Raw genomic sequence first — 57,671 nt, 5'->3', positions numbered from 1 at the left:
TCAATGTCTGATATGGACTCAAATTGATCACTTTTCCCAAGTTCTCGCCAGTGAGAATCATTGTTATACACACCGAGCATTTTTTGACAATCATCAATTACCGATTCAGCAATTACTTTGACAGCTTGCGTTTTTCGGTGGAGTTTATAAATGATGACTCTATCTGTTTTTAGAATATGACTAACTTCAGAAATTGCTGTTTGATAAATAACTTCAGACTGAAGATTTAGCCGAATTTTTCTAGTCACCTCTAGCAGTAACTTGAGCCATTCAATTTCTCTTTCTTGATCTTCTTGTTTGTTGACTACACTTAGATTTATCTGCTCTTGAATTTCCTGAGCTTCTGCTATGGATGTATTCGCAATCTTAGCATTAATCCGCTGACTTAACCAAGCTACAAGCAACGTCATTAATAATGCGATTAATGGTGTTTTACTAGCAGTTAATGTCAAAAATTCTCTTTGTTGCTTAAAGGCGATCGCTGTATCTTTTTCTATAATTAATTGCCACTTGATCTCTGGTAAACCTGATATTTTGGAAAATGGTATATAACTAATAAGTTGCTGCTTTTGATTATTTTTGGCAATGGCTGTAAATGTATCAATATTTTTTGCATTCAAAACATTAGTTAAACTCGGATATATATTGATAAATTTTTCACCAAATAAATCTGGGTAAGAACTAATTAAAATTTTTCCCGTTGCATCTAAAAAATAATATTGATTAGTCTCATCTATATAACCTTGTATTACTTTTTCTAAGGCTTTTATAGGCATACGAGTTCTGACTATACCGATAGTATTACCCTCAATTGCATCCTTAATTGGTGCAGCTATATAAATCACTGCGCCTATATTTTTAACTATTTCTGGTTGACTAATAATAGGAGTATTTTGTTTAACTACATCTTGAAAATAGATCAGTTGTTTTTCTGGACTTAAAGATTCTCCTGATGACTGAACGATCACTTGTCCATTAATATCAAATATGGCTACATTATCATAAACATTACTAGTTTTTATCAAGCGATCTAAGGACGATTTTGTTTCTATATTAATTGTGCTGTTATCAACTTTGGATATTTGCCTAGATTTTTCTGCTATTGCTTTTTCTGTATCTTGCATCGGACTTGAAAAAGATATATTAGATAGTATCTGAATATCTCCATAGCGTTGTCCAATAAAGTTATTAACTTTATCGCTTAAGTTAATTGCTGTATTTTCTTGGGATGTAATAATTTGTTTTGTAATTAACTTACTACCGAAAATATAAGCGATCACGCCAATTCCCAAAACGGGTAAAGTACCAATAGCTATAGACAAAATTATAGATTTGGCACTCAAATTAAATTTTCGCAAATATGCTAACCCCTGATACCAAGACCTCTGATAAATGGGACTTTTTCCTCTACTATCAACAACTTTAGCTGGAGAAATTAAAGATGCTTGATTTTGAGAATTGCTACTTTGTTTGATATCAGTTTTATTCAACATATATTCCTCACACCACATCTATAAAATAAAAAATTACCACTTTCTTTGAGTATTAATTCTTAGTTAATACAAAAAACATCTGAACTTAAAATATGTACTGCATTTAATACCAATAAAATTTCTTCTTGTTGCACCACACAACCACATAAATACGGTACTAAACTAGATGCTACTTGTCCCACAGGAGAACGGATATCATCAGCAATAAACTTGGTTGTACCTTTAATTTCTTGAACGACTAAACCTAAAATCATTGATTCTATTTGAATAACAATAATATTATACTGATGCAACCGATGATCAAGACATTCTAGATTAAACATCTTCGGTAAATCAACTACCCAAATTATATGACTGCGCCAATTCATCAATCCTAATATACAAGCAGGCATATTTGGAATAGCTGTAACCGATGTCACTGGTACAATAATTGCTTCCTGCGTATGAGCAATGGATAAAACAGCACCTGTTTGTTGATTAAGTTGAAATTTAAGATAGCCATCTTCTCGAGTGTTATGTATGGCTTGATGGTTAAAGTCAATTTGCAACTTTTTCATAAGTAAGTATAATTAAAATCAATAAGTTTCCATAACTTTCTCCCATACTACCTTACTTATCATTCATATCATTCCAGTCCAGTAATTTCTCCATCTCTTCATCTGTGCCAAGTATACGGTAGGTGCTAATTTAGTGGCAGAGTTTAAACGCTCTAACAGCCTTGTAATTATTGTCACTACAGATTTACACATCCCTGGTTTCAAGACATTTCACTAATAGCCTTTTCTACAGCTTCTTCCACCGCGACAACACCAATTGCCCTTAGTTGTCTACTTGATGGTAAGCAACTAAGGGTTTAGTTACTTTACCTATTCTCGATTTTCTCTATCTCATATTTTGCTTTTTCTCGGCTTTAGGATCACGATTGGCTACAGCGGCTAATTCGGCATCCATTAAGGTTTTGCCGGTGGCTGCTAGGTAAACATCATCTAAACTAGGACGAGATTGAGCGATGCCAAAAATTGGTAAGTTGGCATTATTTAATACTTGTTGAATCGTGATCAAAACGTCATTTTGCGGAGTAACTACTAAATTTAGAGAGTTACCTTGGGCGCTGTTGATGATGATTTCTTGGACAAAAGGTAAGGCTGATAACAGGTTTTTGGCAGTTTCGGCTTCTTCTGAGGGTGAAAATTCACGGATTCTTAAAGTGATCCGATCACCCCCCACCTGGTCTTTTAACTGAGAAGGTGTACCATTAGCAATAACCAAACCTCTATCAATAATTGCTACTCTGTCAGCTAAAGCATCAACTTCTTCTAAATAATGGCTGGTAATTACCACAGTAGTTCCCCCAGCCCGCAATTGTCGCAAAAACTCCCAGACTACAACCCGACTTTCAATATCCAATCCTACCGTTGGTTCATCTAATACCAACACATCAGGCGCATGAAGTAACCCAGCCGCTAAATCTAGCCGTTTGCGTAAACCACCGGAATAAGTTCCAGTTTTTTTATCTGCATATTCTTGTAACCCCAGCAAATCCAAAATAGTATTAATGCGCTGTTTAATCACCGCACCAGGAAGGTGATACAATGCCGCTTGTAATTGTAGTAACTCCCGTCCAGTTAGTACCTTATCCAAAGCTACTTCTTGAGCTACATAACCCAGTTTTTGTCTAGCCAATTTGGGGTGATTTAAGACAGAAATGCCAGAAACTTCAATTTTCCCAGTATCGGGCGTTGTTAGCGTACATAAAGCCCGGAGAGTGGTCGTTTTCCCTGCCCCGTTAGGTCCAAGTAACCCAAAAATTTCTCCAGTTTGGACTTGAAAGGAAACATCCTGGACTGCGACTACATTACCGTAGCTTTTTTTAAGATTTTCGATCAAAACAGCGGCAGTCATGACAGCTATAATCCTTAACTATACAATTCGCAACAATCTATCTTTTATTGTACAAGTTAGGCGATCGCCATGATGAGTTGAATATTTCATTTTCAGATAATTTTCAGTACAGATTTAGCCAAATGATCAACGATAGGGACAAGCACATCTCTATCGTTATTTTTGATACTCTAGCTATACAGTACGGCTATCAACTTGACTTATTTGATTTATTTTTGAAACTATATAGTCAAAGAAATAGGTATAAATTTAGTACAATTTTGAGATACACCCAAGACTTGAGGAGTAAGTGGTGGAAAGTGCTGTAAGTTTATTAAGTTATAATCAAGAGATGGACTGGGAATGTCAATAATATATTTTGAACTTCTCATTCGCAAGCGGACTGTTTCATTACAAGGAAAATCAAAAGGACGTAATGAATGGAAAACTTTTCTTCGTTCTGAAGCTCAAAAGGTTTGGACAGGTGGCAGTCCAATTAAAAATGTCAATTTACAGTTAACGCTAATTTATCTTTGTGATGATAGGCCACCTGACACCGATAACATTATTAAACCCATTCAGGATGCACTCAATGAGTTAGTTTATGAAAATGATGGACTAATATCAGATGTAGAGAGTCATCGTCGGTTTTTATCTGAGCCAATTGATATAACAAATTTACCTTTATTATTACAGGAAGGTGTCATCATTGGCGAAGAGTGTGTTTATGTCAAAGTAAGTGAATCTCAAACATTGGAAAAATACTTATGATAGACAATACTAAAAGTTTACATGATGAAAAATTTGAATCTTTGATCAAGCAGTATCGTGATCAAGGATTTACTGTTATACAAAACCCGAAAGCAGATCAATTACCGTTTGATTTGGATAATTATCAACCCGATATTCTTGCTACTAAGAATGAAAATGAATCTGGTTTAATAGGTTTAATAATTGAAATAAAAACCAGCATTAGTCCAGTTTCAGTTGAGCAGTTACAATCTGTAGCAGAAGAAGTAAGTAGACATCCAGGCTGGCGTTTTTTATTGGTAACACTTGAAGATATACAAGCAGAATCATTACCAGGAACATCGGAAGAACTACCTTCCTGGGAAGAAATAGTTGACCATTTTAGTCAAGTTAGCAAGCTTATTGAAAATAATAATATTGAACCTGCTTTTCTTTTTCTCTGGAGTATTTTTGAAGGAGCATTAAGAAAAAGATCATTGGATGTATCAATTCCTATTGAACGTTTACCATTCATAAAATTGCTAAGATCAATGTACTCTTTGGGAGAGTTATCAATTTCTGAATTTGATAGTATTCAAGCTTACTTAGAAAAGCGTAATCGTCTGGCTCACGGTTATATTCAGAAGCTAGATTCGGAGGTTTTACATACCTTTATAATGTTGATTGTTAAGTTATTGGGAGAATGGATTTCTAATATATCTGAGAACCAAAAAATAGCAGTTCTACAGGTTTTCAGGCAAATTATGGTTAGTATGACAAAAAATAATCAGGAAACTACAGCACAAAGGAATCAGAAATTTCAAGAAATATTAGTTTCTGTGTTACACAATGAACCAACAGAAAAAAAAGATGAAATATTTGCAAAGATTAAGCACGCAGTAGAAAAAGAAGAAGGAGGAACTAATTTTTTCAATGAAGTTCAACACTTATCTGATGAGTATTGCGATCTTTCTACTGACTCTAAAAATCAACAGCCAAACAAAAATGAAATAGTTCTAGATGATAACGCACAAATAGCACTTGATGCTTTACCAACTCAAGAAAAAGAAAAGATTAGTCATGCTATTAGTTATCTAGAAAACTTTCCTGATTGTTCAGAAATTGAATTTTCTAATCTGAATTCAAGCCCAGATAATGATTTTATTGCGAAGGTAGGCATATATCGAATCATTTTTGAAGTTCAATCTAAAAAAGTGACTATTACTGATATAGTTAATTATAAACGGATTGAAATGTTATATGGATTATTAGAAAAGGCTAAAGTATGAAAAATCTAGATTCTTTTCATATAGATATTAATTAGTCAAATCATTGATTGGTTTTGGAAAATTGATGATGTTAAGAATACTTCTCAATTTCGTTCTATTTTTGGAAGTGAGAATATAGAATATCAAGGTATTCTTGTTATAGGTAGAGATGAATTCCTTAGTGAGCTTGAAAAAGCTAGATTGAAATGGTATTTAAATAGAGTTGTAGTAGACTCACGCAAAGTAATTTGTAAAACATTTGATCAATTAGCTAGAGATATAAGACATAGACTTTCACAGTATCCAAAGATTTTATGAAATTACTAATTTTACCCTCTTCTTTGCGCCTTTGCTTCTTTGCGTCTTTGCGCGAAACAAAAATAATATAAAAACACCCAACTAAAAACATGGAACTATACTTAATTCGTCATGGTATCGCCGAAGAACATCAACCGCAACTAAAAGACGAAGAACGACAACTCACCCCAGAAGGAAGACAAAAAACCGAGAAAGTCGCTCAAAGATTAGCACAGCTAGAATTACACTTTGATCTCATTCTCTCCAGTCCCCTAATTCGCGCTTATCAAACAGCAGAAATACTCATTGCGGCTGGATTGAGTTCCCAGTTAGAAACATCAGATCATCTGAGCTTTGATGGTAATATTCAAAATTGGTGGCAAGAATGGCTTCAACCCAGGAATTATCCCCAGAAAACCAAACTAGCATTAGTCGGTCATGAGCCTAGTTTAAGCCATTGGGCAGAAATTCTCCTGTGGGGAGCAGCAAAAGAGAGCCTCATCCTCAAAAAAGCAGGTATGATGGGAATAAAACTACCAGATGATGGTTCAGCTTGGGGTCGTAGTCAAATGTTTTGGTTGACATCACCCAAGTACCTGCTGTAATAGTTGTTGCATCTGCAACTATTGTGGTGAAAATAGTCTCTGGTAAGTTAGTGTGAGCAGATATTTTACAAAGTAAATGGTGTTGCCATGACGGTATGCGAATACAAGCCTGGTTTAGAAGGCATTCCCGCAGCCCAGTCGAGTATTAGTTATGTAGACGGGCAGAAAGGAATTCTAGAATATCGTGGTATCAGGATTGAGGAATTAGCCGAAAAAAGTACATTCCTAGAAACTGCATATCTGTTAATTTGGGGTGAATTACCAAACGAGGAAGAACTAAAAGCATTTGAGCATGAAGTTCTCTTCCACAGACGCATCAAATACCGCATTCGAGACATGATGAAATGTTTCCCTGAAAGTGGTCATCCGATGGATGCGCTTCAAGCCTCGGCGGCTGCTTTAGGTTTATTCTATTCTCGTCGGGATTTACATAATCCGGTCTATATTCGTACTGCCGCCGTACGTTTAATAGCGACTATTCCCACAATGGTAGCAGCATTTCAGTTAATGCGGGAAGGTAATGATCCAGTTAAGCCTAGAGATGATTTAGGCTATGCGGCTAACTTCCTGTATATGCTCAACGAGAAAGAACCTGATCCTTTAGCTGCCAAAATATTTGACATCTGCTTAATTCTTCATGTTGAGCATACAATGAATGCTTCTACATTTAGTGCTAGAGTTACAGCTTCTACATTGACTGATCCCTATGCGGTAGTTGCTAGTGCTGTGGGTACTTTAGGCGGTCCATTGCATGGTGGAGCGAATGAAGAAGTAATTCAGATGTTGGAAGAAATTGGTTCTGTAGAGAATGTTGTTCCTTATGTGAATGATCTTCTCAAACGCAAAGCTAAAATTATGGGCTTTGGGCATCGTGTCTACAAAGTCAAAGATCCCAGAGCTACAATCTTACAAGGCTTGGCAGAGCAGTTGTTTGATAAATTTGGCTATGACGAATACTATGAAATTGCCGTAGAAATGGAACGGGTAGTTTCCGAAAAACTGGGTGGTAAAGGGATTTATCCTAATGTTGACTTTTACTCCGGTTTAGTGTACAGGAAGATGGGGATTCCTACCGACTTGTTTACACCAGTATTTGCGATCGCTCGTGTAGCTGGTTGGTTAGCACACTGGAAAGAACAACTGGTAGAAAACCGGATTTTCCGTCCTACCCAAATTTACAACGGTCGTCATGAAGTCACTTACACTCCCATTGACCAGCGTTAACTAACAAACAACTCAACTCTAGATTTTGGATGTTCAATTCAAGTCCTCCGATGGACAGATTGATAAATGTCATATCTGCCATCGAGGCTTGTAGTCCAAAATCACAACTCCCTCCGATTGACAAATTTACAACAGCAACCAAGGGCAGAAAATTAGACAATTTGGATACAGCAGATAACCGTTGCCAGTCTGGAAGCGGCTAGTACCGCAAGGCGTTCGTCAAAAGTCAAAAGTCAAAAATAATATGGCGTCAGCTTTTTAGTGATGAAGAATGGTTGTTTTATTTACGCCGTGCTGTACTAGTTTGTCTTGTTTGATGACTTAATGGCGAAACTTTTGCCCATTTTCCCCACTTACCAATCATCAATTCCCAATCCCAACCATAAGTAGAAGTTGTCTTGTGGAGTCTCATGGAGAAAACCATCCAAGGATATACTAAACTCATGACTTGGCAAAGGTATGGAACTGCAATCGAGCATCATCTCAGCAGAGATTATTACTAAAGCTGAAGGACAAAAGATTGAAGATGGAAGTAATTTCATCCTTCATAGTTCATCAGAACGTTGACTTAAAGAGCAGCAAACATGAATCCAGGAATTGACCTTCAAGGAACTTTTATTCAATCTGTCAAGGACTTAGGCGTACCTCCAGGCGCAGCCAAAGCCCTATGGATGCCATTACCAATGGTACTGATGCTCATTGGGGCTACAGTAGGCGTTCTAGTTGCCACATGGCTAGAACGGAAAATTTCGGCGGCGGCACAGCAACGGATTGGTCCTGAATACCAAGGACCCTTCGGATTATTAGTGCCTGTGGCAGATGGTCTGAAACTGGTATTCAAGGAAGACATCATCCCCGTCAAAGCAGATCCTTGGCTATTTACCATCGGTCCAATTATTGTCGTTTTGCCAGTATTTCTGTCCTATTTAATTGTGCCATTTGGACAGAATATCATTATTGCTAACGTGGGCATGGGTGTGTTTTTATGGATTGCATTATCCAGTATTCAGCCCATTGGGTTATTAATGGCAGGTTATGCCTCTAATAATAAATACGCTTTGTTGGGAGGGTTGCGGGCAGCGGCGCAGTCCATCAGTTATGAAATCCCCTTGGCACTGAGTGTACTAGCGATCGCCATGATGTCTAATAGTCTTAGCACCGTTGACATCGTGAATCAGCAATCTAACTTTGGCATTCTCGGCTGGAACATTTGGCGACAACCATTAGGTTTCGTGATCTTTTGGATAGCCGCCCTAGCAGAATGCGAGCGCCTACCCTTTGACTTACCAGAAGCCGAAGAAGAACTAGTAGCAGGGTATCAGACCGAATATTCAGGCATGAAATTCGCCCTCTTTTACCTCAGTTCCTACATCAACCTTGTACTTTCTGCCCTATTAGTAGCAATTTTATACCTTGGTGGTTGGCATTGTCCTATCCCCCTTGACATGATCACTGGTTGGTTAGGAGTCAGTGAAAGTGACCCAGCCATTCAGGTAGTCACAGCGGTGATAGGCATTACCATGACCGTGATTAAAGCCTACTTACTAGTATTTCTTGCCATCCTCATTCGTTGGACAGTACCACGAGTCCGGATTGACCAATTGCTAGACTTAGGATGGAAATTTCTCTTACCAATAGGCTTGGTAAATCTCCTATTAACCGCAGCCTTCAAACTAGCCTTTCCCGTCGCCTTCGGTGGGTAAGGCAATTTTAGATTTTAGATTTTGGATTGAATCTGAAATCTAAAATCCAAAATCCAAAATCCAAAATTGTAAAGAGAGAGACACACAATGCTAAAATTCCTCAAACAAGTTGGTGATTACGCCAAAGAAGCAGTCCAAGCAGGTCGTTATATTGGTCAAGGATTATCTGTAACTTTTGACCACATGAGACGGCGACCTGTTACCGTCCAATATCCCTACGAAAAATTGATACCCGGCGAAAGATTTCGCGGTCGCATTCACTATGAATTTGACAAGTGTATTGCTTGTGAAGTCTGTGTACGTGTCTGTCCCATTAATCTCCCTGTCGTTGACTGGGAAATGGACAAAGGCACTAAAAAGAAAAAGCTCAAACATTACAGTATTGATTTTGGTGTTTGTATCTTCTGCGGTAACTGTGTGGAATACTGTCCCACCAACTGTTTATCCATGACAGAAGAATACGAACTAGCCACTTACGATCGCCATGAACTTAATTACGATAGCGTAGCCCTGGGACGTTTACCCTATAAAGTTACAAATGATCCAATGGTGACACCACTCCGCGAACTTGTTTATCTACCTAAAGGCGTAATGGACCCTCACGGAGTCCCCGCCGATGCCCCTCGTGCAGGTTCTCGTCCAGAAGACCTAGTAGAAACAGAAAAATAATTAATTATTAGTCATTAGTCATTAGGAAAGATACAGGACTTACGCAACTGGCACATTGGTAAGGTGCGTCAGATATCAAAAATCTGTTTCAGATTTTTAGTGTGACACTTGTGTAAGTCCTAAGATAATTTACAACTGACAACTGACAACTGACAACTGACAACTGACAACTGACAACTGACAACTAACAACTGACTAAGGACAGAAAACAGTGAATCTAGCAGAAGGAGTACAGTCTGTATCACTTGGCATTCTTGGTGTAATGATGATTGGGACAGCACTCGGTGTAGTGCTATTCTCTAACATTGTTTATTCCGCCTTTTTGCTGGGAGGTGTATTCATTAGCATGGCGGGAATGTACCTATTGCTAAATGGTGATTTTGTCGCATCAGCACAAATACTAATTTATGTTGGTGCAATTAACGTTTTAATTCTGTTCGCCATCATGTTGGTAAACAAAAGACAGGATTTTTCACCATTGCCTAGTGCGGGATTACGAAAAGTATTTACAGCTTTAGTCAGTTTTGGACTATTTGCGCTGTTAAGTACAATGGTATTAGCAACACCTTGGGCTTATACAACCAATCCTGTAGTTAATCAAAATTCCATAGTTGTCATTGGTGAACATTTCTTCAGCGACTTTTTGCTACCCTTTGAATTAGCTTCCGTCCTCTTACTAATAGCGATGGTAGGCGCAATTATTTTGGCGCGTCGGGAATATCTCCCTGACCAAGTACCAACCACTGAACTACAACAAACAATTTTAACCCTACCAGAACGTCCTAAAGAACTCATCTCCACTGGTAGCAGCACTGACAACTAACAACTGACAACTGGCAACTGACAACCGACAATCATGCAACTCCAATACTTTTTATTACTAGCCGCAGCCTTGTTTTGCATTGGTATTTATGGCTTAATTACCAGTCGGAACGCAGTGCGGGTACTCATGTCAATTGAGTTATTGCTAAATGCCGTTAATCTAAATTTAATGGCATTTTCCAACTTCCTTGATTCAACCTTAATTAAGGGTCAGGTTTTTACCGTTTTCGTGATTACCGTAGCAGCAGCAGAAGCAGCAGTAGGTTTAGCGATCGTTCTGACTATTTATCGCAACCGCGATACCGTTGATATGGAGCAGTTTAATCTTCTGAAGTGGTAATAGTTAGTGCAACTCAAGCAGGTAATCATTGCTTATAAAGCGCGAGATACCCAGAGTAAACGCTGGGCTGAACTCTGTGCTAAACAACTAGAAAATCGTCAGTGCCAAGTATTGATGGGACCTAGTGGGCCAAAAGATAACCCCTATCCGGTTTTTTTGGCCTCTGCTAACCAACCAATTGATTTAGCTTTGGTACTCGGTGGCGATGGTACTGTTTTAACCGGCGCTAGGCATTTAGCTCCAGCCGGCATTCCTATTCTCGGAGTCAATGTAGGCGGACATTTGGGGTTTTTAACGGAGTCAGTAGATGAGTTTCAAGATCCAGAAATAGTTTGGGACAGGCTGTTAGAAGATCGTTATGCTATCCAACGGCGGATGATGTTACAAGCAGCGGTATATGAAGGAACTGGCTCAAATTTAGAACCAGTGACAGAAAGTTACTTGGCTTTAAATGAGTTTTGTGTCAAACCCGCTTCTGCTGACAGAATGATCACCTCAATTCTAGAAATGGAAATTGATGGTGAAATAGTAGATCAATATGTGGGAGATGGGTTAATTATCTCTACTCCCACAGGTTCTACTGGTTATACTGTTTCTGCCAGTGGACCAATTATTCATGATGGGATGGAAGCAATTACCATCACTCCCATTTGTCCCATGAGTCTTTCTAGTCGTCCTCTGGTTTTACCCCCCGGTTCGGTGGTTAGTATTTGGCCTTTGGGCGATTATGATTTAAGCACTAAACTCTGGATGGATGGTGTTTTATCTACTTCCATTTGGCCAGGACATCGTGTTGATGTGCGAATGGCTGATTGTCGCGCTAAGTTTATTGTCTTACGGGCAAATAATTCATATTATCAAACATTGCGGGAGAAGTTACTTTGGGCTGGAACAAGAGTTCGCTACAACAATAATCACCGCAATTGATGTTTATGTTTATTTTCTAAACGTTCACCCCGGTCTGTCCGTAATTTTCAATCAATTTTCGCCCCCAATTGCAATTTATTTGGGGTTTTTTTTATGTCTACTCTTACTGACAATTGGAAGTATGAGTTGGGTAACCCACATTCCGCACTTCATTTTGTAATATACCAAGATTACCATTATAGGGCTAATAATAGTCAGATAGCGATTCCTACGGAGCGCTTCGCTATCCCATTACCACCAGGAAAAATCAGGATTAATACTTAATAAAACTATCCTAATTTGGTAACATTTTTTGAAGTATAAATATGTGACATTTTGAAGTGCGGAATGTGGGTTATATGTACACAAAAAATGCAAAAAATCGTCTAATTAGATACAATTTATGAACATTAGGAGAAGTTTTGGAGAATAACATGATCTTATTAAAAGGCTTTGAGATTGAGATGTACACTGGCACGCATCAAGGTGACATTGTGGGACTATCGGACAAAATTGTTACAGACTTAGATGGATTCATGCGTGAACCGGATAGCCGGAATGTGGAGTACATAACTCAACCATCTATTAATTATGACATTTTGCTCTGTGCTTTATTGCGCCCTAGAAAGACGTTGCGGAATTATCTCCAAGGTTTAGATAATTATACTTTGATACCGGGTAGCACATTATCCTTGCAAGGAAGCCAACACTTTTTGCGTTCTGATCCCACGAATCCCTATCATGATTACATTGAACAAACCTATGGCACGAAGGTAGTTACAGCCAGCGTCCATATCAATGTTGGTATCAGTGACCCAGAGGTATTAATGCGTGCCTGTCGGGTCATCAGAATGGAAGCACCTCTATTTTTAGCGATGAGTGCCTCTTCTCCTTTCCTGGATAGTAAAACCACTGGTTATCATTCCACTCGCTGGGGACTATTTCCCCAAACTCCTGATTATGTTCCCTTATTTGCTAGTCATGCTGATCATATTCAATGGGTAAATGAACAGTTGGCGGCTGGAACAATGCAAAATGTCAGGCATTTGTGGACATCAGTGCGTCCAAATGGCGATCGCCGACCTTATGATCTAAATCGGTTAGAATTGCGAATTTGTGACCTAGTCACAGATCCTATTGCCTTGTTGGCGATGACGGCAATGCTGGAAGCCCGGTTAATCCAAATTATTGACAACCACAATATTGATCCTTTAACTCAAAGCCCGTTCTCTCCCGAAGAACTCATTACCTTAACCAGAAGCAACGAAATGGCTGCCGCCACTGACAGTTTGGATGCAAAATTACAGCGATGGCAAGATGGTAGTAGTATCCTGGCTAGAGATTGGATAGCACAAATCTATCAAGAAGTTTGGAGTATCGCCAAACAACAGGGCTTTAGTTGTTTCTTATCCCCTTTACAAAAAATCTTGCGAGAAGGCAATGAAGCTCAACAATGGTTACAACTGCATAAAATAGGCGTTGATACTCAGCGTGTAATTGCTCAAGCTATCATTGCTACCCAAGAACGGGAAACCGAACTAGAAAGCAAACTATGTTCATCTGTGAGGCAATAGGCAATAGGGGAGAGGCAAGAGGCAAGAGGCAAGAGGCAATTTTTTAAAGTCGAGAAAATTCTTTCTTTCTTTCTTCTTCCCTCCTGACTCCTGACTCCCGACTCCTCCTGAACGATTAAAAAAAATAATCACAGGGAAATACTTCGTACATATTAAAAAAAACTATATATCGCCTCTACATTTTGGTAGATTTTTAGACAGCAAGAAATTTCCTAATATACAATTTAGAGTTGAGAAAGATGCCCCAGATAGTTTTAGTCAACCCACAAATTCCTCCTAATACTGGCAATATTGCCCGGACTTGTGCCGCTACAGGTACGGAATTACATTTGGTCGGTCCATTAGGATTTGAAATTAGCGATCGCTATCTCAAACGAGCCGGGTTAGATTATTGGCCTTACGTTAAATTCCATTATCATAATTCCATAGAAACATTTCAAAACGTACATAAACAACGTGGAGGTAGATGCTTAGGTTTTAGCGTTCGTGGTGATTTTAACTACATTAATTTTGAATTTCAACCGGATGACTGGCTACTCTTTGGTAGTGAAACAGCAGGATTACCAGAGCCTATTCTCTCCACTTGTGATTCCACCTTATATATTCCCATGTATGAACCTGGTGTAAGGAGCTTGAACCTATCAGTCAGCGTCGCCATAGGTTTATTTGAATGTCGTCGTCAGTTAGGCTATTTACAATAATTCATATTCACCAACAGAAATTTAGGATTAACTGTGATAGAAACATATTTATCAGAATCAATCATGCAAGAACCCTTGAGAATAATGTTGCATAAAATACATAGCCAAAATGTTAATCATGGTAAATACTGATAAAGCCTCCTAACATGACATAAGAAATTTGTATAGATATTTTCAGGGTGATCTAACCACCAAGGATAGATTTTAGTTAATTCTCAGCTTATGACTCAAAAAAGCAAAAAATCCCAAACACCTTGACTCTCAATGGATCGAATAACATTGTATCTAGAAATACAACAAAATAATGCAAAAATTGCGGATGTTGTATACGGTTGTTTTTTAGGGAAGAATAAAAGTAAAGTCTCGTATTGATAAAACGGATTTAGTCAAAAAATCTTGAAAACGTCTACAGCGGGATTATTGCTATTGTAGAAATCGTCCCAGATAATGAGCTAATAGAGACAATAGACCTAGCCAAGTTATGATATTTGTTTAGTTCTGTCTTTTTGCAGCAGAATGAGTGAGGATGACTCTCAACAGTGAAAATTTTTAGGTTGTGAGGAGTGACTTAGACAAGACAGCACCAAAAACTTTAGGGTTTACAAAGGTGTAGAAGTTGTTTAAATCAGAGAAGCACGTTAATCTTGCGTAAGTGTCTCTGGTGAATGTGATCTTGATATGTGGTTTGATGTGATATCAATCATGAATTAATATCCAACTTAAAAATCAAGATCAGTTAAACGCTAGTGATCATTAGGAGGTCGTCTTTGAAACGAGCATTGAAAAAAAGAGATAAGGCTGTGTTGAACAATACCCCCAGCAGCGATGATGCCCCGGTAGAGCAAACAAATTATGAGATCAATCCCAAAATGACCCGCCGGGCGCGGACTCATCGGGCAGCCATGATTGGCTTGGCGATATCCATGGGAGCAACCAGCCTTTTGGTGACTCGACAAAGCGATCAAGCCCAAGCAGCGGCTCCTGTTGGCAGTCAAAAAGCAGCTTCAACAAATCCATCTGTTGCTGAGACTGAGATGAAATTTGCCGCCACCAAACTGGAAGCCCCAACCGTCTCACACGCAGGCGCGTTAGCCAATCCAGCGATATTGGAACCAACAGTAGTCTCACAAGTACCTGGGCTTGAAGCTAAGTGGCAAATTGCAACCAACAGCACAGCCGTCGAAGGCACCGCATCCAACGTAATTTCCCCAGCCAAATCAGTTGACAGAAATTCTGTTCACTCACAATTAGCTCCGGGAGTCAGCTATAGCCCAATTCAGGCGACATTACCAACAAATAACCAACAGCCTGAGACAGAATCACAGTTGTCTAAAGTGGAAGAGGTTACTGGCAGTACCCAAAATTTGTCAGCAGGCGAGTTAGCAGGCGGTAATATTGATGCCCAATTAAAAGCACAGCAGGAATTTGCCCTGAATCGCTTACAGGAAAAGTCAACCCGCTTAAGAAATAGTTTGGCAGATTTACGATCTGAACAAACTCAAGATTTATTAAAAACTGGTATTAAAGAAGCACAGCCAACCACTGTAGCTAATAGATCCGTACCAGAACAATCGGAGAACTTGAATGATTTCAACCAATCCGAGCTGATTTCTCGGTTGAAACAGAACAAAGAAACAAGTCCGACGATACAGCAAATACCTCTGCCTGCATCAGCCTCAACAAAAGTTGTCGCACAATTATCTCCCTCAACATATCAAGTCAAGCCCGGAGACACCTTAGCAGAAATTGCTACCAATTACGGCACTTCGGTTTCTGATCTGGTTAAAGCTAACAACCTGAGTGATCCTAATCAACTGCAAATTAATCAAAGGTTAATTATTCCTGCGGACAAGATATTAGAAACCTCTAGGCAGGTAGATAATTCTTCTTTAAATAACCCTAGTTTTAACCCCAGATCATTTGTTGCCAATAATACCAGTGTAACAATTCCTGCCCCAACAATAAATGAGCAGGTAGAAGGGATTGAAACTCCGGCTACCAATAGCGTGGCTATCCCAGTACCAGTAGTGACACAAGAGCAAGAACGGACTAATTATCCTAGTATCGCTAACCGAATTAATGTTCCTGCACCAATAGTCCCAGATAGCCAAGGGCAGCCTACTATTCCTATTGTTATTCCCAAAGCCTTACCTACTCCCAGTAACTCTTACGGCTTAGGCGGTGATGTTCCATTACCAAGAACTTTTTCCCAACAAAAGCAGGGTTCACAAAAACCCGTGCAAAAGGTATCTAAAGCCAAAGGTAATGAACGTATCCGCAGCTTGCAAGCAGAAATTGAGAGATTGCGTTATAAATACCGCGCTCAACAAGCTGGTGTAGCTGTTACAGCCCCTGAAAACAATACTCAGTCTGTACCTATTGCTATTGAATCATCCAATAACTCCACAGTCTCTCAAGCGAATGCCATCCAGATTGCCGTACCTCAAGCAATATTGCCCACCTACAGCAATCAACCGCTTAAGACTCTAGTGACAGCATCCGCTCCTTCCAACGAGCCAATTAACCCAGAATTTCTGCCCAGCAAAACAGGCGCTAGATGGAATTCTCCCCGCAAATCATCTGGAATTAAATTAACAGTGCCTCCTGCTCGTACCAGTGCCTCTGACTCTTTAGGAAAATTGCGAGGAACTTCAGTTTCTCCCGCTTTACCACCTATAGCAGCAGTGGATATCCACTTGCCTCAGACCACTGAAGATAATCCCAGTTTCCCAGCTAATTCTTCCACCACAAGCTACATTTGGCCTGCTAAGGGAGTTCTAACCTCTGGTTATGGCTGGCGGTGGGGAAGAATGCACAGAGGGATTGATATTGCTAACTCAACCGGCACACCTATTTATGCTTCATCTGCTGGTGTCGTTGAGAAAGCAGGCTGGAACAGCGGTGGTTACGGTAACCTTGTGGATATCCGTCATGATGATGGTAGCTTAACTCGCTATGCACATAACAGCCGGATTTTGGTGCAACCTGGTCAAAGAGTGCAACAAGGTCAGACAATCGCGGCTATGGGTAGCACTGGTTTAAGCACTGGACCTCATACTCACTTTGAAGTTCATCCATCTGGCAAAAGCGCTGTTAACCCAATCGCTTTCTTACCCAATCGCATTTAATTTCCGCCTCTTGGAAATTTAGCTTAAACAGTAGAAGCCTCTCACCTACCCGATAGGGAGGTGATGAGATAAATACGCGTAAGTGACGAATTGCCCAACGAGCAAAATTAAGCGCAGCTTAATCAGTGCTGTTGGGCGATGAGGAATGAACACTTTCTTGATTTTTTTCAAATATTTGATATAGTTTTCAACAGTAGGTGTAACTCAATTAAATGCACCAAAAGCAGCCTATCAAAAAAGTTAAAAATTATCTCAAAAAGTCCCTAGGGCATAGGGCTTTAAAGCTCGGTTAATGTCTTCATAGAGGAGTCGCCGAGAAGCCCACACTCACCTGTTCGCGCGAGCGTGCCGCAAGGCATAAGGGAGTGTGTGGAGTATGTCACTGATTCTTTGGTTAATTGAGGGACGTGAACTCCCTCTTTTTATTTTGAAAGTAAAAATTTGGAAATTGATAGTTGTCAAATGCAAATTGGTATGCTATCTTAGTATGAGTTGATAAAACAACGTGGCTCAGTAGCTCAGTTGGTTAGAGTACGGGACTCATAAGCCTGGGGTCGTCAGTTCAAATCTGACCTGAGCCATTTTCCAAACTATAACATTTCATCCAATAACCTTTTGTTGTTGATATAATTGCTTAAACAAAGCTTGCTGTTGTTTATGATCAACGATTGGCTGCTGGTAATTTGTGCCATAGTAATCTAACAGGGGAATTTTCCCAGTTACCAAGTATTCTGGAGATACATAACGCAATTCAGGTATCCACTGACGAATATATTCCGCTTCGGCATCAAATTTTTGGGTTTGACTGGCAGGGTTAAAAATCCGTAATGGTTGAGGGTCCATACCACTAGAAGCACTCCATTGCCAGCCTCCATTATTAGCAGATAAATCACCATCAATGAGTTTCTGCATAAAATATTTTTCTCCCCATTGGGGATTAATAATTAGATCTTTAGTCAAAAAACTGGCAACAATCATTCTACATCTGTTGTGCATCCAGCCGGTTTCATTTAATTGACGCATGGCGGCATCTACTATAGGATAACCTGTTTTCCCTTCACACCAAGCCTGAAAATACTTTTCATTATTTTGCCAAGGGAATGTTTTAAAAGTGTCTCTATATGCACCCTTAGCTAATTCTGGAAAATGGTACATAGCATGTTGATAAAATTCCCGCCATGCTAATTCCTTTTGCCATGTTTGGATACTGGCATTTACTTCTTCACTGTTACCATTTGCCAGTGCTTCTATAGTAGTTTGCCAAATAGTTCTCATCCCAATAACACCAAACTTTAAAGCGGCACTTAATTGAGATGTACCATCAATTGCGGGAAAATTCCGCTGTTCTTGATATTCATTAATAGCAGATTTGGCAAAATTATCTAACTTTTCTTGTGCTACTAATTCTCCGGGAGAAATTATCAATTCTGCATCCCAAATAAAACCTAAATCTGCGGCAGAAGGTAAATTAATAGTTCCTGTGAGTTGAGAAATCTCTTGTTCTTCTGCTGTTAAATTTTCTAGATTTGCTAAAGTTTCAACTGGTTTAGCTTTAGATTTAGTAATCCAATTTTTCCAAAAAGGGGTATAAACAGTATAGGGAGTTTTCGCACCACTAAAAATTTCTGTTGGTGAATGTAATAACTGATCCCAATTGTCGTTAAGAAATTCAATTCCTTGAGTTTTCAAAGCTTCAATTACAGCTAAATCTCGTGTTTGGGAATAGGGTTCAACATCCCAATTCCAAAATACAGCTTTTGCTTTTAATGCTGTTGCTAATTTGGGAATTGCAATCACGGGATCATTTTGTAAAATTAATAATTGACTACCTGCTTGCTGATATCTTTCTTGGAGAGATTGCAAACAGCCAATCATATATTTTACCCTAACGGGGGCAATATCATCACTTGCGAGAATTTGAGGATCTAGACAAAATACACCTACAATCTTCGCACTTTTTTCTCTAGCCGCAGCTAGTCCTGTATGATCAGAAATGCGTAAATCTCGACGATGCCAAAACAGAATTAAATCAGACATTGAGTATTAATATAGTTCTCATGTACTAAAATAGATTATACCAATTTTATGTGAAACTGCTCAGAATAATTATCATCCGTATTTATCTGCGTTTATCTGCGTTTAATTATTCTTAGAATTTTACTTTAAGCAGCTTCATTTTAAATTAGTATGACACCAAACTTGCACAACCCGACCTGTAACTTCTTGACCAAACCAAGGAGTATTATAAGCAAGTGTCTGGAGATTTGCTTTGTTGATGTTCCAAGTTTGCAGCGGATTGAATAAAGTCAATTCGGCTGTTTCTCCAGCTTGAATGGCTTTAACTTCTTGTTGCAAACAAGCTGCTGGTTGATGACTCAAAACGCGCCATAATTCTAAAGCTGTAAATTCTCCAGTCGCTACGAGATTTTGCCAAAGTAGGGGTAATGCTAATTCTAAACCAATTGCCCCCGGTGGTGATTCACCAAAAGCTTGGACTTTTTCTTCATAAGTATAAGGTGCGTGATCAATAGCGATCGCATCTATGATCCCAGTTCGCACAGCATCCCGCAAGCATAGCATATCTTGGTGATTTCCCAAGGGCGAATCTAAATGCAAGGATGTGTGATAATTTCTGATAGCTGTTGTATCTAGTAAAACGTGCATCCAGGTGGTACTAGCAGTAACGGCAAGACCTTGAGCTTTAGCTTTAGCAATTAATTCTACACCACGAGCAGTGGAAACACGCATAATATGAACTGGTGTACCAATATCCGCGACTAATTCTAATAAAGCGGCAATTGCTGTTGTTTCCGCACTAACTGGAATGGGAGATAAGCCTATTCGCAAGGCTTCTGCACCGTCTCTGATTCTACCATTAGCTGCCAAATGGCGATCGCATGGCCAAAAAGCCACAGGTTTACCAAAGGGTTGAAGATACTCCAAAACCCGTCTGACTATCCCCAAATTGTCCCAAGGTTTAGCATCAGTAAAACCCACAACCCCGGCAGCGGCTAAATCTGCTACCTCTGTTAATTGTTTACCTGCTATATCTAAGGTAATTGCCCCCCAGATGTGCAAATGGGGAGAAGCTTTTCCTCTATCTCGCTGTTGCTGTAACTGTGCTACTAAAGCAGGTTTATCAATCGGTGGTGATGTATCCGGTAATACACCCACTCTAGTAAAACCACCAGCCTTGGCAGCTTGTAAGAAAGAACTTAAAGTTTCTCGTTCTTCAAATCCAGGTTCACCTGAATGACTATATAAATCAACTAATCCCGCCCCAAGAATTAAGCCTTGACAATCACGAATAGAAGTATCAACACTAAAATATGGAATTTGCGGGGCAACAGTTTGGATATAACCATCAATAATTAATACATCTGCTACGGTATCAGTTTTCTGGACAGGATCAATTACTCTTACTTGTTTTAATAGTTCTTTAGTCATTAGTCATTGGTCATTAGTCACTGGTCATTAGTCATTAGAAATAATTTTCCCCCTGTAACCTGTCACCTTTCCCCTGGTTAGTAAACCAGGAGTTTAAACGAGGTAAATACAGATTTACAACCTATGCATCAAATTCAATCCGTGCGAATCAGTACCACAGGTGCTAAACAAATTAAATTTTTCCGCTAATTGTTGAACCTCCTCAGTTTCCACCACACTAGGTTTCCAAGGTTTGGGGTTATTGTAAGCGTAGAAAGTTTCAACACCATCAATACCATCACCCGCAGCCGCAGGAATGAGGTCAAAATGCGATCGCCTATACCGGGCTGGGTGAGCAAGTACCGCTACTCCTCCCGCTTCATGAACAGCTTTAATAACGTTAACTGCTTGATAAGCCTTCCCTGTACTCGGAATTTTTTGTAAATATGGCTGCATACTGGGATGTTCTGACTCAAAAGCATAAGCCAGAATGTGAACTTCATTATCCAGCAGATTGGCATTAATTTCTACACCACTCCACAGATATGGAGTATGAGCATCAGGATTACGCCATTTCCAATCTTCTAACCAAACCAGGGCTGCTTGGTAGCCACCAATACTGTGATGATCAGTGATAGCTAGACCTTTTAAACCAATTGCGATCGCTTGACCCATCAAATCACCCGGTTCTAGTTTGCCATCCGAGTGAACCGTGTGCATATGAAAATTAAATAACTGGGGACAACTTTGTGCATCAATGCGTTGGAATACTTGCTTTAGTAGTTCCTTAGAAACAGTAGTCCGGGCAAAATTTATAACCATAACCCCTCTACACAAAAATTACATTCTTCTCAAAACACCAACAGGCCACACTTATAAACGAGATATAACCAATACCACTAACCAGTAAATACAGATACTTCCCCAACTGCACCAATTGATTTTTGCAATATGTTAAGACTACGTTAGCAAATATTAACGCTGATGGCGATGAGTATTTTTGATTACTTCCATCAAGAGAATATAAATTTTGCGTATAGTTTCTATCTGTTTACCGCTATTGTTACCACAAACCGCTCAATTCACCTGCTCCATTGATCACTTCACCAATTACATTAGCAGAGATATCCTGAGATTGAAAATGAGTAATTACCTGTTCTGCTTGCTGAGGTGGAACTAATAACACAAAGCCAATACCCATATTGAATGTATTATACATAGCCTCAGCACCTACAGAACCAGCCGCAGCTAACCAATGGAATACAGAAGGAATAGTCCAACTATCAGGGATCATTTTCATCCCTTGACCATTACTTAAACATCTTGGTAAATTTTCTGGTAAACCGCCCCCAGTAATGTGCGCCATGCCATGAACTTCTAAACCTGATTCCAACGCAGCCAAAACAGATTTTACATAAATGCGTGTAGGCGTGAGAAAAGTTTCTCCAATAGATACACCATTTAATAAATCTGGGGTATCAGTCCAAGCAAAACCACCATCACTGACAATTTTTCTGACTAAACTCAAACCATTACTATGGACACCTGAACTAGCTAAACCGATAGCCACGTCACCCACCTGCACCAGAGAACCATCCAACATTCGGCTTTTTTCCACAATTCCCACGCAAAAACCAGCCAAGTCGTATTCACCAACCTGGTAAAAACCGGGCATTTCCGCCGTTTCTCCCCCCAGCAAAGCCGAACCCGCCAATTTACAACCAGTAGCTATCCCCGCTACCACCTGAGTTAATTGTTCCTTATCTAACTTACCGGTTGCGACATAATCTAGAAAAAACAGCGGTTCTGCACCCGATGTCAACACATCATTAACACACATTCCCACCAAATCTATGCCCACAGTATCATGACGGTTGAGAATTTGAGCTATTTTCAACTTTGTCCCCACACCATCTGTCCCCGAAACCAAAACCGGTTCTTTGTAACCTGTAGGCAGTTGAAAACAACCACCAAAGCCACCCAATCCTCCCAAAACCTCTTTTCTAAAGGTGCTGTGAACCAAATTGCGAATTTGATCTACAAAAGCTCTACCCGCTTCAACATCAACGCCTGCATCCCGATAATCCATGCCTAACTACACCGTTATCAATTCATAACTTTAGGTTATTATTATCACACAATTTAGCCACTAAAACCTCTTCTGATCAGGAAAATGCCATTCGTACGACCCAATTCATTCGCAATCAAGCGATAAGACATTGCATTGAACATAATTTAAAACCTGATACAGCACTTCTTGATGTTATGACGTACAGTTTTTTATCGCAAAACTCGTAGGGGCGCAGGGCCTGCGCCCTCCATTGTTGTTGTTGTCAAAAAATCTCCATGAAACTAGAATCCCCGTCTTTTTAGCAATACAACAGAGGGCGGGGTTTCCTAGCCCCTACAGGCTTTACGATTTGCTAAATGGATCTCACAAAGAGTGCATACCGCTATAACCAATTACCGACCACCTATTTTACAAACTTAGGCATAATTTCTGCAGCCGTAAATAAGCCAGAAATGCCCCGTTGACGCAATTCTTGAGCAGCTTTAAGATAACCGAAGGCAGGACCACACACATTGGCAGCCATGCTAGTTTCATCCCCTAACGTGAAGGTATGAGTAGATATTTTTCCCTCAAAAGTGCGTCCAGTGATTTTCACATTTGTACTCAGGGGCTTTTTGGGGTTACGGGTATCAACTACACCGCCAACCGTGACTCTATCCCGTGAACAAATTCCCGCCACCTCTAACATCACATCATCGGCGTGTTCCATATTTTCCAAGGTTAACACCCCATCGGTCTGATCAAGTAACGCTTCTACCTCTGCGTCAGTCATGGCTCTAGCAGCTTCTACACTATAACCGGGCATATGACCAATATCTTCCCTAACAGTGGCGCGGTAGGCTTCCCAGTTAGCAATTCCCACACCAAAGGTAATGACCACATTGTGAATTTCCGCATAACTTTGGGCAGCTAAGGCGGCAGCAGCGGTTAATAGCCCAGGAGTAGCACCACAGCCAGTCATGTAGGTAATTCCAGCGGCTTGCAGTTCATCTTTCATGGATAGGAGTTGTTCGACTGCACTGGTGCGTTTAATGGCATCTACCAGAACACCCTGCCAACCGGCTTGAATAAATTCTTTGGCAACAGAGGGGATAAAGTCGTTGGGGAGGTTAGGTAAAGCCAGGAAATAACCATCTACAGTGTCACCAGTGACTTGAATTAAATCCTGAATACTGTTGTTGCTTAATGTACCAAATGCTTCTAAATGACCGATTGTACCTTGATTTTGGTAAGTAGTAATACAAGCTTGGGTGTTTAAGCCCTCAGTGGAGTAAGCATAGCCATTTTGGTCTGCGATGGCAACAAGAATCATTTCTCGTTTGCTGGAAAGGAGTTTTGCGGCTGCCTGTCCAAGTCCGCCAAAACCCAGGACTCCAACGCGGATAGGTTGGTTTGTTAGTGGTGTGTTCATAGTGATTTTTGTAAGGCGTATAAACCTAAATTTCCGTATAATAGCTAGTTATGTTGGAAAAATCTAGAGGTTTCCCAGTAAACGAGGTTTAAGAAAGCTTTTTCTATTTTGCTTCAATCATCTAAACGTAATAATTTGCGGTAAAAGGATTTAGAAAAATCCGTGATTTTATCCCGCTTATAGTTTTCCATTAGTTCAATTAAACAAATCATAAATTCAAAACTTGCCATCATTACTTCATAAGATAGTTCGGCGTTACCATCAAACTGGATTCGGCAACGGGTTAAGTCTGAAGGTAAGGTAGAAACATTCCAAGTAGCAACGAAGGGAATATTGTCACTACCTTCAATTTTGCGCTGTCCTTCCAACACGCCTTTTTGATAAAGACTGATAGCATAAGGTAACAAATTCCGCTTATTACCCTGAATGTACGGTAGGTAAACGATAGATTGTTGCTGGCTTGCAGGTTGGAGTTGATCAAAAAACGTATTACCAGTCATTGTTATAGATTCCTTAAGTTAGCATGATATGGGGCTACTTTATCATTTTCTTTAGAGGATATTTGCACAGGACTCGGCAGATAGGTAAGCAAAATTGATTAAGTAGGTTGGCGTTAAAAATCGTTGTTAGAGAAAGGCAAGAGGCAAAAGGCAAGAGGCAAGATTAAAGAAGTTTTCAGCGATTTTACGTTTCTTTACAGAGTTTGATTTTATTGTGTTCACCTACTTATATAAAATATTTGGATTTGATGTAGGGGTAGCGCCCCCGTGTCTACTCCGATTCATAGGGTGATCACAGGGGGTTATGGGGCAACCACAGGGGGTTATGGGGCAACCACAGGGGGTTAGCCCCTACTAATCTACCTTTTCTGAAGGATAGGTAAGGAAAGAAATGACATTTTAAACTAAAGCTGCTGTTGCTTTGAGGGCGAAAATTTTCTCGATGATATCTTCAACTACTTTATCCGGTGTTGAAGCACCAGAAGTCACACCAACTTTAATTTCTCCATCTGGTAACCAATTTTCTGTAATTACTAATTCTCCTGTTAATTGCCGATGTTCAATGCTATTAATTGATTGAATCCGTTCTACAGAATCAATGTGATAGGAAGGAATACCCCGATCAAAGGCAATTTGTTGTAGTTGGGTAGTATTTGATGAGTTAAAGCCACCAATAACTATGATTAAATCTACATTTTCTTCGACTAATTCTAACATAGCATCTTGACGTTCTTGAGTGGCATCACAGATGGTGTTGAAATTTTGAAAATGCTGATTTAATTCTGCTGGTCTATATTTCTTCATCATTGTATGTTCTAGCATTTTACCGATTTGTTCGGTTTCACCTTTGAGCATGGTTGTTTGGTTAGCAATTCCTACCCGTTGTAAGTCTTGATCAGGATCAAATCCTGCTGAACAGGCTTGGGAAAATTTGGCTAAAAATTCTTCACGATCGCCACCGTTGAGAATATAATTAATGACATATTCTGCTTCTTTTAAGTTTAAAACAATCAAATATTTCCCGGCAAAGGAACTGGTGGCAACTGTTTCTTCATGCTTGTATTTTCCGTGAATAATTGAGGTGTAATCACCTTTTTTGTGCTTTTCTACGGTGTTCCATACTTTGGATACCCAGGGGCAGGTAGTATCAACAATTTGGCAACCTTTATCATGCAATATTTGCATTTCTTGAACACTTGCACCAAAGGCTGGTAGAATTACTACGTCACCACTATTAACAACAGAAAAGTCTTTCACTTTGTCAATAACGGGAATAAATTCTACTTGCATTTCTTGCATTCTTTTATTCACGGATGGATTGTGAATAATTTCGTTAGTAATCCAAATCCGTTCTGTGGGAAAATGTTGCCGGGTTTCATAGGCCATGGCTACAGCCCGTTCTACGCCCCAACAAAAACCAAATGCTTGTGCTAGTTGAATGGTGACATTACCACGTCTGATGGTGTAGTTGCGATCGCGGATTTCCTGAATTAAGTTACTCTGAAACTCAGACTCTAACTGGGTAGCGACTTCCGCTTGATGGCCAAAGCCTTTACGATTGTAATTGTCTGAATGTTGAAGGCTACGTTTAAAAGCTTTTGTATCCATTTTAGATTGACCACTAATAATTACTACTTTTGATTTTCTCGTGTTTTGAGATGATCTAGATAGGAAATTTGGATTTATATCCTACTTTTTGAGTTGATCTTTTCGGGTTTAGCTGCTTGGGGTGTTATTTGTTGGTTACTATACATCTGTAGGGCAGTCCGCCAAACTAGATAACCAGGGGGACTCAGATGCAAACCGTCGGTTGTAAAATCTGATCGCAGATTACCTTGTTTATCGGTGAATAAGGGATGTAAATTGAGATATTTCGCACCTTTTTCAGTAGCGAGATTATTCAATTCCTGATTCAAATTGCGAATCCGAGAATTGGGAATTGCTAGAAGTTTTTCTTTTCCTTCCCAAGTTGCTTTCTCTCCACCATGAGGCAAAATTGACTGAACGACAATTTCGGTTTGGGGATGTATTCTTCGCAAATAACTGATAATTTGCCGATAATTAGCTAAAATTTCCTGATCATCTAGCCCACGAATTAGATCATTAATACCCACCATAATGAAAATCTTTTCCGGTTGGGTGCGATCAAAAAAATCTAATCTTTGCAATAATCCATTACTAACTTCCCCAGATATGCCCTGATTTAACCAGCTTCTATCCTCAGGTAATAACTCCGGTGGAAACCATAAACTCAGAGAATCTCCCGCTAATATGCTTAATCGCTGGGGATTTTTGTCAGCAGTTATTTTAGCTTCTTGTTTGAGGATATCCAACCATTGGGGATAACTGAGCTTATGCCGGAGGCCTAATTCTGGTGCTACATATTGATTTTTCCAGTTCAGGTTCACTGGTTCTGGGGGAGATGGAATAGCTGTGGTTGCTAACACAGGGGTTAGTTTTTGCTGTCGCCAAATCAATAAAACGACTGCTAACATTAGGATAATATTAGTTAACAGTGCGAATAATCCCCAGACGGGAAAGGCTTTTACACGATTAGACACGACGAATAAACATTACCGATATTGAATTTAATTGTAAATCTGTCAGTTGTGATTGGGAAGAAAAATATTCTTCCCTACTCCCCTGCCTTCTACTTATTAGAGATACGATCTGCAAATTCGGAATTATAACCTTCTTCTCCGTGTTCGTTAATATCCAAGCCTTGATCTTCGGTTTGATCTGGGACTCGTAAACCAACTGTAGCAGCAATAATTTTCAGAATAATCCAAGTTCCTACACCAGCAATAATATAGGCTATGGCGATCGCTGCTAGTTCCACAAATAATTCATCGAAGTTACCGCGCAGTACCCCATCTTTACCTCCGCTATTTACTTCAGTTGTGGCAAAGAAAGCTGTTAAAATCGCCCCGATAGTACCTCCAACACCGTGGAGAGGATAGGTATCTAGGGCATCATCAACCTGCAATTTGTGCTTGAAACTCACTGCATAAAAGCAGACGACAGAGGTAGTGAAACCGATTAAAATTGCGGCTACAGGGGTGACAAATCCAGCGGCTGGGGTGATTCCCACTAAACCGGCGACTGCACCTGTGGCTGCACCAACTGCGGTGGGCTTTCCTCGTAATGTAGCTTCTAAAATTAACCACATTAACGCCCCAGCGGCGGCTGATGTATTAGTAGCAACAAAGGCGACTGTGGCTACTGTGCCGGCGGATAAGGCACTACCAGCATTAAAACCGAACCAACCAAACCAAAGTAACCCAGCGCCCAATAAGATAAAGGGGACGTTATGGGGAGGGCTAAGACGATCTGGATAGTTTTTTCTCGGACCCAGGACAATTGCGGCTACCAGTGCCGAAATACCGGAACTAATATGCACTACTGTACCACCAGCAAAGTCGAGAGCGCCGATACCGCCGTATAAACCTAAAAATCCTCCCTTTGCCCAAACCATGTGTGCTAGGGGTGTGTAGATAAAGGTTGACCACAGGACTACAAATAGGCAATAGGCACGGAAACTCATGCGTTCGGCGATCGCTCCCGAAATTAAGGCTGGGGTGATAATTGCAAACATGGCTTGATAGATCATGAATGCTTGGTGGGGAATTGTCCCCGCATAGGAAACTACCTCCGCAGGGGCTGAACCTTGCAAATAACCTGTGGTTTCCACACCAACACCATTTAACCCCAGCCACTGTAAACCACCAATGAAGGGCAACCCAGGGGCAAAGGAAAGACTATAACCCCAAAGAACCCAAGTGACTCCCACAATCGCCATTAACACAAAACTCATCATCAATGTGTTGAGAATATTGTGCGATCGCACAAACCCACCATAAAAGAATGCTAATCCCGGTGTCATTAGCATTACTAAAGCTGAGGAAATCAGCATAAATGCTGTGTCACCTGTATTCGGACTAGGCACGGTTGCTGAGGTTTCTGCCAAAGCATTTCCTGTTAACAACCCTACCAGTAGAAATAGAGTTAAACACCCAATGATAGTCAATTTTCTGAACACTTGTTTTTGTTCCTCTGCGTCTACGATATTTGTCTTCATTCAATACAATTCGTAGTATTTGCTACTTTTTTTTTCTGTCTTAAAAGCTACTCAACTTCTAATTTTCCAGTAATTTTAACAAAAATCTTATGTTTTATGCGGGTTATATTTACGAAGTTATTCATTTTCTCAGGCAACATCCACATATTGTCCTGATGCAAACCACAGGCCGGTAACAATTTTCTTCTTCTTTATTCTTCTTTCTGACTCCTGAACTCCTGAACTCCTGACTGGGCGCAGGCCCTGCGCCCCTACCTCCTGACTCCCCCTATATAGCAACTCAATTGTTGGCAGATTCTTGAATATCGGATTTAGGTACAGCACTAAGTATTAATTCAGAAATTGGAGTTGAGTTTACTGATGATGCCAACTTAGGTATTTCCTGGGATATTTCCACAGGTGTAATTACACTAGCATTACTGACATAATAGCCAAATATCTTATCATAATTAGAAGCAACAGCTAAAAATACCCCACCTAATATATATATTGGTAACGGAACAGAAAAACCTCGTAACCACTTAAAAAATTCCGCTAGGGCAAACAGAATTAAAAAACATATAAGCCAAACTCTCATCATTGCATCTGCTCCATACCAAGTTATCTTTTCACTTAATTTTAGTTGGAAATTTGTTGGGTTTTCTCATGTCAACCCAACCTACAATAAATTAAGGAATCAAAACTTGTAACTCAAAAGTTGAACTTCCGTTTTTTCTGGCAAACTTTTAGAATTAACTAATACAGAATCATTGTTGCTGCGGCGGACATTAATATTCGCACTCTGCATCAAATTTAGAAAATCGTCTACTGGAGTAATGTCACACTTGCCACTTTCAGCCGCTTGGGTACGATAATGGGTAGGAATAACTAACTTAGGATTTAAGACATCAATTGCCTGTTTTGCTTCTTGATGATTGTAAGCTTTATCACTGCCGCCAACAGGAATAAATAATACATCAGGACGACCCATGAGAATTTTTTGTTCTAGGGTAATCGGTGCAGCAGCACCCCCTAAATGCAGTAGATTAATTCCACCTTGGTTCAATTTCCAGGCTATATTTTGCCCAAATTGTTTTCCACCCTTACGATCATGGTCTGTGGTAATTCCCTGAAATTTAACACCTCGAAACTCATAGACACCCGGTTGATAAACTAATTTGGGATTTCCTGGTATTTTATCTATTGCCCCTTCATCCAACAGTTGACTGCTAATTAACACCAAATCTGCCTTAACTTTTGGGGGACGATACTTAGCTGTACAACCCAAATTGCTAAAGGGATTGATTAGAATTTTGATGTTACCATTGGTCAATAAAAAGCAGGTATGGCCTAACCACTGAATTGATACACCACCAGATTGGGCATTTACTGGAACTTGATCACCTAAATTAGTAACTATAGCCGTTACTAAACCTGCTCCAGCATAGCCTATCAATTGTCGTCGTTTCATAAGAATAGTTGCCTTACAAAGCTCGTAAAAAATTTCTCAGTAATTCCTTACCCAAGGCAGTTAGGACACTCTCTGGATGAAATTGGACTCCTTGAATGTGAGGATATTGCCGATGTCTCACGCCCATAATTGTACCATCTTCTACCCAAGCTGTAATTTCCAATACTTCCGGGCAAGTTTCGCGTTCAATAACTAAACTATGATATCTGGTAGCGGTTAAAGGATTTTCTAAACCTTGAAAAATTCCTATGCCTGTATGAGATACCAAAGAGGTTTTTCCGTGCATCAATTCTGGGGCAGAGACAATTTTACCACCGAAAACCTGACCAATACTTTGATGTCCTAAGCACACACCTAAAATCGGGAGTTGATCTCCTAATTGGGCGATCGCATTTAGGGAAACTCCGGCATCATCTGGACGACCAGGACCGGGGGAAATCACTACTGCATCGGGGTTTAATTCCCTAATCTCATCTAGAGTAATCTTATCGTTTCGGACTACTTGTAGGTCTTTAGCAACTGGGAAATCTACTGCTAATTCCCCAAAATATTGTACTAAATTATACGTAAAACTATCGTAGTTATCAATGACTAATATCACAATTTTTACCTAATTTTATTTAAAAATATCAAAGATGTTCCCTGAAAACGTCTCTACTATTCACAATCTACCATTTAGAACCTAGACAGAATTAACCTTGCTAAAGGAGGCAATATTAATGTAGAGGCAACTAATAATGCGACTAAAGCTGAGACAAGTACAGCAGCAGCAGCGCAGTCTTTAGCAACTTTTGCCAACTCATGATAAGACTGTTTGACGGTTAAATCTACAATTGACTCAATAGAAGTATTCACTAACTCTAAGGTCAAAACTAAACCGCTGGTAACAAAAATTATGGATACTTCTACTGTTTCTAACTGTAAAAATACACTTAATCCAATAGCCAAGGCGCAGACGGCTACATGAATCCGAAAATTCCTTTGAGTCTGAAAAGCGTAGGTAATTCCAGCCCAAGCATACTTAAAACTAACAAATAGATTAGAGGCAATCTGCCAGGAAAGTTCCCTATCTTTGGACACAAGCGTTGGTAAGCTATTATTGGTTGGTGAAGATGAGACTTTTGGGGGCATAGACAAAAGAATAGGGTATGTAAAAGAGTGAGAATTTACCTATTTTCATAACCAGATCAACTGTGAGGTAATTGTAGGCTATTTTAAATCAGCTACACTATAAGGTAATTACCAAAATTTGCAGTTGTTAAGATATACCTACAACTCTAAGTTAATAATAATACCTATTTCCTTCAGTAATACAACTTGCTCGTTTAACATTTCGATCAAACTCTCTTCGTCAGGATGATCCCAACCTAATAGATGTAGTAAACCATGAGCCGTTAACCAAGCCAACTCTGTAGACAAGCTATGTTCCTGCTGTTGTGCCTGACGTTGTGCTGTGTCTATAGAGACAATTATATCACCTAGATACAAAGGCATGGCTACCAGCATTTCTTCGCTTTGTGGTAAATCTGCTTCTAAAGATGCAAAGGCTAAGACATCTGTAGGTTTATCTTGTTGACGATATTGGGAATTAAGGGTTTGAATTTCTGTATCGGTTGTCAAACGCAAACTGATTTCATAACTAGGTGCAGTTGGCAGGTAATCCTCAAGAATTTCCAACCATTGCCAAAACCAGTTTTCCCAAGTTTCAGGAGGAATTGGGGAAGAATCATCACAGCAATTTTCTAAATATAATTCAACCTGTAGCGGCACAAGTTTTCCTCACTTAGCGGGTAAGGTATGCTAAACCCACCAGGACAGATAACAGTCCTACGGCAGTTAACGCCAAGTGTTTGAGGGAAGTGCCGCCTTTTCTGACCATGTTTCGCATGGCGAGTTTGACATAGCTGGGTTGAGGTTCTGTGGCAGGGGATTTGTCCATAATCAATTCATTATCATCTCTTTTATTACTGTAACCTCTGTCAGGGAAATATAGCAAAGATCCCCGACTTCTCAAAGAAGTCGGGGATCTAAGTTACGCTTCAACTATCTGGTTTTCTTGCCGGAGATAGGCTTGAATGAACATATCCAGTTCACCATTCATAACATCGGTAATGGCTGTGGTTTCAGTATTTGTGCGGAGGTCTTTCACCATTTGGTAAGGATGAAATACATAGTTACGGATTTGATTACCCCAGGAAGCTTCAACCATATCACCGCGAATTTCGGCAATTTCTTGAGCGCGTTGTTCTTTGGCAATGATTAATAGTTTGGCTTTGAGACGGGCGAGCGCTTTTTCTTTGTTTTGCAGTTGCGAACGTTCTTCTGTACACCGGACTGCTAGACCGGTGGGGAGGTGAACTATGCGGACTGCGGTTTCTACTTTGTTGACGTTTTGTCCACCTTTACCGCCAGAACGGGTGGTGCTAATTTCTAAATCCTTTTCTGGTATGTCTAATTTGACGGTGTTATCTATTTGCGGCATGACTTCGATGCCGGCAAAGCTGGTTTGCCGTTTGCCGTTAGCATTGAAGGGAGAAATTCTCACGAGACGGTGAGTACCCATTTCGGAACGTAAGTAACCATAGGCATAACGTCCGGTAATTTCTAGGGTGGCGGATTTAATTCCGGCTTCGTCACCTTCTGATTCTTCCGCTAGGGTGACTTTGTAACCATGATCTTCTGCCCACCGGGTATACATCCGCATGAGCATAAATGCCCAGTCTTGTGCGTCTGTTCCACCAGCACCGGCATTAATTGTCAAGACTGCGCCTTGGTCGTCGTAAGTGCCGGAAAGTAGTTGTTGTAGTTCCCATTGGTCTAGTTCATGATTGAGTTTGGTAATGGTAGATTCCGCTTCTTGCAATAGTGCTGTGTCGGTTTCTAGTTCCAATAACTCAACAACTGCCCTGGTATCGTCTAAGTTGGTTTGCCACTTGTAATATTGATCTAAATGGGATTTTAGATCATTGAGTTCTTGCAGGGTGTTTTGTGCCTGGGTTTGGTCTTCCCAAAATTCTGTTTGGGCGGAAATTTGTTCTAAGTCGTGAATTTTGGCTTTGAGTGCGGGTACGTCAAAGATAGTCCTGGGTTTTACCCAGGCGGCTAGATAACAGTTCGATTTCGCGTTTTAGTTCTAATACGTCCATAATTTTGACTCAAGTTGCAAGGGCTTGAGATTTCTTTGAGATAATATTCTAGATTTTACTGGATTTTGGCAATGTTTCAGGGTGTTGCTGAGTTAATGGGATGATTTTTTTCTCACGCAGAGGCGCAGAGAGAAGGATTTGAGGGGAATTAGAATTTGATGGGGAATTTTGGAGTATTTTGGGCTTTGGTGCGGGCTTCTATGGCTTTGTCGTAGGAGGCGATCGCCTGTGGGTATTGTTGCAAATTTAACAAGGCATTGCCTTTACTGTACCAACTTTCATACTGATTGGGTTGATAACGGATGGCTTTATTATAGGAGGCGATCGCTTCTTGATATTTCTGTAAATTGTATTATTGTATTGTGTATTCCCTAAATTATACCATACTAAATAATCTGTTGCAGAAGCATAACGTTGGCGAAAATCATAACAGATCATTTGATTTAAAAATTGGGCAAATTCTGGAGATACAGTGGCGTTATTTTGCCAAATAATTTCATTATTTTCGACATCTTTCTCTAATTGATCAGGTGATAATCCGGTTAAAGCTTGAATAGCAATAATCCCCAAAGCATAGATATCACTACTAAATTTTGGTGTTCCTTGTGCTTGTTCTCCAGGAGTATAACCGGGTGTGCCAATAGCAACAGTAGATTTAGTAATATCTGAAGAATTTACTAATTTTGTTGTAATTTGTTTGACTAGACTGAGGTTTAAGTTTCTTAACTACACACTGAGGAGAGCCTGGTAATTGAGTATCATTAGCAACATAAGTTTCACCAAATCCGCCACCTCCCAGGTAATTGGTGATTTGGTATCTGCCTACAAGGGTGTTTCCTAGCATTTCCTGAGCCTATTTGAACATTGTGTTACATTATGATAATCTTGCCACACAAAAATGAGAAAATGGGGAAAAATATTAATTAGTAGTTAAAAATCAGTAACTTAAATGTTAAAATCAAGATGATTCCTATAGATGATAATATTCGCAGTTGGCAAAAGCCTATTATTAATTATTGGTTGATTGGGATTAATATAGTCATATTTTTCTGGGAAATTAAATTAGATTGGAGTAATGAATTAGGAGATTTAATTAATAATTGGGGAATTATTCCATCTCAAATAAATATCGCAATTGCTAACGCTTTTTTTTACAATTCTGCGGCGTGGGTAATTGTATTTTGGCGGCTACTTTCTTTACCTGTATCGCTGTTTCTGCATGGTAGTTTTAGCCAAATCTTAGGAAATATGCTGTTTTTATGGGTATTTGGGAAAACGGTCGAACGTATTTTAGGACATAAACAGTATTTACTACTTTATTTAACTTCTGGCTTTTTTTCTGGCATAGTCCAAATTATTTTATCCCCCGATTTAATAATGCCAATTATTGGCGCGAATGGAGCTATTGCATCTATTTTGGGTGCATATCTGATCAAATTTCCCCAGGCAAAAATATATTCAGTTTTGACTTTATTGGTTTTGTATATCCCTGTGGAAGTACCAGCTATTTTGTATTTATTTTGGTGGTTTATTCAGCAATCATTTTATGGCATAGGGAGTTTAAATATGGCTGGTGGTAGTTCCTTCTCTAGCGTGAGTTACTGGGGACAATTTGCGGCTTTAGTGACGGGTGCGGCTTTTATGAAAATTAGACAAAGGCTTTAGCTGATTATAATCCTGATGATAGCGAAAAACCTGTAAGATGGGGTAGTTCATATTGAAATTGTCAATTAACTTCAATGTCTGTAGTTTCTAGCATTACTGTTAAAGTTCCCGCGACGACGGCGAATTTGGGACCAGGGTTTGATTGTATTGGTGCAGCTTTAAAGCTGTATAACGAATTTAAGTTTACTGTTCTTGATGCAGGTGAGTTAATTATTCAAGTCTCTGGTTTAGAAGCCGCAAAGGTACAAACTGATGAGACTAATCTTTTATATCAAGCTTTTATCAAGTTATATGAATATATAGAACAAACACCACCGGCGGTGAAAATAGAAATCAAATTGGGTGTACCTTTGGCGCGAGGTTTGGGTAGTTCGGCGACTGCTATTGTCGGGGGGTTGGTTGCGGCTAATGAGTTGGCTGGTTCGCCTTTGTCTGAGTTGCAGGTGATGGAATTGGCGATCGCAATGGAAGGACATCCTGATAATGTAGTACCAGCGTTATTAGGTGGCTGTCGTCTGGCTGCTACCAGCAAAAAAGGTTGGGAAATTTGCGATATTCTCTGGCATCGGGATATAGTTCCAGTTGTAGCAATTCCTAACTTTGAGTTATCAACCGCAGAAGCACGAAAGGTTGTCCCCACAGAAGTTAGTCGCGCTGATGCAATTTTCAATATTTCTCATTTGGGTTTATTATTGCGGGGTTTAGCCACTAATCGAGAAGAATGGTTAACAGCAGCCTTGCAAGATAAATTACATCAACCCTATCGCCAATCCTTAATTCCTGGTTATGATGCTGTGAATGCGGCGGCTGTCGCTGCTGGTGCTTATGGCATAGTTATTAGTGGCGCAGGTCCCACACTCTTAGCTTTAGTTAATACAAGTCATACCAAATTCGTAGAAACAGCAATGGCAAATACCTGGATGGCAATGGGTATGGACTCAATTGTGCGATCGCTTCCCCTCGATCCGCAAGGTACAAGTATATTTCCTACTTAATCTAATTTACGAGAAATCTGCACAAAAAAATAGCGATTTCTCCGAATTGCCTGGCGATCGCACTATAACAATTAAATTAGTCAGGAGAAGACTAAAATTAGAATTATGGGTAAAAATCAGGAAACCCGCAAAAAACTAAAAGGACAACATCAAGCCTTAGAAGAACATCTAGAAAAAATCGCCAAGGAAAAGGAAAAACCAACAGAAGCACAAGATCAAGGTTTAATTGCCCATTGGGAGAAAACAGTGGCAAATTGTCGCCAGAATATTGCGAAATTAGAAAGGAGATTAAGCAAATGATATCACGCTATAAAAATCCTTATGAACGATTAGAAATATTTCTGAATGAATATCAACCTCAGCTAGAAAAGGCAATTCAAGCAATTCAAGCCATCAAAAATACTGACCCCAATTCCGAAGAATTTTCCCAAGCACTTGCTGATCTTTATGCTTGTTCCACAGTCCTTGAACCCTATTCAGAAGGCATGGTAGAGGCAATTGATCAATTTACCGAAGATAGACCAGATGATTGAAAGTTGAAGGATTAGTATATTGTAAATTTTAGATTGGTTTTTTATTACCAATTACCAATTAAGTAGGTGAACACAATAAAACCAAACTGTGTAAAGAAATGTAAAATCGCTGAAAACTTCTTTACTCTTGCCTCTTGCCTCTTGCCTTGCTATGACGACAATTTTCAACGCCAACCTACTTAACCATCATAATATATATGGAAAAAATTCAGTCAGAAATAGCAGCGCTACAATCTCAAATTCAAGCACTCCAACAAGAACGCGCTGCACTGACTAATCATCATGTAGAATCGGGCGAAAACGACTCACCCCTAGCCATAGTTGAAGCTTACCGTCGTCAAGCCAGAGAAAACGTCCAACTGTCCGCCGAACTTAAAGGCATAGACGATGCCCTATATTACCTAGAAAAGCAAATACAACAAAGGAAAGCTCATCTAAATCGGTATTTGCCCATGTCTATCCGCATCTCCCAACAACAAGAACAGCTAGAAGAAGCCAAAAAAATTGCTCAAGTTCATGCCGAACGAGTTAATGAACTAGCTGGAGAACTGGCAAAAGAAATTAAACTCCTCAAAACCTGCGCCGATGAACTTAGTCCCATGTATTGGCAAGTTTACTACAAACCTTTCATCACAGGCTTTAAGACCATTTCTGTCCCTTTCGTAAGATCAGATCGAGAAGTGTGGATGATTGTCAACCGTATTGTCTAAGAAACAGAGATAACTTTGATAAAAATTTAATTTATCCTCAAGCTGTTCATTATAACTAAACACAGCGATATTAGTCGCTGTTTTTTTGTTGACGTTGCAAAAATTTACATTTAGAATGGACTCGCGGCATAATTTAGTAAGTATTTATTACTATCTATCTTCCAAATTGGAAATCTTCATAAGAAATCGTTTACAGACGTAACGATTCCTTAATATAATGTAAACAAAAGCAAAACCAAAAACATATTGTCAACAGTGATGAATGCCATAGAAATTCCTTGGTTATCAGCCATAATTTTCCTGCCTTTAGTGGCAGCCCTCGCAATTCCCCTTATTCCAGATAAAGAGGGTAAAACCGTCCGCTGGTACGGCTTGGGAGTGGCATTATTAGACTTTGTACTCATGATTTTTGCCCTTTGGCAGAATTACGACTTTCAAAGTTCCGCCCTGCAAATGACAGAAAGCTATCCTTGGATACCCCAAATTGGCTTTAACTGGTCTTTAGGCATTGATGGTTTATCAATGCCCCTGATACTTCTCACAGGCTTCATTAACACACTCGCAGTATTCGCGGCTTGGAAAGTAACCAACAAGCCGCGTTTATTTTATGCGTTGATGTTGATTATGTACAGCGCTCAATTAGGAGTATTTCTCGCCCAAGACTTATTAATGTTCTTCTTGATGTGGGAAATTGAGTTAGTACCTGTTTACCTACTAATTTCCATCTGGGGAGGTGCAAACCGCCGTTACGCAGCTACCAAGTTTATTATCTATACCGCCGCAGCATCTATATTTATACTGATAGCTGGTTTTGCAATGGCTTTCTATGGTGATAACTTCACCTTCAACATGACCGAATTGGGAATGAAAGAATATCCCAAAACCCTAGAATTAGCCCTCTATGCAGGTTTCTTAATCGCTTATGGTGTCAAACTACCCATTTTTCCCTTACATACATGGTTGCCTGATGCTCATGGTGAAGCATCCGCACCCGGTTCAATGATCTTGGCAGGTGTATTGTTAAAAATGGGTGGTTATGCCTTAATTCGCTTTAACGTAGAAATGTTAACTGATGCTCATGTTACCTTTGCTCCAGTTTTAGCGATTTTAGGTGTAGTTAATATTGTTTATGGTGCTTGTTGCGCCTTTGCTCAAACCAATCTCAAACGCCGTCTGGCTTACTCTTCAATTGCTCACATGGGGTTTGTGTTAATTGGCATTGCATCTTATACAGAAATCGGTATCAGCGGTGCTGTATTACAAATGGTTTCTCACGGTTTAATTGCTGCTAGTTTATTCTTCCTTTCCGGTGTAACTTACGAACGTACTCACACCTTAGTGATGGATAAAATGGGCGGTATGGGTAAAGTAATTCCCAGAACTTTCGCTCTCTTTACTATAGGTGCAATGGCTTCTCTGGCTTTACCTGGTATGAGTGGTTTTGTCGGTGAATTGATGGTATTCTTAGGTCTTGCTACCAGTGATGTTTACAGTTCCAGCTTCAAAATTGTCGTCATCTTTTTATCAGCAGTTGGCGTGATTTTGACACCCATTTATTTACTGTCCATGCTGCGTCAAGTGTTCTACGGCAAGCAACATCAAGACTTACATTTAGATGCTGTAGTTCTTGATATTAAGCCCCGTGAATTGTTTATCACCGCTTGCTTATTAGTTCCCATCATCGGTATTGGTTTTTATCCTAAGATGATCACACAAACTTATGATGTGAAAACAGTAGAAATTGCGGCTCATGCTCGTCAGGTTTTACCAATTGTCGCTCGTCAACAACCGACGAACTTGTACTCGCAAATTTTCACCACACCAACATTAGCTAGTTCCACAATAGTGAATATAGTTGAGTAATTATCAAGCCCAAAAGAGCGCTCTAGTAAATCTTAAATTAAAAGGGGATAAGATACCCGATTTCTTAAAGAAGTCGGGTATCTATTTTAGGCATTACTAATATAAACTTTCATTCCATGCAGTAATAAACCTAATCCCCATCCTAGTATGGGATAAATTGCCCAGAAATATCCAGGGCTTACTACCAAATTTAACAAGACCAAAAAACCATTAATTGCCAGAAAAGTAAATAGGTGAGATTTGAAACCTTTCCGTTGTTGACTATTAGACATTTGCTCTTTTTTTACTTCTACATTATTTTTTAACCATTCTTGTTCCGCAGCTTGTAGCGACTCTGAAGAAACACCTAATTCTGAGGCTATTTCTATAATTTGTTCTCTTGTATATTCTCCCTTTTGCTTTTGTCTAAAAGCTACTTCGAGAATCTGCTGCATTTCCTCTGCGTTGTAAGTCATTATCAATACCTAAAATGGTAAAAAATACTTTTGAGAGTTACTTTTGAAGCGGTAGCTACACAATCATTAAAAATATATTTGCCTAAGAACGGTTTAGAAACACATTTTATAGTTGAAAAATAATTGATGTCGTAATTAACAGCACAAATTTATTAATAAATTTCAATTCCCTAATTATTAATCACAGCTACATTTCCCTAGCTTTGTTCTTGCCAATTTATATGGATGAGCTTTTATATAAGTAGGTTAGCATTGAAAATCGTACTTATGGCAAGGCAAGAGTGAAGAGGGTTTAGGCGATTTTACTTTTCGTTACATCAATACCTTGTCCATTTTTTGTAGGTCGGGTTAAGCGACAGCTCAACCCGACGCATTTGTTGGGTTATGGCTATCGCCACACTATGGCTAACGCCACGCTCCGCGAACGTGAACGTGCGTCAACCCAACCTACAAATCAAGACTTTTTTCAATTTGGACAAGGTATTGATTTGAGGAAGAGATTAAACTCATTGGTAGTAAATATCGTACCCGACAAAGCATCATTTCCCGTGCCAGTGAACAGTTAATGATTGATCAATATTTGGAAAAGCGAATATAAGCATACCTGAGTTCGGTGTTAGGAGTTCGGAGTTCAGAGTTTCTCCTTCAAAGACGCTACGCGAACGGAGTTATGATTTTTAAGACCGAGAGAATAAGGGTTTGAGACTCCTACTTGGGGCGATTTTTCCACAAATTATCTTATGTCGAACTCAGGTAAGCCCAGGTTTCATAGCTGAAATATAGGGGATAGGGTTAATGAAGGGGTGTAACCTACAGGTGGGACTGGTCATAAGCAACGAATATGACTTTTTACAACATTTTTTAAACTTCTTCCCACAATTATGATTTTTTGTGTAATCATTGAGGGGTGGGAATTAATTCGGCAGTAATGTTTGTGGTTAGTATTGACAGGCTTTCCCTTTTGGTATTTACAGACTTTTCTCCGAAATCTAAATCTCTACACTCTTATGATTTTGGAAATATTCTATGTCAATTTACGTGGGTAACCTCTCTTATGAAGTTACACAAGATGCGCTGAGTCAAGTTTTTGCGGAATATGGTGCTGTGAAACGTGTTCAGCTTCCCACTGACCGTGAGACAGGTCGCTTGCGCGGCTTCGGTTTTGTGGAAATGGGTAGTGAAGCTGAAGAACAGGCCGCTATTGATGCCCTTGACGGTGCTGAATGGATGGGTCGTGATCTGAAAGTCAACAAAGCAAAACCCAAAGAAGACAACAGAGGTACTTCAGGTGGTGGTGGACGTGGTGGCTACGGCGGTGGCAACCGTGGTGGCGGCGGCGGTGGCGGTCGCTATTAAGCCTAAGCCGAATGTAACTAAATTTTTTTAGTTATTAAATCCTGGAAAATTGCCTATTCCGTCAGCGGGGTGGGTAATTTTTTTTATTTACAAACAGGTACACATCATCACGTTGATATTTTAAATTAAAATCAGAATTCTTTTTTAATTCCTTAGTTACATTATCATAATCTTCTGCTGTTGCAGCCCAACCAGGATGGCGGATATTCAGTAATATATAATGAAAGTCATTTAACTCATTAATTTTATATTTAAAACTAATCTGTTGTCTATGGGTTAAATGTGGAGTAATTACATCTGTAGTCAACACACTATCTTGAGTTTTGACTAAAGATATTGCTTCTTTAGTAGCTTGCCAATTATCTACAGAATTAAGATATTTGGAAATAAAGAAACCCCATTTACCTAAAATTAAAAACCAAATAAAAGACCATAAAAGAATTACTTTTTTTTGTTTTAGCCATGCTTTATCAGCGGCAATACTAGCAATTAGGGATAACATTATGAATGGAATTGCTGGCAAGGAATAATGTAAGATTACGTTTTTTTGTGAAGGATGATCAGCAAGTATATTTAATGCTAAACAAGGAATCGCACCTATTAATGGTGTCATGTATTTAGGTATTAAACCCCAGATTACAGGTGCTAATAGAAAAGACAAATATTCTAAATTTATAGACGATAAAATGTTGCTAATAATAATTTTTGGTTGAAATAAGATAATTTGTAATGTTTCCGAAAATGAATTTCCTAAATAACTATAGCGATAAAAATGTCGGCTGACTAATGCTGCTTCGCTACCGAAAAAAGGAATAATAATTCTATTAGCAATTACAAACCATGCTAAACCACTAATAATAGCTATGAAACCATACAAACGCCGCTTTTCAAACACTAGTAACCAAACACCCATGGCTACTACTGTTAAGGAGAGTACAGCTTTACATCCCAATACGACCAAAACATTTATACAAAACCAAAATACTTTTTTGGTTCTTGCATTTAAAACTGCTGTCAAAAGTGCAGGAACAGCAATAGTATCTGGGTGAAAATCACACAAATTGCTGTTATATAGAACTGGATATAGTAGGTAAACAGCTACAATTGCTATTGCTTGATTGTTTTTTAACCCTGCTTGTAATGCGATTAAATATGTAGAAAAAGCACCTAAAGACAAAGCAATAGACTGAACTGCAAATAACCAATAGACGCTAGGATATATTTTATATAGTAAAGCTATGGGGTACAAAATCCAAGCAGCATGATCAGCTAAAATATGAAAACCAAGTACAGAAGAAATTGGCAATTTTCCCTGACTGATTAGGTAAACTGTTTGATCGAAAAATGCCAAATCTCCAGATGAATTAAATAACTCATGCCGAATAATACTAGCTGCTAATAAAATTAAGGCACTAATACCAATAATTACAGAAATATTATTTTTGGGTATTAATTTTTCCACATTAGAATTTATTATTTATTGATGTTTAAGGAAAAATTAGGTTTTGATTTCTGGTAGATCATATCACAATTTCGCACAATAAACCAAAGAGTAAAACCTAAAGGAATAGAAAACAATTGAATATATATACCAGTTCCTAAATAACTAACAAATGATCCCAGTTGTACTGATATTGCTACCCAACGATATTGGGGAAAGTAAAAAGCAAAGATGATAGATAAAATATCGGTGGGATAAAAATATCTTTCGTGCATTTTTGGCAAAAGATATGGCATGAAAAATACTGATATTGTGGCTAAGTATATCAGTCTATCTTGAGTAATTTCTAATTTACTTCTATGAACAAGATATACTAATAAAAGTATGGCAGTTACAGTTAAAATTAACCCTATAGGCACAACAATACTATAAAAATTGTTAGGAATCCATTGATAAAAATTAGGGACATTTTTAGCTAGTTCTTTATACTTGTTAGATTGTTCAAAATAGACTAATAGTAATTCTTTTATTGGTCTACCAGCAATCCAAGCTGGCAACATTGCTACTAGATAGGCTAGGGGAATTATTGGTAAGTATAACCAAGATATCCTTTTTTTAACTAATAAAATTAATAACAAAGGTGCTAAAAACATTGCTTGTAATTTAAATGAAAGTGCCAGCCCAAAACTGATTAACGCAGGAATTTGTTTGTGAATAGATAAAAAGTAAACACAAGCAATTAATCCCGTCGTGTAGATCACATCACATTGTCCCCAAAGCGAACTATTGTAAATTACGGTGGGACTTAAGATAACGGCTAAAAAAGCCCAATTTGCCATTCTCCCCACAGGATATTTAAGCTTGACAATTTTGTAAGTAAAAAATGCACAAATAAAGTCAAAACTCATGGCAAAAAGTTTAATTGCCAGAATTTTTGGTAATCCAGAAAGCAGAGTAGAGGCAATCAAAAGCCAGTAAAGATATGAGGGTGTATAATCAGCGAAGCCATATTTTAAGGCACTGAAACCACCGTGAGATGCGATAAAATCATACCAAGGATCTAAAAAATATTTATAATCTACTGATTTATTGGGAACACAAACTAATCTGATTGTTATAGCAAAGATAATGCCAATTGCCAAATATCTGGGAATTAATATATGATCAAACTTATCTTTTATTGACTTCAATAATGTTTTGTGTGAATTATTCATGATTATTAATTATGATATTTTTATCTTTGTAAATTTTACTTTAAGAAAAATAGGAAATACCGTACTATTATTGATCTATTTAGTAAAAATTTTACTATTACTAACGTATTTAAACTAAACTTACCATACTTTGGTTGAATCTCTAATGCAACAGATGAAAAGTATTAGAAACTTAATAGATAAAAACTTAATCAATAATTATTACTGATATGTTAAACTAACAAACATCGCTTTCTGATCAAAAATATGCAATTAATAGCAAAGCAATATTACACCCCAGAAGAATATCTGGAATTAGAAGCCACTGCTGAGTATAAAAGCGAATACATTGACGGACAAATAATTTCTATGGCTGGTGCATCTATAAATCATAACCGTATCTCTTTAAATCTAAGTTCTGGGCTAAATTTTGCCTTTAGAAATCAGAATTACGAAGTTTTCATGGGTGATATGCGTCTATGGATACCTCAAGAACTAATATACACTTATCCAGATGTGATCATTATTGCAGATGAGCCGGAATTTTTCAATAATCGGACAGATACAATCACAAATCCCCAGGTAATTATTGAAGTTTTATCCAAATCTACCAAAAGTTATGATAAAGAAGATAAATTTGCAGCTTACAGAACAATTCCCACTTTTCAAGAATATCTATTAATTGATCAAAACCGCATTCATGTAGAACAATTTTTCAAAACTGGGAAAAAAAGATGGACTTTGTGTGAGTATGATGCAGAAGATGGAAACATATCTCTGGAAACCATACCTTTTGAAATTTCTTTACAAGATTTATACAATAAAGTAAAGTTTGAACTTGTGCAAGCAGAAACAGAAAAAAATGGGTAAATGTTGTCTGTTCATAATATTCTGGAGATATTATACTGAAAACGGTTCATAGTTTAACCAAGTATGAAACCCCTCTCCAAACCTCTACCCGCAACGGGGAGAGGCTTTGAACCTTGTTCTTTGTATGATAAAAAAGTCCAGCTTCTAGCCGTTTTGAGTATACCAAATTAAGATGAAGCTGCATAGAATAGGATTTTAAGAATTATTGACCGTAGATAAATTCGGATGAATTCATGGATTTCATAATTCTGTGCAGCCTCTGATAAAATTGGTATAACTTCTTTTAGTTAGAATAACAGATGAATCGCAAATTTAACTTAGATAATCTATTATTGAGCATCCTGATTTTTTTAGCATTAATATTGCGGGTTGGTGTTGCTTTAAGATTTCCTAATATATTTTGGGCAGATGAAATTTTCCAAAGTCTAGAACCTGCACACCGACTTGCTTTCGGTAATGGTATTGTCACTTGGGAATTTCGAGACGGGATTCGCTCTTGGGTATTACCAGCCATTTTAGCAGGTATTATGCGTTTAACAGCATGGCTGGGAGAAGGTTCTACTGGATACTTAATAGGAAGTAATATATTTTTGTCTCTACTTTCTTTGAGTAATATTTTATTAGCATATCTATGGGGAAAAAAACTAGGGGGAACAATTACAGCTTTAATTTGTGCGGGTATTTGTACTATCTGGTTTGAACTTATTTACTTTTCTCCTAAAGCTTTTACTGAAGTCGTGGCTACACATTTTTTGTTACCAGGAATATATTTAGGGTTGAACAAAAATTCATTTCCACTCAGGAATAGACTATTTTTATCAGGATGTTTGTTGGGAATATCTTTGGCATTACGAATACATTTATTACCTTGCATTGCTTTTGTTGTCATTTATATTTGTAGAAAAGATTGGCAGCAAAAGTGGTTGCCTATGCTAGGAGGAATTTTTGCTCCTATACTTATTTTTGGAACTGTTGATGCTTTTACGTGGTCCTATCCTTTTCAATCTTTTTGGTTAAATATTTGGGTGAACCTTGTGGAAGGTAAAAGTAAACTTTATGGAGTTTCTCCTTGGTATGAATATTTTATTTTCTTGTTAAAAAGTTGGTCTTGGCTATTTCTGCCGATTATGATTCTTGCTATGATAGGTTCACGTCGTCTGCCTATTTTAGCATGGTCAGCGTTAATTATTATCTTGTCTCATAGTTTATTGGCTCATAAGGAATATCGGTTCATTTATCCAGCATTATCAATGCTGATGATATTAGCAGGATTAGGTACGGCAGAATTAGTTTTAAATTTGTCGCGCAAATGGAAGTCACATCAAAAAATAGTTATAGCAATATTAATTTGTCTTTCCCTTTGGACTTCCACTTCTGTTGCTCTCATGAGCCGATTTAATATTTATAATAATTTGAATTTTTCTACCTTTGGTACTGACTTAGAAAACACCCATTTATATGCTGCAACTAATAATTTATTAGCCTTACAAAGCTTAAGTAAAGAAAATACTGTTTGTGGTCTTGGTCTTTGGGGTATTAATTGGGCTTTATCAGGAGGGTATACATATTTTCATCATAATGTTCCTATATTTCCAGTTGAGAAGATAGCAGATTTTGCAGCACTAAAAGCAGGTTTTAATTACGTTGTTGGTGATATATCTATACCATCTCAATATCAAAATTATACTTTGCAAAAATGTTGGCAAGGAACTTGTGTTTATAAGCGTCCAGGGTCTTGTAGTCAGATTATAGATCGTGAGATCAATTCTGTTCTCAAAAAATCGGGAAATTAGTAGCCTAAGCAATTTATATTTAAAATTACCATTAATTATTAAATAATTGTGAAAGCTATTACTCTGCTTGGTTCTACTGGTTCGATTGGTACGCAAACCTTAGATATCGTCTCTGAACACCCGGATAAGTTCCGCATTGTGGGATTGGCTGCTGGACGGAATGTGGAGCTATTCGCGGCGCAAATTCGCCAGTTTCGTCCCCAAATCGCGGCTATTTCTGCTGCTGAAAAGTTACCGGAACTGAAAGAAGCTATCAAAGACTTGAATCCTCAACCCATTTTACTGGCTGGGGAAGCGGGGGTGATAGAAGTTGCTCGTTATGGCGATTCTCAGACGGTTGTTACTGGTATTGTTGGTTGTGCGGGGTTACTTCCAACCATTGCAGCTATTGAAGCGGGCAAAGATATTGCTTTAGCAAATAAAGAAACTATCATTGCGGGCGCTCCTGTGGTGTTACCTTTGGTGGAAAAACACGGAGTGAAACTATTACCAGCCGATTCTGAACATTCCGCTATTTTTCAATGTTTGCAAGGTGTTCCTAAAGATGGTTTAAGAAAGATATTACTGACTGCTTCTGGGGGTGCTTTTCGAGATTGGCCTGTGGAAAAATTACCAGAGGTAAAGGTTGCTGATGCTATTAAACATCCTAACTGGTCAATGGGGCGAAAAATTACGGTAGATTCGGCAACTTTGATGAATAAGGGTTTGGAGGTAATTGAGGCTCATTATTTATTTGGGGTAGATTATGACAACATCGAAATTGTTATTCATCCTCAAAGTATTATTCACTCGTTAATAGAATTACAAGATACTTCTGTTTTGGCTCAACTTGGTTGGCCGGATATGCGTTTACCTTTACTTTATGCTTTATCTTGGCCGGAGCGAGTTTACACTAATTGGGAAAGATTGAATTTAGTGAAATCTGGTGATTTAACTTTCCGTGAACCAGATCATCAAAAGTATCCTTGTATGGGTTTGGCTTATGCTGCGGGGAGGGCTGGTGGTTCTATGCCGGCGGTGTTAAATGCGGCTAATGAACAAGCTGTGGCGTTATTTTTAGATGAAAAAATTCACTATTTGGATATTGCTCGGTGTATTGAATTTGTGTGCGATCGCCATCAAAATGATAACAAACAAAATCCCTCTTTAGATGACATTTTGGCAGCAGATAAATGGGCTAGACAAGAAGTTTTCACAGCTATGGAAAAGGTAGCAACTCAGCCACAGATAATTTCTGTGGGTTAAAAATTAAGTAACCGCTCAATAAATGGGGGCGGACTACCTGTTCGGGAAGGATTTTACGCCATTTGAGGCTTGTCATGGAAGGATTTACCCCGGATTATTGAGCGGTTACAAAATTAAGATAGTCCTACACTCATCATATTTGGTGGGGTGTAGGATTATGTTTTTAAGCAAAAAATGTAAATTATCATAAAAATTAGAATATTAGACTATCTACAACGTTATAATAGGCACTATAATAAAACTAACACAGGCACTCAAACAGGTCTGAGAATATTACAATCTCAGTCAACGAAAACGTTTTTAGAGTGAATTGACTTTTATTCAGTAAAATCACTGAAAATTTCATATTATTCAATACTTAATAGACTATGGCTAAGATGCAACTACATTTCAACGGTAATTTTGCTCTCAAAAAAGAAGAAATTAAGAGAATACTTGACGCTGCTGCTGAGAAAGAAGGTTTAAAAGATTCTTTAGCAAATCTCATGACCAAAACAGGGTTAGGTAATGCAAAAGTTGGTAGAATTAAAAGTTGGTCAAGTAGAGCAGGTTTAGTTAAAGATAATTATTTGAGTCCAGAAGGAAAAATAGTTTTAAAACATGATCCTTATTTAAAATCAATTACTACTGATTGGTTAATGCACTTTTATTTAAGTTTTGGTACTCAAGGTTTAAATCAAATCCCAGAAAATCCTGCTGAATGGGGAGGGTGGACTTATTTTATTTATACTTTTCTTCCGGAAAATTCAACTTTTACTAAAGATGATTTATTTCAAAATAGTATTCCTATATTTGAAGAACTAGATAAAGATATTCCTAAAAGAATTAAGTATATTTTAAAAGCATATACTCAAGAACAAGCATTAGCTAATTGTCAATTTATCAAAGAAATCAAACCAGATACATATCAAACAGGGAATTCTAAACTTCCTAATTCTTATTTGATAGGTTATTTCCTAGCTAAACTGTGGGAACGAGATTTTCATCAGGAAACTTCTGTCTTAACTGAGGATATTTATTCTCAGAAAATGGGAATTATCCCCGTTTTAGGTATTCAATCTGAAACTTTACAACAACATCTGAATAGGATAGAATCTTTAGGAATTATTGAACAAAGACGCACAGTTTCACCTTATCAAATTATCCGTCGTTGGGATAATCCTTTAACTTTATTGGAGAAAGCTTATGTTAACAATAAATGATCTATCTCTTCAAGATGCTAAACCAACTGATTCTCCTCATTTACTATTGTGGGATAATCCTAATGATTTAGAAATTCAACAAATTTTATTTAACAATAATGCTCAACTTGTCAGTTATCGTGACAACTTACTCATTAGAGTTAAACCTCAGCAAAAATTTTTAAGTTTTCAAGATAAATTAGGGCAAGAATTAGAGGTGCTTAAAAAAATTTGTACGGATACAACTAAACCAATTATTTTATTAAAAGATATGGATATTTTAATCACATATCTTTACAGCTATCCTCAATCTCCTCTTAGTTTATTTTGGAATAATTTAGCAAATATGAGACATTTACAAAGTATTTTATGGATTATTTTACCTAGTAAACTAAATCCCCCTAATTGGAATATAAACCGCTTTCAACAAATTGATCATTAAAATAACTTACCACCAAACAAGAGAAAAATTCAATCAAAAAGGAGCTTGGAACTATGAAAATGAGAGAACTTGTCAAAGTTAATGAATCAGGAATGGTAGCTAATGCTGTTGATTTTAATATGATGGCTGATCCTGATAAAAATTTGCGTTTATCTGAAGGATTTGTTTTTAATTATGATCCAATTAATCCTAAAGCTTTTACATTAGGTGTACTCGATGCAATTTGTAATAGTTATCATAGTCAAAATCAACCCAATATACATTTATTTGTACAAGATTATGGTAAAGGTAAATCTCATTTTGCTTTAGTTACTGCTAATTATTTTAAATTACCACTAGACACTGCTGAAGTTGAAGGAATATTAAATCAAATTAAAATTGCATCAGGAACTGATCAAGGCATAGTAGAAGATTTAACAGCTTACAAAAGACGTAATAAGCAACATTTAGTAATTTGTATTAGTGGAGATTCAGGAACAGATTTAAGACAAATATTTTTACGAGCTTTACGTCAAACTTTAGAAATAGAAGGACTTATTGATTCTTTAGCGGAACAATTCTGTGAAAAGCCACTTAAATATTTAAAGCAATTAACAGACAATCAAAAGGAAATTGCTAATAATTATTTAGAAGTGCATAATTATCAAAGAGATGTAAACAGCATTATTGAGTTATTAGAAGAAGATAACTATAAAATGATTCATCTTGTTAAAGAAATAAGTAGTGAATTAAATAATGGGTTTCCTGCTGATTTTGAAACAGATTTAAGTATTGAGACAATTTTACAAAAATTAATTAATAAGTTATGTTCAGGAGATACTGCCAAATATTCAGGAATTTTAATTCTATTTGATGAACTTAATTATTATCTTAAATCATGGGCAACAGATTCAACTGCTGCGGGGGGAGCATCTTTACAAAGTATTACTAAAGTTTGTGAGAATAATAAGGGAAAAATTGCTTTAGTTTGTTTTACCCAAATTCGCCCTTCAAAATCTGTTCCTAGCCAATCAGCGGATGATTATAACAAACTTGTTTCTCGGTTAGAAATTGCTGAAAGCACTTATGAACCTGTTTCTAGTTTAGAATTAGTAATTAAAGGATTATTAGAACAACAAATTAATACTGATTCATGGAATCAATTTTTTCAAACATGGCGGGATACTCTATTAGCTGATAGTAGAAATTCTCATGAACACAGAATTAGTATTTATCGTGAAAGAAATTGGACATTACAAGATTTTCAAATAAATATTACTCTAGGTTGTTTTCCTCTTCATCCCCTTAATAGTTATTTACTTTGTAACTTAGATTTTACTCAAGGACGCACGGCAATTCAATATATAAAAGAAGATGTAAAAAAGTTTATTAATTCTCAACTAGTTGAACAAAATAGTAAATTAAATTATCTTCCTGCTATTTCCTTAGTTGATGCCTTTTCTGAATTTTCTCATACTGAATTTTCTCGTCATTATTCAGAATATCAAAAAGCTTATGATACTATATCAGCATCAGCTACAGAAAACGAAATTGCAGTTCTAAAAGGACTTTTTCTATTTTATGTTAGTCAAAATAAGCTTTATAAACCTGAATCAGAAAAACATGATATTATTATTAGTGAATTAACAGGTTTGTCTTTAAAAGAAACTAAGGATACTTTAGATAAATTAGATCAACAAAAACAAGTTATTCATCATAATACAGGAGATAATACTTATCGTTTTTATTCTGGTAGTAATTTATTAGAAGTTCGGCAAGAAATAGAAGAAGAAGCGAGCAAACAAGCTGACAGAATATCTGTTAATTTAGCTATCAAACATTGTAATGAGAAAATTGAAACTTATTTAAACAGTATAAATATAAGTGGCACACATTTCATTAATGATAATCAGTTACTTAATGATGAATGGTTTTTTGAGTATAAGTTTTATAATATTCCTGATTTTAAACAACAAGTATTAAATGGATATAAAACTTTAGATAATATAACAGGAAAAGGAATTTTTGCTTATATTTTATCAGATAATCTTGAAGAATTACAAAGCTTTCGTTGTGAGATTAACGAACTTTTATCCAGTTCAAGAAATAAGGAATATATTGCTGTAGCCATTCCTGAAGAACCAGTTAATAATATTTGTCAAGATTTATTAATGATAGATATTATGCGAAGAAAAAGTACATTAGAAAAACAAGACTCAGGAACAGCCTTTGCACAATTAACTAAGCAAATACAACAGAAAGTTGAAAGGGAAATTAAAAAAATAATTGCTCCTAATAATTGTGACTATTATTGTATCAGATTAGAAGAATTAACTACTTACCAGCAAAAAGATCATCAAAGTATTGTTAGTCATCTTTTACAACAACTTTATCGTTTTGTACCTCCAATTGCTAAAAATGATAAAATGGCTTTAAAAAGTCCTTCAGGAAGCACAATAATTGGTTATACTGCTAACCGTTTACTAGAAGATGATCTTAATCCTAATAAATTTCCTAATCAATCTTATAACACCTTAGTTGATCAAGTATTTCTCAATAATTGGGGCTTATTTAAAACTACTTCTCAAAAATATTTTGTGCAAATTCCTAGTAATAAAAATGTTAGAGAAGCATGGGATAGAATAGATCAATTAACAGCTTTGGGAGATAAAGCTAAAAAATATGTTCTGATTTCTAAAATTTGGCAAGAATTATCTGCGCCACCTTTTGGATACAATGAATATACATTTACTATGCTATTTTCTGCGTGGATAGTTTATCATCGGAGTGAAGTAATCTTAAAAGGAACTTTTGGTTTACTTAATAAAAAAAATCAGTCATCTATTGAAGAAAAAGCGATTAAAGATTGGGTAGAAACTCATGTATTTGATAAACCTAAAGATTTTGTTCATAAATGGATTCTAGGCTCAAATACAAATCCTCAATTAATTCGGCTTCGAGCTATTACTTGTCCTAAAATAGAACCAATATTAAGTTATAATCAAGCTAAAGAATTAATCCACGATATTGACAATTTTATTAATTCCGGTGATCCAGATCAATCAAAAGTACAAAAAATTCAACCGAAAAGAAAACAACTTTTAAGCGAAATTGAGAAAATAGATAATTGGTTTAAAGCAGTAGAAGAAACAGAAAATTTATTTAATAATGGAGATCAAATTGAGCTAAAAAGTTTAACTGAAATTTATCCTCTTCTTCAACAGAAATTATCTAAAACAATTAATCTTACCCAATCTAATCAATCTGATAATATTGTAGTTAATCCTGCTAAAAAGCAACTGCAACGTCAAAATGATGCTTTACAAATTGTTCAGGATAGAATTGAAGAAATAATTATTGATTTAAGCGAAAAATCAGAATCTTTACAAACAGAGGAAGAATATGGGCGTTATCAAAGTGATCTTGAAGCAGCAATTAAACAAATAACTTATGTTTTTTCACCTACTCATAATTTAATTCAAACATTAAACTATTCCCTTGATGTTGCTACGAGAAAATTTGCTGAAATCAAACATCAAACTGAGATAAAAAATGGCTTAGAAAAAGTTGAACTTTTCTACAAATCTCTTAGTAATAATGCTAGTCAAGATGATTACATTAAAGCTATGAGTAATATAAAAAACTTAGCTAATAATCTTGAAATTATTAAACAGCACAAGCTTTATGAGGCAATAATTAAAGAGATTGAAACTCAACTAAATAATTTAGAAATAACTCTCAAAATTTGGGCAGAAAGATTAACAGATATCACTAAAACTGAAGCTCTTCAATTATCTCAAGAAGTTAGTCAGCAACAAAATCGGTTTACTCAACCTAAATCTGCTCAAAAAGTTAAACAAATATTAGAACAATTAAATCCAATTATTTTAGAAATTCAAAATCAAGAAGAAGTTGAAAGTACAAGGCAGCAACAAGATAATAAAATTATGGATGCACTACGTCAAAAAAATCCAAAGTTCTTAAATACTATTGTCTTATGTGAACAAGGAATTGAAGAAATAGCTACTTTACGCCTTCAGCTTAACTTTGCTGAAAGATTTTATACAGAAATTGAACAGCTAATTAAATCTATTAATAATCAAGTTTCTAGCTATATAAAAGAGCTTGAGGAATTGACAGCAAATTTAGCTGAAGTTAGAACTAATCAAGAATTAAACCAGCTTTATACTAAGTTAGCTAAATTAGAGTTATTTTTTCAAGACTCTAAGCATTATTTAACTTGCCAGCAATTGCAGCAAGAAATTGATGCTTTAAGACAGTTATTTCAAATTACTCAATCATCGCAATTCAACACAATTGAGACTTATCAGAATCAAATACAACAGTTAACAGAATGGTACAAAATTATTAAAAATTGCACTCCTAATTTACAAACTAAATATGATCAAAATAAATATAAACTAGAACAAAAAATAAAATCCATTGAAACTCAATATCAAGTTGACACTAAATTATGGTTAGATAAATTACAAAAAGAATTTAATCAACTTGAGCAAGAGACAGAAGATAAAAAACTTAACTTAATTGATAAGTTACTTAAAAACATTAATAATCAAGATATAAATATTGATTATTTAAATAACTTAGATAAAGAATTATTAGAAACGGTTAAAACTCGATGCCAAAATATACAAAATGACAGCCAAGAAAATCAAATCATTACTTTATTTACACAACTTCCTCCTCAAAGACAACAAAATTTATATTTCCAGCTAGAACAATATTTGTCAAAAGAGGGAGATATTAATGAATAAAATTATCTTAGATCCTACCGGATTATATCAACCTCTTACCGACTATATTGCTATCACTACCGAAGTAGAGTGGTTAAAGTATTTTACCCTTGAAGATGAGAATTATTGGATTAAAGGTAAAACCCTTTGTAATTGGACAGAAGAATGGTTAAGAGTATGGAACAAATCAGATTTAATAATTGAGAGAAAACAAGTTCCACGTCCAAAATTAACAGCTATTCTTACTCCTTTATCTATTCCCGATAATTGGGATAATCACTATATTTTAAAATTAGCAACTCTGATTGATAGTTACACTTCAAATCATCCGCTTGAATCTTTATTAGCTGATATAACTCATACTGAAGAGAATTTTTGGTTAATTGATAATCTATCAATAGAACATTTAGCTAAATGGTTATGTCTTCAAATTCCCCAAAACTATCAAATATTTGAAGATGTTTGGAAACATAAAATTAGTCAAAACCATAATCATGATCATTTACTCAGTCATTATCAAACTGAGAATAAAAATCAACTTTTAAAGAATTGGTTAGGTTTAACTTTAGATTTGAATTTTATTAATGTACTAGGTAAATATCCTCTAAATGTTCCTGATTCTTGTTTAAAAGAATTTAGAAACTTTTGGGAACAAAAAATTTATCAAACAGAAGCTAAAATTTTAGATGATTTAATTTTATATCAAGAACCTGGTAAAGAAATAATTGCTTTCATTGCTTGTGATTTTTTATTAAAACACCCAATTTACATAAATCAAGAAAGAATTAGTAAAATTATTTTATATTTAACTAATACTGAAAAATCTCAACTCAAGCAAAAATTACCTCCTATTCAACCCTTACCCTTATCAATTGATGATAGTCCCCAGGATGCTTTAAAATGGGTAACAGAATCTTATTTACCCTTTAGAAGTTGGGAAACAAATATTAACTATACTCCCAAAGAACAACAAATTAGCGAACAATTAGCAAATAGTTTTGTTAACTGGATAATAAAATATTATCCAGAATTAAAAATTGATAATGTAGAAAATTCATTCTTAAATTATAATGTAGCATTTCAAGTTCAAAAATTAGCCAAAGAAAATCCTATTCTTTGGATAGTTGTTGATGGTTTAGGATGGTTAGATCATCAAGAACTAATTGCAATTTTAACTGACAATAACCAACTTTCACTAGAAAGAGAGATTACACCTCTTTTTAGTATTCTTCCTACTAAGACTGAATATGCAAAATGGAGTCTTTATTCTCAACTATTACCGGAACATTCATCTTGGAAGCCTAATGCAAAAGACGGCTTTTCAATGGTAAAATCAGGAAAACGTTATACTGATAATAATAAGCATGAGTTAAATCAAGATTTAAAAGAAAATAAATATCAAATTTATTGTTGGGATACTGATCAATTAGATGAACTTTATCATCAAGAAAAAGACTGGAAAACCTTATATACAGTAGAAAGAGTCAATCGTTTAGAAGGAATTGCTAAAAATATTCAATACTTCTTAAAAGAATATCATAGTTCGGAAGAATTAAAAATTATTATTGCTAGTGATCATGGTCAAATGATGGGAGAAGTACAAAAATTATCTAATTGTCCAGCAGAATTAAAATCAAAAGGTAGAATGGGAATTGGTAAAACTGATGATTCTCGTTTTATTGTTCTTGACGCTAGACGTTTTGGACTTCCCCATGATATTAGTATTGTGAGAAATTCCGATTGTATCAGTGCGTTTACTTATACAAAAGATCAAGAAATTATTGGTTCTCATGGGGGACTATTTCCCGAAGAAGTTGTCGTAGGATTTTCAGTTTTAAGTCAATCATTAAAACGTGATCCAGTCCTAGTAACTTGTAGTGGAGAAGGAAAACCTCAACAACCAGGAGAATTAATAATTACTATTTATAATCATAATCTAGTATCTTTAACAAATCTTTGTTTATACATTAATGAATTACAGGAATTTAAAACAGGAAAAATATTAAATATTACTATCAAACCTAATGAGAAATTTATTCATAAAATACCTATTAATAAATATCCAGAATTACCACCAGACAAGAATAAAACAACTATTCAATTATCTGGTAAATTAACCTTTCTTTTTGCTAATAATGATTTAAGAGAATCAAACATTGATTCAAAGTCATTCATTACCATTCAACAAATCTTTAGTAGTGGTTTTCAAGGAGATTTAGATGACTTCTAATTACAACAATGATCTAATTACTCAAATATTTCAATCTTTAAGTATTGACAAAAAACGTTTACCTTCCAGTGGACTAACTACTTTAGGTATTCCTAGTTTTGTCGCTGAATGGTTATTAGATAAAATTGTTCCGGGAATGGGAGTTTTAGATAATTTAGAATTAGATAAAATTAATAGTTTTGTCCAAAAAGCATTTCCTAGAAAAGATGATCAAGAAGTGATTAAATTTAAATTAATTCAACAAGGAGAATCTCATAAATTAATTGCATTACTTCAAGTTAGAATTAAATTAGACCAAAACTCTAAACAAATACCTGAACCTTTAGCAAATATTCCTGTTTTAAACTTCTCAGAATGTGAAATTTCTTCAGATATTGTTGAGCGTTATCAAATGTTATTGAGACAAGGAGTATGGGGGAAAATTACTTTAAGATATAAAAATACTATCAATGGTAATTCCAAAATATCTATCATTGATTTTGACCCTTTTCAATGTTCTGAAGTTAACCTGAAAACTTATGCTGAACATCGTTCTCAGTTTACCACAGAACAATGGCGAGATTTAATGTTTTGTTCCATGGGTTTTAATCCCAATCATCCGAGTTATAATTATCGAGCAAAAACATGGATTTTAACTCGGTTACTTCCCTTAGTAGAATCTAATTATCACCTCATAGAATTAGCTCCCAAAGGAACAGGAAAAAGTTTTGTTTATGAAAATATTAATAACAAAGTTTCTGTAATTAGTGGAGGTAAAATCACTCCTGCTAAACTATTCATTGATGGTAAAACTAAATCAGTTGGTTTATTAGGTCGTTACGATGTAGTAGTTTTAGATGAAATTCAAAGTTTAACATTTGATAATCCTGATGAAATTATCGGACCATTAAAAACCTATCTTGCGAATGGAAGTTATAATCGCTCAGGGTTTTCTGATATTCCTATTTCTAGTGATTGTTCTTTAGTCTTATTAGGTAATATTGAACTTGATGAATATCAACGTCCTAAAGATAAATATAATTTAATGGCTAAATTACCTAAATTCTTCTCAGAAACAGCATTTTTAGATCGGTTTGCTGGTATTTTACCCGGTTGGGAAATTCCTAAATTTCAAAGAGATATGATTGCTAATCAAATCGGGTTGAAAATGGATTTTTTTGGAGAAGCATTATTATCTTTAAGAAAAGATGGGAGTTTTTACCAATATGCTCAACAACATACTCAATTTGATGATCATACTACCATTAGAGATCAACAAGCAATTCTCAAAACAGCATCAGGTTTTCTCAAATTGCTTTATCCTCATCTTCAATTAACTTTACAAGATTATCAACGCGATTGTTTACAACCTGCTAGAGAACTTCGTCAACAAATTCGCAATTTACTATATAATCTTGATGACGAATTTAAGCAATCTGAAAAAGATATTTATGTTGATATTAAATGATTGTTTTATTTAAACAGGACTTACGCAACTGGCACATTGGTAAGGTGCGTCAGATATCAAAAATCTGTTTATTTGCAGGATTTATGCAGTCTGACGC

The 57,671-nt window shown here is 37.1% G+C and carries 52 protein-coding genes, 1 tRNA gene and 2 pseudogenes (1 of these 55 cut by a window edge); 30 read left to right on the top strand and 25 right to left on the bottom strand.

The window, feature by feature from the left end:
• From CA730_RS21245 to CA730_RS21235, 3 genes are all read right to left on the bottom strand, one after another.
• Window positions 1-1,493 carry the 5' portion of a methyl-accepting chemotaxis protein gene (locus CA730_RS21245; protein WP_172891225.1) on the bottom strand. The gene continues 1,132 nt to the left of window position 1, outside the view, so the window shows 1,493 of its 2,625 coding nt (coding positions 1-1,493); it begins with the start codon at window positions 1,491-1,493; its stop codon lies beyond the left edge, outside the window.
• Window positions 1,494-1,552: 59 nt separating this feature from the next.
• Entirely contained in the window at window positions 1,553-2,050 is a 498-nt protein-coding gene (locus tag CA730_RS21240; RefSeq protein ID WP_096670329.1) for a chemotaxis protein CheW, read from the bottom strand.
• A gap of 325 nt (window positions 2,051-2,375) precedes the next feature.
• The gene (locus tag CA730_RS21235) at window positions 2,376-3,395 is read right to left on the bottom strand and encodes an ABC transporter ATP-binding protein (protein WP_096670327.1); all 1,020 of its coding nucleotides are present in this window, start codon (window positions 3,393-3,395) and stop codon (window positions 2,376-2,378) included.
• 342 nt (window positions 3,396-3,737) lie between these two features.
• Between CA730_RS21235 and CA730_RS21230 the strand changes: the two genes are divergently transcribed.
• The 5 genes from CA730_RS21230 (at window position 3,738) to CA730_RS21210 (ending at window position 7,497) form a co-directional block, all read left to right on the top strand.
• The gene (locus CA730_RS21230) at window positions 3,738-4,145 is read left to right on the top strand and encodes a RusA family crossover junction endodeoxyribonuclease (protein ID WP_096670325.1); all 408 of its coding nucleotides are present in this window, start codon (window positions 3,738-3,740) and stop codon (window positions 4,143-4,145) included.
• Window positions 4,142-5,392 (top strand): hypothetical protein, encoded by a 1,251-nt coding sequence (locus CA730_RS25020; protein WP_172891224.1) that lies wholly within the window; start codon window positions 4,142-4,144, stop codon window positions 5,390-5,392. Before CA730_RS21230 ends, CA730_RS25020 begins: the two co-directional genes overlap by 4 nt.
• Window positions 5,393-5,416: 24 nt before the next feature.
• On the top strand, window positions 5,417-5,689 hold the full coding sequence (locus CA730_RS21220; protein ID WP_096670323.1) for a Shedu anti-phage system protein SduA domain-containing protein: 273 nt from the start codon (window positions 5,417-5,419) through the stop codon (window positions 5,687-5,689).
• A gap of 89 nt (window positions 5,690-5,778) precedes the next feature.
• Window positions 5,779-6,273, top strand: a complete 495-nt coding sequence (gene sixA / locus CA730_RS21215; RefSeq protein ID WP_096670321.1) for a phosphohistidine phosphatase SixA — start codon at window positions 5,779-5,781, stop codon at window positions 6,271-6,273.
• An 87-nt stretch (window positions 6,274-6,360) separates the two neighbouring features.
• On the top strand, window positions 6,361-7,497 hold the full coding sequence (locus tag CA730_RS21210) for a citrate synthase (protein WP_096670319.1): 1,137 nt from the start codon (window positions 6,361-6,363) through the stop codon (window positions 7,495-7,497).
• Window positions 7,498-7,777: 280 nt separating this feature from the next.
• Here the strand turns inward: CA730_RS21210 and CA730_RS24700 are convergent, their stop codons facing one another.
• Window positions 7,778-7,942: a hypothetical protein gene (locus CA730_RS24700; RefSeq protein WP_157750036.1), complete on the bottom strand. Its 165-nt coding sequence runs from the start codon at window positions 7,940-7,942 to the stop codon at window positions 7,778-7,780.
• A gap of 139 nt (window positions 7,943-8,081) precedes the next feature.
• On the opposite strand from CA730_RS24700, the gene nuoH reads away from it, so the two are divergent.
• The 9 genes from nuoH to CA730_RS21165 all read left to right on the top strand — a co-directional run bounded on the left by nuoH (window position 8,082) and on the right by CA730_RS21165 (window position 17,921).
• Window positions 8,082-9,200, top strand: coding sequence for an NADH-quinone oxidoreductase subunit NuoH (gene nuoH, locus CA730_RS21205; protein ID WP_096670317.1), 1,119 nt, complete (start codon window positions 8,082-8,084; stop codon window positions 9,198-9,200).
• 87 nt (window positions 9,201-9,287) lie between these two features.
• Entirely contained in the window at window positions 9,288-9,869 is a 582-nt protein-coding gene (gene ndhI, locus CA730_RS21200) for an NAD(P)H-quinone oxidoreductase subunit I (protein ID WP_096670315.1), read from the top strand.
• Between the two features lie 211 nt (window positions 9,870-10,080).
• Entirely contained in the window at window positions 10,081-10,692 is a 612-nt protein-coding gene (locus CA730_RS21195) for an NADH-quinone oxidoreductase subunit J (protein ID WP_096670313.1), read from the top strand.
• 33 nt (window positions 10,693-10,725) lie between these two features.
• Window positions 10,726-11,031: an NADH-quinone oxidoreductase subunit NuoK gene (gene nuoK / locus CA730_RS21190; protein ID WP_015080280.1), complete on the top strand. Its 306-nt coding sequence runs from the start codon at window positions 10,726-10,728 to the stop codon at window positions 11,029-11,031.
• Between the two features lie 6 nt (window positions 11,032-11,037).
• Window positions 11,038-11,958: an NAD(+) kinase gene (locus CA730_RS21185; RefSeq protein ID WP_096670311.1), complete on the top strand. Its 921-nt coding sequence runs from the start codon at window positions 11,038-11,040 to the stop codon at window positions 11,956-11,958.
• Between the two features lie 413 nt (window positions 11,959-12,371).
• On the top strand, window positions 12,372-13,511 hold the full coding sequence (gene gshA / locus CA730_RS21180) for a glutamate--cysteine ligase (protein ID WP_096670309.1): 1,140 nt from the start codon (window positions 12,372-12,374) through the stop codon (window positions 13,509-13,511).
• A 239-nt stretch (window positions 13,512-13,750) separates the two neighbouring features.
• Window positions 13,751-14,212 carry a tRNA (cytidine(34)-2'-O)-methyltransferase gene (locus CA730_RS21175; RefSeq protein WP_096670307.1) on the top strand — a complete coding sequence of 154 codons (462 nt, stop codon included), beginning with the start codon at window positions 13,751-13,753 and terminating at the stop codon, window positions 14,210-14,212.
• A gap of 767 nt (window positions 14,213-14,979) precedes the next feature.
• The gene (locus tag CA730_RS21170; RefSeq protein ID WP_096670305.1) at window positions 14,980-17,340 is read left to right on the top strand and encodes a peptidoglycan DD-metalloendopeptidase family protein; all 2,361 of its coding nucleotides are present in this window, start codon (window positions 14,980-14,982) and stop codon (window positions 17,338-17,340) included.
• A 507-nt stretch (window positions 17,341-17,847) separates the two neighbouring features.
• Window positions 17,848-17,921: transfer RNA gene (locus tag CA730_RS21165), tRNA-Met, on the top strand.
• 19 nt (window positions 17,922-17,940) lie between these two features.
• On the opposite strand, the gene CA730_RS21160 is transcribed toward CA730_RS21165, so the two are convergent.
• The 18 genes and pseudogenes from CA730_RS21160 to CA730_RS21080 form a co-directional block, all read right to left on the bottom strand.
• The gene (locus CA730_RS21160; RefSeq protein ID WP_096670303.1) at window positions 17,941-19,377 is read right to left on the bottom strand and encodes an FAD-binding domain-containing protein; all 1,437 of its coding nucleotides are present in this window, start codon (window positions 19,375-19,377) and stop codon (window positions 17,941-17,943) included.
• Between the two features lie 135 nt (window positions 19,378-19,512).
• Window positions 19,513-20,787 carry a dihydroorotase gene (locus tag CA730_RS21155; RefSeq protein WP_096670301.1) on the bottom strand — a complete coding sequence of 425 codons (1,275 nt, stop codon included), beginning with the start codon at window positions 20,785-20,787 and terminating at the stop codon, window positions 19,513-19,515.
• Between the two features lie 114 nt (window positions 20,788-20,901).
• Window positions 20,902-21,588 (bottom strand): PHP domain-containing protein, encoded by a 687-nt coding sequence (locus CA730_RS21150; protein WP_096670300.1) that lies wholly within the window; start codon window positions 21,586-21,588, stop codon window positions 20,902-20,904.
• Between the two features lie 241 nt (window positions 21,589-21,829).
• On the bottom strand, window positions 21,830-22,855 hold the full coding sequence (gene purM, locus CA730_RS21145) for a phosphoribosylformylglycinamidine cyclo-ligase (protein ID WP_096670298.1): 1,026 nt from the start codon (window positions 22,853-22,855) through the stop codon (window positions 21,830-21,832).
• Between the two features lie 385 nt (window positions 22,856-23,240).
• A complete protein-coding gene (gene bioU, locus CA730_RS21140) occupies window positions 23,241-24,248 on the bottom strand; it encodes a (S)-8-amino-7-oxononanoate synthase BioU (RefSeq protein ID WP_096670296.1) in 1,008 nt (335 codons plus the stop codon).
• A gap of 113 nt (window positions 24,249-24,361) precedes the next feature.
• Entirely contained in the window at window positions 24,362-24,748 is a 387-nt protein-coding gene (gene ebsA, locus CA730_RS21135; RefSeq protein WP_096670294.1) for a type IV pilus biogenesis protein EbsA, read from the bottom strand.
• Between the two features lie 399 nt (window positions 24,749-25,147).
• Window positions 25,148-26,356 (bottom strand): 4-hydroxy-3-methylbut-2-enyl diphosphate reductase, encoded by a 1,209-nt coding sequence (locus tag CA730_RS21130; protein ID WP_096670292.1) that lies wholly within the window; start codon window positions 26,354-26,356, stop codon window positions 25,148-25,150.
• A 74-nt stretch (window positions 26,357-26,430) separates the two neighbouring features.
• On the bottom strand, window positions 26,431-27,309 hold the full coding sequence (locus tag CA730_RS21125) for an SGNH/GDSL hydrolase family protein (protein WP_096670290.1): 879 nt from the start codon (window positions 27,307-27,309) through the stop codon (window positions 26,431-26,433).
• Between the two features lie 89 nt (window positions 27,310-27,398).
• Entirely contained in the window at window positions 27,399-28,826 is a 1,428-nt protein-coding gene (locus tag CA730_RS21120) for an ammonium transporter (protein WP_407919753.1), read from the bottom strand.
• A gap of 280 nt (window positions 28,827-29,106) precedes the next feature.
• Window positions 29,107-29,403 (bottom strand): hypothetical protein, encoded by a 297-nt coding sequence (locus CA730_RS21115; protein ID WP_096670288.1) that lies wholly within the window; start codon window positions 29,401-29,403, stop codon window positions 29,107-29,109.
• Between the two features lie 99 nt (window positions 29,404-29,502).
• Window positions 29,503-30,276, bottom strand: coding sequence for an MBL fold metallo-hydrolase (locus CA730_RS21110; RefSeq protein ID WP_096670286.1), 774 nt, complete (start codon window positions 30,274-30,276; stop codon window positions 29,503-29,505).
• Window positions 30,277-30,289: 13 nt separating this feature from the next.
• Window positions 30,290-30,877, bottom strand: coding sequence for an anthranilate synthase component II (locus CA730_RS21105; protein ID WP_096670284.1), 588 nt, complete (start codon window positions 30,875-30,877; stop codon window positions 30,290-30,292).
• Window positions 30,878-30,951: 74 nt separating this feature from the next.
• Window positions 30,952-31,407, bottom strand: coding sequence for a diacylglycerol kinase family protein (locus CA730_RS21100; RefSeq protein WP_096670282.1), 456 nt, complete (start codon window positions 31,405-31,407; stop codon window positions 30,952-30,954).
• A 138-nt stretch (window positions 31,408-31,545) separates the two neighbouring features.
• Window positions 31,546-32,046: an rRNA maturation RNase YbeY gene (ybeY, locus tag CA730_RS21095; RefSeq protein WP_096670280.1), complete on the bottom strand. Its 501-nt coding sequence runs from the start codon at window positions 32,044-32,046 to the stop codon at window positions 31,546-31,548.
• 13 nt (window positions 32,047-32,059) lie between these two features.
• Window positions 32,060-32,215 (bottom strand): DUF3285 domain-containing protein, encoded by a 156-nt coding sequence (locus tag CA730_RS21090; RefSeq protein WP_096670278.1) that lies wholly within the window; start codon window positions 32,213-32,215, stop codon window positions 32,060-32,062.
• 93 nt (window positions 32,216-32,308) lie between these two features.
• Window positions 32,309-33,422 (bottom strand): peptide chain release factor 2 gene (gene prfB, locus CA730_RS21085; RefSeq protein WP_096670276.1). Its coding sequence is split into 2 segments (ribosomal slippage): window positions 32,309-33,349 and window positions 33,351-33,422, totalling 1,113 coding nucleotides; the frame shifts between segments, so codons are not numbered across the junction.
• A gap of 148 nt (window positions 33,423-33,570) precedes the next feature.
• Window positions 33,571-33,747 (bottom strand): tetratricopeptide repeat protein, encoded by a 177-nt coding sequence (locus CA730_RS26590; protein ID WP_456236409.1) that lies wholly within the window; start codon window positions 33,745-33,747, stop codon window positions 33,571-33,573.
• A gap of 71 nt (window positions 33,748-33,818) precedes the next feature.
• Window positions 33,819-34,266: pseudogene (locus tag CA730_RS21080) on the bottom strand (hypothetical protein); the annotation flags it as partial.
• A gap of 119 nt (window positions 34,267-34,385) precedes the next feature.
• Here CA730_RS21080 and CA730_RS21075 point away from each other — a divergent pair.
• The 6 genes from CA730_RS21075 (at window position 34,386) to CA730_RS21050 (ending at window position 39,188) form a co-directional block, all read left to right on the top strand.
• Window positions 34,386-35,087, top strand: a complete 702-nt coding sequence (locus tag CA730_RS21075; protein ID WP_096670274.1) for a rhomboid family intramembrane serine protease — start codon at window positions 34,386-34,388, stop codon at window positions 35,085-35,087.
• 74 nt (window positions 35,088-35,161) lie between these two features.
• Window positions 35,162-36,082, top strand: coding sequence for a homoserine kinase (gene thrB, locus CA730_RS21070; protein WP_096670272.1), 921 nt, complete (start codon window positions 35,162-35,164; stop codon window positions 36,080-36,082).
• Window positions 36,083-36,187: 105 nt separating this feature from the next.
• On the top strand, window positions 36,188-36,382 hold the full coding sequence (locus CA730_RS21065) for a hypothetical protein (protein WP_096670270.1): 195 nt from the start codon (window positions 36,188-36,190) through the stop codon (window positions 36,380-36,382).
• A complete protein-coding gene (locus tag CA730_RS21060) occupies window positions 36,379-36,615 on the top strand; it encodes a hypothetical protein (RefSeq protein ID WP_096670268.1) in 237 nt (78 codons plus the stop codon). The genes CA730_RS21065 and CA730_RS21060 overlap by 4 nt, the downstream gene beginning before the upstream one ends.
• A 197-nt stretch (window positions 36,616-36,812) precedes the next feature.
• A complete protein-coding gene (locus CA730_RS21055) occupies window positions 36,813-37,325 on the top strand; it encodes a hypothetical protein (RefSeq protein ID WP_096670266.1) in 513 nt (170 codons plus the stop codon).
• A 258-nt stretch (window positions 37,326-37,583) separates the two neighbouring features.
• Entirely contained in the window at window positions 37,584-39,188 is a 1,605-nt protein-coding gene (locus tag CA730_RS21050) for an NAD(P)H-quinone oxidoreductase subunit 4 (RefSeq protein ID WP_096670264.1), read from the top strand.
• Between the two features lie 86 nt (window positions 39,189-39,274).
• On the opposite strand, the gene CA730_RS21045 is transcribed toward CA730_RS21050, so the two are convergent.
• On the bottom strand, window positions 39,275-39,643 hold the full coding sequence (locus CA730_RS21045) for a 2TM domain-containing protein (RefSeq protein WP_096670262.1): 369 nt from the start codon (window positions 39,641-39,643) through the stop codon (window positions 39,275-39,277).
• Between the two features lie 487 nt (window positions 39,644-40,130).
• Between CA730_RS21045 and CA730_RS21040 the strand changes: the two are divergent.
• Both CA730_RS21040 and CA730_RS21035 read left to right on the top strand, forming a co-directional pair.
• A pseudogene (locus CA730_RS21040) lies at window positions 40,131-40,241 on the top strand (phycobiliprotein lyase); the annotation flags it as partial.
• Between the two features lie 428 nt (window positions 40,242-40,669).
• Complete coding sequence (locus CA730_RS21035; protein WP_096670260.1) at window positions 40,670-40,999, top strand: RNA recognition motif domain-containing protein; 330 nt, start codon at window positions 40,670-40,672, stop codon at window positions 40,997-40,999.
• Between the two features lie 61 nt (window positions 41,000-41,060).
• On the opposite strand, the gene CA730_RS21030 is transcribed toward CA730_RS21035, so the two are convergent.
• Window positions 41,061-42,461 carry a DUF2079 domain-containing protein gene (locus tag CA730_RS21030; RefSeq protein WP_231939902.1) on the bottom strand — a complete coding sequence of 467 codons (1,401 nt, stop codon included), beginning with the start codon at window positions 42,459-42,461 and terminating at the stop codon, window positions 41,061-41,063.
• Between the two features lie 11 nt (window positions 42,462-42,472).
• Complete coding sequence (locus CA730_RS21025; RefSeq protein ID WP_096670258.1) at window positions 42,473-43,654, bottom strand: hypothetical protein; 1,182 nt, start codon at window positions 43,652-43,654, stop codon at window positions 42,473-42,475.
• A 246-nt stretch (window positions 43,655-43,900) separates the two neighbouring features.
• Here CA730_RS21025 and CA730_RS21020 point away from each other — a divergent pair, with 246 nt between their 5' ends.
• From CA730_RS21020 to brxL, 8 genes are all read left to right on the top strand, one after another.
• Complete coding sequence (locus tag CA730_RS21020) at window positions 43,901-44,503, top strand: Uma2 family endonuclease (RefSeq protein WP_096670256.1); 603 nt, start codon at window positions 43,901-43,903, stop codon at window positions 44,501-44,503.
• A 299-nt stretch (window positions 44,504-44,802) separates the two neighbouring features.
• Window positions 44,803-46,296 (top strand): glycosyltransferase family protein, encoded by a 1,494-nt coding sequence (locus CA730_RS21015; protein WP_096670254.1) that lies wholly within the window; start codon window positions 44,803-44,805, stop codon window positions 46,294-46,296.
• Between the two features lie 48 nt (window positions 46,297-46,344).
• On the top strand, window positions 46,345-47,541 hold the full coding sequence (locus CA730_RS21010) for a 1-deoxy-D-xylulose-5-phosphate reductoisomerase (protein WP_096670252.1): 1,197 nt from the start codon (window positions 46,345-46,347) through the stop codon (window positions 47,539-47,541).
• Between the two features lie 368 nt (window positions 47,542-47,909).
• Complete coding sequence (locus CA730_RS21005) at window positions 47,910-48,743, top strand: DUF4007 family protein (RefSeq protein WP_096670250.1); 834 nt, start codon at window positions 47,910-47,912, stop codon at window positions 48,741-48,743.
• Window positions 48,727-49,164: a hypothetical protein gene (locus CA730_RS21000; protein ID WP_096670248.1), complete on the top strand. Its 438-nt coding sequence runs from the start codon at window positions 48,727-48,729 to the stop codon at window positions 49,162-49,164. The genes CA730_RS21005 and CA730_RS21000 overlap by 17 nt, the downstream gene beginning before the upstream one ends.
• Before the next feature lie 53 nt (window positions 49,165-49,217).
• Window positions 49,218-53,918, top strand: coding sequence for a coiled-coil domain-containing protein (locus tag CA730_RS20995; RefSeq protein WP_157750035.1), 4,701 nt, complete (start codon window positions 49,218-49,220; stop codon window positions 53,916-53,918).
• Window positions 53,911-56,127, top strand: coding sequence for a PglZ domain-containing protein (locus CA730_RS20990; protein ID WP_096670244.1), 2,217 nt, complete (start codon window positions 53,911-53,913; stop codon window positions 56,125-56,127). Before CA730_RS20995 ends, CA730_RS20990 begins: the two co-directional genes overlap by 8 nt.
• Window positions 56,117-57,574, top strand: a complete 1,458-nt coding sequence (gene brxL, locus CA730_RS20985) for a BREX system Lon protease-like protein BrxL (RefSeq protein WP_096670242.1) — start codon at window positions 56,117-56,119, stop codon at window positions 57,572-57,574. The genes CA730_RS20990 and brxL overlap by 11 nt, the downstream gene beginning before the upstream one ends.
• Window positions 57,575-57,671: the final 97 nt, after the last annotated feature.

Source organism: Dolichospermum compactum NIES-806, from assembly GCF_002368115.1.
Lineage (GTDB): Bacteria > Cyanobacteriota > Cyanobacteriia > Cyanobacteriales > Nostocaceae > Dolichospermum > Dolichospermum compactum.
Note: the sequence above shows the minus strand (reverse complement) of the source record. Positions and strands in the feature narration are given on the sequence as shown.

Bases quoted from the DNA above. Each gene is read 5' to 3' on its own strand.
- CA730_RS21240 (WP_096670329.1), bottom strand. From the start codon at position 2,050: ATGAAAAAGTTGCAAATTGACTTTAACCATCAAGCCATACATAACACT.
- CA730_RS21235 (WP_096670327.1), bottom strand. From the start codon at position 3,395: ATGACTGCCGCTGTTTTGATCGAAAATCTTAAAAAAAGCTACGGTAAT.
- CA730_RS21230 (WP_096670325.1), top strand. From the start codon at position 3,738: ATGTCAATAATATATTTTGAACTTCTCATTCGCAAGCGGACTGTTTCA.
- CA730_RS25020 (WP_172891224.1), top strand. From the start codon at position 4,142: ATGATAGACAATACTAAAAGTTTACATGATGAAAAATTTGAATCTTTG.
- sixA (WP_096670321.1), top strand. From the start codon at position 5,779: ATGGAACTATACTTAATTCGTCATGGTATCGCCGAAGAACATCAACCG.
- CA730_RS21210 (WP_096670319.1), top strand. From the start codon at position 6,361: ATGACGGTATGCGAATACAAGCCTGGTTTAGAAGGCATTCCCGCAGCC.
- CA730_RS24700 (WP_157750036.1), bottom strand. From the start codon at position 7,942: ATGAGTTTAGTATATCCTTGGATGGTTTTCTCCATGAGACTCCACAAG.
- nuoH (WP_096670317.1), top strand. From the start codon at position 8,082: ATGAATCCAGGAATTGACCTTCAAGGAACTTTTATTCAATCTGTCAAG.
- ndhI (WP_096670315.1), top strand. From the start codon at position 9,288: ATGCTAAAATTCCTCAAACAAGTTGGTGATTACGCCAAAGAAGCAGTC.
- nuoK (WP_015080280.1), top strand. From the start codon at position 10,726: ATGCAACTCCAATACTTTTTATTACTAGCCGCAGCCTTGTTTTGCATT.
- gshA (WP_096670309.1), top strand. From the start codon at position 12,372: ATGATCTTATTAAAAGGCTTTGAGATTGAGATGTACACTGGCACGCAT.
- CA730_RS21175 (WP_096670307.1), top strand. From the start codon at position 13,751: ATGCCCCAGATAGTTTTAGTCAACCCACAAATTCCTCCTAATACTGGC.
- CA730_RS21160 (WP_096670303.1), bottom strand. From the start codon at position 19,377: ATGTCTGATTTAATTCTGTTTTGGCATCGTCGAGATTTACGCATTTCT.
- CA730_RS21155 (WP_096670301.1), bottom strand. From the start codon at position 20,787: ATGACTAAAGAACTATTAAAACAAGTAAGAGTAATTGATCCTGTCCAG.
- CA730_RS21150 (WP_096670300.1), bottom strand. From the start codon at position 21,588: ATGGTTATAAATTTTGCCCGGACTACTGTTTCTAAGGAACTACTAAAG.
- purM (WP_096670298.1), bottom strand. From the start codon at position 22,855: ATGGATTATCGGGATGCAGGCGTTGATGTTGAAGCGGGTAGAGCTTTT.
- bioU (WP_096670296.1), bottom strand. From the start codon at position 24,248: ATGAACACACCACTAACAAACCAACCTATCCGCGTTGGAGTCCTGGGT.
- ebsA (WP_096670294.1), bottom strand. From the start codon at position 24,748: ATGACTGGTAATACGTTTTTTGATCAACTCCAACCTGCAAGCCAGCAA.
- CA730_RS21130 (WP_096670292.1), bottom strand. From the start codon at position 26,356: ATGGATACAAAAGCTTTTAAACGTAGCCTTCAACATTCAGACAATTAC.
- CA730_RS21120 (WP_407919753.1), bottom strand. From the start codon at position 28,826: ATGAAGACAAATATCGTAGACGCAGAGGAACAAAAACAAGTGTTCAGA.
- CA730_RS21115 (WP_096670288.1), bottom strand. From the start codon at position 29,403: ATGAGAGTTTGGCTTATATGTTTTTTAATTCTGTTTGCCCTAGCGGAA.
- CA730_RS21110 (WP_096670286.1), bottom strand. From the start codon at position 30,276: ATGAAACGACGACAATTGATAGGCTATGCTGGAGCAGGTTTAGTAACG.
- CA730_RS21100 (WP_096670282.1), bottom strand. From the start codon at position 31,407: ATGCCCCCAAAAGTCTCATCTTCACCAACCAATAATAGCTTACCAACG.
- CA730_RS21090 (WP_096670278.1), bottom strand. From the start codon at position 32,215: ATGGACAAATCCCCTGCCACAGAACCTCAACCCAGCTATGTCAAACTC.
- CA730_RS21075 (WP_096670274.1), top strand. From the start codon at position 34,386: ATGATTCCTATAGATGATAATATTCGCAGTTGGCAAAAGCCTATTATT.
- thrB (WP_096670272.1), top strand. From the start codon at position 35,162: ATGTCTGTAGTTTCTAGCATTACTGTTAAAGTTCCCGCGACGACGGCG.
- CA730_RS21065 (WP_096670270.1), top strand. From the start codon at position 36,188: ATGGGTAAAAATCAGGAAACCCGCAAAAAACTAAAAGGACAACATCAA.
- CA730_RS21060 (WP_096670268.1), top strand. From the start codon at position 36,379: ATGATATCACGCTATAAAAATCCTTATGAACGATTAGAAATATTTCTG.
- CA730_RS21055 (WP_096670266.1), top strand. From the start codon at position 36,813: ATGGAAAAAATTCAGTCAGAAATAGCAGCGCTACAATCTCAAATTCAA.
- CA730_RS21050 (WP_096670264.1), top strand. From the start codon at position 37,584: ATGAATGCCATAGAAATTCCTTGGTTATCAGCCATAATTTTCCTGCCT.
- CA730_RS21045 (WP_096670262.1), bottom strand. From the start codon at position 39,643: ATGACTTACAACGCAGAGGAAATGCAGCAGATTCTCGAAGTAGCTTTT.
- CA730_RS21035 (WP_096670260.1), top strand. From the start codon at position 40,670: ATGTCAATTTACGTGGGTAACCTCTCTTATGAAGTTACACAAGATGCG.
- CA730_RS21025 (WP_096670258.1), bottom strand. From the start codon at position 43,654: ATGAATAATTCACACAAAACATTATTGAAGTCAATAAAAGATAAGTTT.
- CA730_RS21020 (WP_096670256.1), top strand. From the start codon at position 43,901: ATGCAATTAATAGCAAAGCAATATTACACCCCAGAAGAATATCTGGAA.
- CA730_RS21015 (WP_096670254.1), top strand. From the start codon at position 44,803: ATGAATCGCAAATTTAACTTAGATAATCTATTATTGAGCATCCTGATT.
- CA730_RS21005 (WP_096670250.1), top strand. From the start codon at position 47,910: ATGGCTAAGATGCAACTACATTTCAACGGTAATTTTGCTCTCAAAAAA.
- CA730_RS21000 (WP_096670248.1), top strand. From the start codon at position 48,727: ATGTTAACAATAAATGATCTATCTCTTCAAGATGCTAAACCAACTGAT.
- CA730_RS20995 (WP_157750035.1), top strand. From the start codon at position 49,218: ATGAAAATGAGAGAACTTGTCAAAGTTAATGAATCAGGAATGGTAGCT.
- CA730_RS20990 (WP_096670244.1), top strand. From the start codon at position 53,911: ATGAATAAAATTATCTTAGATCCTACCGGATTATATCAACCTCTTACC.
- brxL (WP_096670242.1), top strand. From the start codon at position 56,117: ATGACTTCTAATTACAACAATGATCTAATTACTCAAATATTTCAATCT.